This is a genomic window from Marisediminitalea lipolytica (assembly GCF_001758465.1).
Classification (GTDB): Bacteria; Pseudomonadota; Gammaproteobacteria; order Enterobacterales; family Alteromonadaceae; genus Alteromonas; species Alteromonas lipolytica.
On record NZ_MJIC01000013.1, the window covers coordinates 1 to 57,671 of the forward strand.

A 57,671-nucleotide genomic window follows, 5' to 3' on the forward strand; every position below is an offset into this window, starting at 1 on the left:
ATAGATTCCCCCGGGCATGCCCGGGGTTCTTTCTGTTACAGCTCCATTCGGAGCTGATCTGAATCCTTCCGACCTTGATGCTCAACGTAGTTCCGTATTGTGTGCTCGTCTAAGCCTACGCTGCTTACAAAGTAACCCGGCGACCAAACAATATTTTCATTCCAATAGACCTTTCCTAGCCATTTGAATGTCTTTCTCATGTTTGACGCTGACTGGGCTTTGAGTTTACCCATCACTTCTGCTATCGAGTATTTCGGTGGAATGACCATCAACATGTGCATATGGTCATTATCAAAGCCCATTCGCTCTATCGTTACGCCGGGCATACTTCGAAGCAGCTTCGGCAACACTTTGCGCAAATACTCCACGACGAAAGGCTTCAGTATCCGACGCCTGTATTTGGTTACCCAGACGACGTGATATTGAAGTCTATATAGACCATGTGATGAGACTCGAACTTCCATCTTCGTAGCATACAGGCCTCGGACTCATTCATCCACGGGTAAACCCGTGGTGTTCTGTCGCTTCGCGACCGGTCACATAAAAAAAAGCGCCTGATGGCGCTTTTTAGCTGATTTTACTGCCTATAACCGGCTGATTTCACGATTTAGCTGATACTCTCTGGAAGTCACGTAGGTTTCCATTTTTCTTAACCGGCTTTCAATGGTCTGAAAACGGTTAGTGATGTCATGAAACGCCTGCCGTGGTGGCTCACCCGCTTGCCAGACACGGGTTTTAACCTCAACTTTGTCACTGGCTGCACCTGAATTTTTCCAGCCTTTTCCAGATGAAGCTTCTGCCTGGTTGAAATGTACGTTTTCAATAACCTCTGGCTTCTTATCAAAAATAAACCAGCAAGCCACATAACTCACCAACACAAAGGGACCGGCCAGTAAGAAAAACGCAGTAACCGTTAAAATTCGAACCAACCAGACTTCTAATCCGAAGTACTCTGCAACCCCGGCACATACGCCGGCTATGCGACCGTGCTTGGTGTCACGGTAAATGGTTTTCTTGGTGCTCATGCCCGGTTTCTCCATTCTGGCGCTTCAGAGTCTAATATCGCTTCCAGCGTTTGGATGCGCTCTGACATCGCTTCCGCTTTACCCGCCAGCTCTTGCAACGCGATTTGCTCTTCGGCTGACAAGCCCTGGTTGACCTGCTTTTTACTGCGGTAATGCAAAATCAACCAAATGGGCGCCACAAAAATTAAAAAGATAATCAGTGGGGCCAAAATTAATGCTACAGTTCCCTCGTCCATTTTAAATACCTCCGGTCAGAAGTGCCGGGCAGCCCCCGGCCTGTAAATTATAATAAGTTATTTAGATTTTGCTGTCTTTGCAGCTGGCTTATCTGCCTTTTTCATCTTCGCTTTTAACGCTTCTAACTCATCATTGATTTTGTCGCCAGCTTCCAGCTCAGCAAATTCGTCCTGCAAGGTTTTCTTGCCTAAATCGTAAGCCTCAACCTGCGATTCAATGTCATCAATCTTGCGTTCGTATTGTTCAAAACGCCCCATGGCTTCGTCAATTTTGCCACTGTCGAGTGTTTTGCGAACTTCCAGTCGCGACGATGCTGTTTTCTGGCGCATCAGGATGGTTTTTTGACGTGACTTCGCGTCTGCCAGTTTTTCCTGTAACTGGACGATTTCGTCCTGTAACTTGCTGATTTGATCTTCAACCGCGGTCAAATCTGCACTCAGGACATCAGCCGCATCCTGACTCTTTTTCTTTTCCTGCAATGCAGACCGGGCTAAATCTTCGCGGTCTTTGCTCAGGGCAAACTCCGCTTTGTTCTGCCAGTCGGCCGCATCGGCTTCCAGTTTGCTAATTTGCGCTACAATTTCCTTTTTGTTAGCAATTGTCTTGGCCGAAGCTGAACGGACTTCAACCAAGGTGTCTTCCATTTCCTGAATAATCAGACGAACCATTTTTTCAGGATCTTCGGCTTTATCCAGTAACGCATTAATATTTGAGTTCACAATGTCTGTGAAACGAGAGAAGATACCCATAATATTTTACCTCTAGCTCGTGTTAACAATTTTTGATTAACGTGGTTTACTTGTCAGTAGAACATACAAATACCGCGCCAACTAACAAAAATAAATTAACTCACTGAATATAATAAAATTTTTTAAAAAATAATAAACGCTGTAATCAAGTCGATTTTTAATCTACACTATTAATTGGTCGATTTGGCTACTTTTTGAGGGAATTAATGAGTCGGTTTCGCCAGCAAGACAATTTACTCGGTCAGGCTAACAGCTTTTTAGAAGTTCTGGAGCAGGTATCCCAAATAGCCCCGCTCAATAAGCCCGTTTTAATTATTGGTGAACGGGGAACCGGTAAAGAGTTAATCGCCGCCCGTCTGCACTACCTGTCGCAGCGCTGGGATCAAAATTACGTCAAGTTGAACTGTGCGGCGCTCAATGAAAACCTCCTTGAAAGTGAATTATTCGGTTACGAAGCAGGCGCCTTTACCGGGGCGGGTAAACGTCGCGAAGGCCGCTTTGAGCTGGCCCATACCGGTACCCTGTTTCTGGACGAACTGGCGAATACCTCAGGATTGATTCAGGAAAAGCTGCTACGGGTCATTGAATACGGTGAATTCGAACGAGTGGGCGGCAATAAAACCCTTAAAGTCGATGTCCGTCTGGTGGCTGCGACCAATGAAGATCTCCCGGCACTGGCGGAAAGTGGTGAGTTCAGAGCGGATTTGCTCGACCGCTTGGCGTTTGACGTTATTACCATCCCTCCTCTCAGAGAGCGCCAGGAAGATATTATGCTGCTGGCTGAAACCTTCGCGATTAATATGGCAAGGGAACTTGAAATGGAGTTGTTCAGTGGCTTTACCGAAAAAGCTAAGCGAACCTTACTCAATTATGACTGGCCCGGTAATATTCGTGAGCTTAAAAACGTGGTGGAAAGAGCAGTCTACCGCTGCAACAACCCTCATTTACCGGTACATGAGATTATCCTTGATCCCTTTGAGTCCATTTACCGGCCTAAGGGCCGAGTCAAAACTCAGGACAGAATAGCGGAACCGGCAGAGCCCCGACAGCCTGTAGCTGAACCCCAGACAATCGCTGAAGCCCCTGTTGTGGCAGCAGCGCCTAAGCCGGTTATGGAATACCCGGTTGATCTGAAGAACCTGTCTCAGCAATACGAAATAGAACTTATTCAGCAAGCACTGGCAGACAGCCAGTATAATCAGAAAAAAACCGCCGATAAACTCAGTCTGACCTATCATCAACTCAGGGGTTACTTAAAAAAATACAATTTGCTTGATAGCGCAGCCGGCGAGGAAGAGTAACGATGAACAGGCGGTCCGTCTGGACGGTTGTCTCAGCCATTGTAGTCACCCTGCTGGGTGGATGTTCGCCACAGAAGTACAGCGCTAATTACACCAGCGGACTGGTGTATTGTTCAGAGAGCGATCCTATTTCTATGAACCCTCAGCTCGACACCTCAACTACTACAGCAGATGCCACCGCACATCAGATCTACAACCGGCTGTTAGAGTTTGATACTGAAACAGGGCGCATTAGACCATCACTTGCCACGAAGTGGTCTATTAGCCAGGACGGACTGCGTTATCGTTTTCTGTTACGTCAGGATGTTGGGTTTCATTCCACCTCGTATTTTACCCCCAGCCGACTACTTAACGCTGAGGATGTACTGTTTTCATTTAATCGCTGGCGATTGCCTGAGCACAGTTTTCACCCGGTATCTGGTGGCTATTATCCTTACTTTGAATCGTTGGGGCTGGCCGATAACATTGCTGACATCACCGCGCTATCGCCTTTTGAAGTAGAAATTACCCTAAAACAACGAGACAGCTCTTTCCTCGCCAATATAGCCAGTGACTTTTCGGTAATACTGTCGGCAGAATATGGCGATTTACTGATGTCCCGGGGCACACCGGAAAAAATCGACCGGTTACCCATAGGAACCGGCCCCTATCAGTATGCCGATTATCAAAAGAACCATTACATTCGTTATGATGTGAATGAACAGTACTGGGAAGGCACACCGGCCAGCGAGTCACTGATTTTTGATATCACACCGAAAAGTTCATTACGCCTGGCCAAACTGATGACCGGCGAATGTGATGCCATCGCCTTCCCTGCCAGGGTCGATCATCAGGTTATACGTGAGCGGGATGATTTGGCTCTGGATGAAAAAGCCGGCCTGAATATTGGCTTTTGGGCTTTTAACACCGAGCGCGCACCTTTTGATAATCCCGCGGTAAGAAAAGCGCTGGCGTACGCTATCGATAAAAACACCCTGATTGAAGCGGTGTATTTTGACAGTGCTACCCGGGCAAAATCGTTACTCCCGGCGGCGAGCTGGGCGTATCAGCCAGACGCGCAGGATACTGGCTACAATCCGGTGCTGGCCCGTCAGCTGCTGGATCAGGCCGGTATTGAACCCGGCTTTAGTATGACTATCTGGGCTATTCCCGTGGAAAGGGCCTACAACCCCAACGCCCAGAAAATGGCAGAGCTTATCCAGCGTTATCTCGCCGACATCGAAGTAGAAGTGAATATTGTCAGCTATGACTGGTCAACTTTCCGCCGCGAACTGCGCCGGGGTAACCATGATTCGGTTTTAATCGGCTGGTCGGCAGACAACGGCGACCCGGATAATTTTTACCGCCCGCTACTCAGTTGTGATGCGATCCCTTCTGGTACCAACCGGGCTCGCTGGTGTAACCCCACTTATGATGAACTGCTCGATCGGGCTTTGCAGACCGAAGATATCGATATTCGAAAAGCCCTGTACTTAAAAGCCAACGAGCTGTTGTTCGATAAGCTCCCGATAGTGCCTATTGCTCATGCTTATCGTTACCAGGCTTACCGTAAAGAATTATCCGGCATGGTGATTAATCCTTATGGTGGCGTCAGACTCGGCGGGGTAACCAAGCATCGTGACTAGGATCCTCTTTCGCTATTTTGTTTTATTCACGCTGACACTGCTTGCGCTATGTGCGCTGTCATTTTCGTTAATCTACCTGTTTCCGGCTGAGCCGGTAACTACCCTGACAGGTATTACGCCACAAAACCTAATCCAACATGAAGCCCTGATAAATCAGTATCACCTCAATAGCAATATTCTTGTGCAGTTTGGCGATTATCTCAGCGAGCTGTTTGCTGGTAACTGGGGCGTCAGCCTTATTTCTGGTCAGCCACTGTCCAAGGAGATCATGCTGGCATTACCGGCAACCATAGAGTTAAGTGCCTGCGCGATGTTTATTGTTGTTGTCATCGGCATTCCACTTGGTTGCTACAGCGGTTTACGCGCTTACAGTAATGCAGATTTCACCATAAACTCGATAAGCGTTACGCTGTATTCGGTTCCGGTTTTTTGGTTAGCGGTGATATTTATCCTGACCTTCAGCCTACAGTTTGGCTGGTTGCCATTATCGGGCCGGGTTAACCTGCTGTTTGATATCCCTCATCAAACCGGCTTCCTGTTTATCGATATCTTATTGGCTGACAATCTCGACAAAAGCGCCGCCCTCAGTGATGCCTTTTTGCATCTGATACTGCCAACATTGTCCATTGCCTTAATGTCCACCGCGTCGATGATTCGGATCACGCGACGTTCTATTATCGATGTGCTTAACAAACCCTTTATTATTGCAGCAAAATCCAAGGGCTTATCCAGCAGACAGATATTTGTGAGGCACGTGTTACGTAACGCGCTGTTGCCCATTCTGCCACTGATGGCGATGCAAATTACCACGCTAATCACCAATGCAATGATAGTAGAAACCCTGTTCTCCTGGCCGGGTATTGGCAACTGGCTGATTCAGGCGATTTACCAGCGGGATTATTCGGCATTGCGTATGGGCATGCTGGCCGTTTCGACACTGGTCGTGATGATTACCATTGCGATAGATTTGTTTAACCGTTTAATCGATCCAAGCAGGGAAAAATTCGAAAGTGTCACGATTTAGCTTTTACGACGACGAAGCGCATCCGTCTCCGTGGCAACACACCTGGCGGGCGTTCAAATCCAGCCACATTGCACTGATTGGACTGGCAGTACTCTTACTGTTTGTGTTTTTTGCCTTTTTCGCGCCACTGGTTGCGCCCTATGATCCCATTTACCAGAACACCGAAGCACTGCTAATTCCGCCGAGCTGGACTGCCAATGGCTCGATTGCACATTTGTTTGGTACTGATGCGTTGGGCCGTGATTTGTTTTCCCGCATTATGTATGGCTGCCGGATGACCTTTGGCACCAGTTTACTGGTGGTCATTATTGCCATGCTGATTGGGGTTACCATCGGCACCGTTGCCGGTATGCTCAGCGGAGTACGTTCCAGTGTGGTAAACCATTTACTGGATGCTCTGATGGCCATCCCTACCCTGCTGATTGCCATTATCATTGTGGGCATACTCGGCAGTGGTCTGGTTAACAGTATGTGGGCCATTACCCTGGCGCTGATCCCACAATTTATTCACCACACACGCTCCTTTGTGCGCGGTGAGATGAAAAAAGATTATATCCAGTCATCAACACTGGATGGTGCCAGCAATCTGCAGCTATTTTATTATTCTATTCTGCCCAATATGTTCGAAACACTGGTGGTTCAGGGCACCTTAGCGCTGTCGATTGCCGTTATAGATATCAGCGCACTGGGCTTTTTAAATCTGGGAGCACAGCCGCCGTTACCAGAACTCGGAGCCATTCTGGCCACCGGTCTGGATGCCGGGTATTTAGCGCCGTGGAGCATTGCTATACCAGGTATTTCTATCTTTTTAATGGTGCTGTCGATCACTATCGTGGGTGATGGTCTGCGCTCTGCGTTACGCAAACGGGTGAATCGCTAATGCCATTACTGGATATCAAAAATCTGACCTTAGAAATCGATACCGGCACCCAGGTTATTAAAGCCCTGGATAAAATAAACCTGACGGTAAACAGTGGCGAGATCCGCGCGCTGGTAGGCGAGTCTGGCTCCGGCAAAAGCCTTATTGTCCAGGCTATTTCCGGCGCAACGCCGCCCAACTGGACTATCACCGCCGATCGCATGAGTTGGAACGGCAATAATCTGTTGTCCATGTCAGAACAACAACGCCGACAAATTTTGCGCAAGGACATCGGCGTGGTATTTCAACACGCCATTGCCTCTTTGGATCCTTCCGTTACACTGGGTGAGCAACTGGAAGAATCCCTGCCTGAGCAGTTAATCGAAGGCAGCTGGTTCTGGCAGCGGGCCCAGTCGCGGCGCAAAGAAGTGATCAGGACCGTGCATAAGGTGGGCATTAAGGATCACGAACAATACCTGCAGGCATACCCCCATCAAATTCCAACCGATATCGGTCAGAAACTGATGCTGGCGATGGCACTCATCAGTCAACCCAAAATGCTGATTGCCGATGACCCAACCCGGGGCATGGAAACCACCACCAAGGTTCAGGTACTTAAACTGCTGTCGCGCTTAAATCAAACACGTTCACTGGGTATTTTGTTTGTGAGCCACGACCTGCTGGCGATTGCCAGTATGTCTCATTCCATGACCGTGCTTTACTGCGGTCAGACGGTGGAATCGGGCAAGATGAAGCAAATCCGCAAACGCCCCTTGCATCCCTATACCAAAGCACTGCTGGACAGTGCGCCTAGCTTTAGTAAGGATTTACCGCCAAAGTCGCTGCTGCCCACCCTGCCGGGGACTATTCCGACGCTCCAGCATTTACCCATAGGCTGCCGCCTGGGGCCACGCTGTCCCCGTGCACAGCGGGCCTGCGTTAATGTCCCGTCGGTCCGCAAAATTCACGATCACGCTTACAGCTGTCACTTCCCGTTACACAGGGAGAAAGTATGAGTCAGGTTCTTAGTGTTAATGGTTTAACCTTTCGCCACAGCAGCAAAAAACGCTGGTTAAAAAAACCAGAGGTTTTTTCTCTTGGTCCAATTGATATGCAGGTTATTAAGGGCGAAACCATTGCGATTATTGGTCAGAACCGTTCAGGCAAATCATTGCTGGCAAAAATGCTGGCCGGCGCCGTAGAACCTGACGAAGGCCAAATACAATTGCAGGAAGAACGCTACTGGTCGGTTAAACACCGCGTAGCGCGAAAAAAAGCCGATATTACCGGCATCCGCATGATATTCCAGCACAACAGTGAATCCATTAATCCCGGTATCCCGGTTGGCCAGATACTCGATGAACCCCTGCGCCTGAACTCGACGTTATCAGAAAGCGAGCGTAAAACGCTGATAGGCGATACGTTGGTAAAAGTAGGCCTGTTACGGGAGCACATCTATTTTTACCGTCATATGCTCTCTGACGGCCAGCAGCAGCGTGTTTCACTGGCCAAAGCCATATTGCCAAATCCAAAAGTATTAATTGCTGACGAACCCTTTGCGGCACTGGACCCTACCATTCGCTCACAAACGGTAAACCTGATTTTAAAACTACAAAAAGAAATGGGCCTGGCGTTTATTTTTATTTCGCACAACCTGGGCATTGTGCGGCATATTGCCGACAGGGTGATTGTGATGGATAAGGGGCAGATTATTGAAAGTGGTAAAACCGAAACCATTTTTCGCTGGCCTCAGCATGAGATGACAAAAAAGCTGGTATTGTCCTATCAGTCTTTAATCCCTCAACAAACCTTGCGCGACCCGGAATAACGGGTCACGCCAGATCTGTTGCAATGGGTTAGCCAACCAGCGCCAGCAGCACACCAGCCGCAACAGCGGACCCCAGTACACCAGCTACGTTAGGCCCCATCGCATGCATCAGCAGGAAGTTATGTGGGTTTGCCTCAAGACCAACCTTATTGGCAACCCGGGCCGCCATAGGCACCGCTGATACCCCTGCAGCACCGATAAGCGGGTTGATAGTACCACCACTCATCTTATTCATCACTTTCGCCATCAGTACGCCTGCAGCCGTACCAATTGCAAAGGCAACTGCGCCTAACGCAAGAATACCCAGCGTTTCAACGGTCAGGAATTTGTCTGACGACAACTTGGAACCAACCGCTAACCCTAAGAAGATTGTCACGATGTTAATGAGTTCGTTTTGCGCGGTTTTGCTTAAACGATCCACCACACCACACTCTTTCATCAGGTTACCAAAGCAGAACATACCTACTAAAGGTGTTGCTGAAGGCAGGAACAGAATAGTCAGAAACAGCACCGCCAAAGGGAAAAGTATCTTCTCTTTAGTGGAAACATGACGTAATTGGGCCATTTCAATTTTGCGTTCTTCCGGCGTGGTCAGCAGCTTCATAATAGGCGGCTGGATAATAGGCACCAGCGCCATGTATGAATAAGCCGCTACCGCAATGGCCCCTAATAAATCAGGCGCTAAACGCGATGCCAGGAAGATTGCCGTAGGACCATCCGCACCACCGATAATGGCAATGGCCGACGCATCTTTTAAGGTAAAATCGAAGCCAGGAATAAAGTTAAGCGAGATGGCACCAAACAGGGTGGCAAAAATACCAAACTGTGCTGCAGCACCCAGCAATAACATGCGCGGGTTAGCAATCAGGGCACCAAAGTCGGTCATCGCCCCAACGCCCATAAAGATGAGCAAAGGGAAGACCCCGGAGTGGATCCCGACTTCGTAGATGTAATACAACAACCCGCCCGGCTCAGTAAAACCGGCCAGTGGGATGTTGGTCAGTAAGGCGCCAAAACCGATTGGAAATAACAGTAATGGCTCAAACTTTTTCACGATAGCCAGATACAGCAGCAGAGCACCTACTGCCATCATTACTAACTGGCCCGCTTCGAAATGGGCCAGCGCAGTGCTGTCCCACAGGATGGCTAATTGTTCCATTGACCGTTAACCCAAGCTGATAAGAGGCTGACCGCTGGAAACGCTGTCACCGTCTTTAACCAGAATCGCAGAAACGGTGCCGTCAAAAGCGCTACGGATTTCCGTTTCCATTTTCATTGCTTCAAGGATAATAACCACATCACCGTTGGCAACCTGATCGCCCGGCGATACCAGTACCTTAAAGACATTACCCGCCAATGGCGCATTAATTGTCTGACCAGAAGGTGCTGGCGCAGCGGCCGGAGCGGCTGCCTGAGCAGGTGCTGCAACCGGGGTGATAGCGCCCAGTTGGCCCTGAGCTCCGACTTCAACACTGTACAGTTTGCCGTCTACTCGCACATCGTAAACCGCGGCTTCTGATGCAGCCCCAGCGCTTGCTGGCGCTGCGGCTGGAGCAACTTCTTCACCGGTAGGTACAGGTTCGAAGGCTTCCGGGTTATTGCGGTTTTCAAGGAATTTAAGGCCGATTTGCGGGAACAATGCGTAAGTTAATACGTCATCGATTTTCTCTTCTGCCAGCGCAATAGACTTCTCGCTGGCCAGACTATCCAGCTCGGCTTCCAGTTTTTCCAGTTCTGGCTCTATCAGATCGGCAGGACGACATGTAATGGCTTCACCACCATCCAGAACCCGCGCTTGCAGCTCAGCATTTACCGGCGCAGCAGTAGCGCCATATTCACCTTTGAGTACGCCAGCAGTTTCTTTAGAAATGCTCTTATAGCGCTCGCCGGTTAATACGTTCAGAACCGCCTGCGTTCCAACGATTTGTGAGGTTGGCGTAACCAGCGGGATAAAACCTAAATCTTCACGTACGCGCGGAATTTCCTGCAGTACTTCATCAAATTTATCGGCTGCGCCCTGCTCTTTAAGCTGGCTTTCCATGTTGGTTAGCATACCGCCTGGCACCTGAGCCAGCAGAATGCGGGCGTCCACGCCTTTAAGGCTACCTTCAAATTTAGCGTATTTTTTCCGCACGTCGCGGAAGTACGCCGCAATTTCGGCCAATTCTGGTAAGTCCAGGCCCGTATCGCGCTCTGTGCCTTCCAGAATCGACACAATAGTTTCGGTTGCTGAGTGGCCGTAGGTCATACTCATAGACGAAATCGCCGTATCCAGGATATCGATTCCTGCATCAATGGCTTTCTGGTAAGTCGCGGTACTTAAACCCGTAGTCGCATGGCATTGCATAGCAATAGGCACGCTCACGGTTTTCTTAAGCTCTGTGATCAGGGTTTCACATTCGTAAGGCTTAAGCAGACCCGCCATATCCTTAACACAAATGGAGTGAACGCCCATATCTTCCAGCTTTTTCGCCATATCCAGCCACAGCTCAAGGTTGTGTACCGGACTGACCGTATAAGAGATGGTGCCCTGTGCGTGTGCGCCACAGTTAACCGCCGCTTTAATGGCTGTTTCCAGATTGCGAACGTCGTTCATGGCATCAAAAATACGGAATACATCAACACCGTTATCGTGGGCACGCTCAACAAAACGAGTGACTACGTCGTCGGCATAGTGGCGGTAACCCAGCAGGTTCTGACCACGCAGCAGCATTTGCTGTGGGGTTTTAGGCATGGCCTTTTTCAGCGCGCGAATACGCTCCCAGGGATCTTCGCCCAGATAACGTATACACGAATCGAATGTAGCGCCGCCCCATGATTCAATAGACCAGTAACCTGCATTATCCAGCTTTTCAGCGATAGGCAGCATATCCTCCAGACGCATTCTGGTGGCTAGCAGTGATTGGTGCGCATCCCGAAGCACCAGTTCGGTAATCGCCAGTGGCTTAGACATGTGTTCTCCTAAAGTGTGTAAATTATTTATTCGCTTGTCTGTGCGCGTGCACGGCTGCAGAGATGGCGGCGATAACGTTGTTATCGGCGGCTGCAGCTGACGGGGCTTTTGCGGCCTGCGCTCTTACCGGCGCCTGCGGCTCCTGACCAGGGAAACGTTCGCAAAATGCTTTAAGTGCGTTTACGGCGAAAATCAGAACGGTCAGAAAGACAAATACGAAGCCCATGCCGACCAGCAACAGATTGCCAGCCTCTAAAAGTAATCCTGAAATTGATGTAGTCATTGCTTTTCCCGGGCATTATTTTGAAAACAGATTAGTATCATGCTGATTACTAAAACACAATATAAACAAGCGTTTGAATTGCATAAAAAATCATTTTTTACGACTAAATATCAATATATATTCGTTTTTTTGCATAAAATTAAGTTTAATTTATGCGCTCTATAAATACTATGAATGTGGCGATCACATAATATTTACATAGTTAAATCACATCATTTCCCATAAACAGAATCTATGGGGCATATAAGTGATTAATATATAGCCTGGGAATCAGTGTGCTATTGCCTGCAAATGAAGACAAGGATAAGCACAGCTTTACTTGATCTGAATTAAATGAAAACAGTAATTTGGCCCGAAACAACGCCGGGCCGCAGGGGAAATTAAAGCGCTTTACACATAAAGCAGCTGTTAGGATCTTCTGTATAATCAGCAAACGGACCGCAAAACGCAAAACCATGGGCTGAGTATAATTGCCTGGCGGGTTCAAAAAAGGCCATTGAGCCCGTTTCCAGCCACAGGGTTTGATAGCCATTGTGCCTGGCGTAATCTATTAAATAAGCCAGCAATTGCTTTCCCGCACCGCTGCGACGGGATGCTGTCGGCGTCCGCATAGACTTGATTTCACCCTGGGTTTCGTTCAATCGTTTAATCGCGATGCAGCCCATTAACTTACCACCAGCTCTCGCGGTAAAAAACGTAATGGCGGGGGTTTTGAGTTTACTGACATCCAGGGCATGAACACTCTCTGGCGGTGAAGTGGCATACATATCAGCCAGGTGCTCTTCCAGTAACGCAATAACATCTTCCGAGGCCGGATCATCAATGCCTATTTGTAGCGCAGTTGAATGAGACATAGTCATTAAATAAACCCCTTTAATGTCGCTAATCCAAAGGCATTGCAGGTAGTCGAATCCATCAATTCGCCATTGACGATCCGGGCTTTTACCTCAGCCAGTGGCAGTTTGTGCACGGTAAGTCCCTGCTCTTCCTCTTCCAGGTTCTGAGCGGTGCTGGTCAGGTCTTTCGCCACAAAGATATGATAACGCTGGGAGCACATGCCATAGGCCAGAAACTGCTCGCCCACATACTGCCAGTCACTCGCCAACAAACCACATTCTTCCTGTAATTCGGCCTGCGCTACTTTTAGTGCGTCAAAAGTATCTGAGCCTTCTTTTGCCCCCTGAGGAAATTCCAGATGTCGGCCCTTCACCGGGTAGCGGTATTGTTCAACCAGATACACATCGTCACCATCTAACGCGATCACCACTACAAAGTCTGGCTTATCTACAACGCCGTAGATACCGCGATAGCCGTCTTCGCGACCGATCCTGTCTTCTCGCACGGTCATCCAGCGATTCTGATACACCACTTTTGAGTCCAGGGTCTGAATTTCGTCTTTGGGAATTGTAGCCATAGCTTTAGTAAATCCGTTTTGCAGCATTAAAACGAAAAAGAGCTGCCTGATGCAGCTCTTTCAAAAAGGGAAATGAATTAAATATATTCCACTTCGATGATTTCGAATTCAACGGTACCTGCGGGCGTCTGGATATTCACCGTATCATCCAGCTCCTTGCCAATCAGCCCTCGGGCAATAGGTGAGTTAACCGAGATCAGGTTCTGTTTGATATCAGCCTCGTCGTCACCCACAATGCGGTATGTGGTTTCCTTGTCGGTATCCAGATTAAGAATGGTCACGGTCGCACCGAAAATCACTTTGCCATTGTTGGTCATCTTAGTGACATCGATAATCTGTGCATTAGACAGCTTACCTTCAATGTCCTGAATACGGCCTTCACAGAAACTCTGTTGCTCACGCGCTGCGTGATATTCCGCGTTTTCTTTTAAATCACCGTGTTCACGGGCTTCAGCAATCGAAGCGATGATTTTTGGGCGCTCGACAGATTTTAGTTGATTCAACTCCTCGCGAAGCATCTCGGCACCACGTGCAGTCATAGGATATTGAGCCATGTTGTTATTCTCACTTGCCTGAATATGTTTTTAATAAAACAAAAAAATGCGCCCGTTGGGCGCATTTTTCAATAGTTGATAACGAAGTTACTTACAAATAAATGCGTTATAAAAGGATACACAGTATCCCTTTAAATGTCATTATCCGTTTATTCTGGCGTGTAAATCCTGAACCGAAGTCACTTTACCGCGGTCATCAGCCGATTTGGCCTGTACCGTAGCAAATGCCGCGTTCATGGTGGTGGTATAAGTAACCTTGTTCACCAATGCTTCGCGACGGATATACACCGAGTCAGTAATCGCCTGACGGCCTTCGGTGGTATTCACAATGTAGGAATACTCACCGTTCTTAATCGCATCAACGATATTCGGGCGGCCTTCCGACAACTTATTAACCACTGACACTTCAATGCCCTGGGCACGCAGTGATTCAGCTGTACCACTGGTACATTCGATGGTGAAGCCTTTGGCGATTAACGCTTTCGACAGTTCAACCAGCTTTGGCTTGTCGGTTTGACGAACTGACAGCAACGCTTTACCTGACGCAGGTAAAGGTGCACCCGCCCCCAGGTTGGCTTTAGCATAAGCTTCTTCGAAAGTATCACCTACCCCCATTACCTCACCGGTAGAGCGCATTTCAGGGCCAAGCAGTGGATCCACACCCTGAAACTTCGCAAACGGCAGTACCACTTCTTTCACAGAGTAGAATGGTGGGATAACTTCTTCAGTAAAGCCTTGTTCTTTAAGCGACTTACCAGACATTACCCGAGCCGCGACTTTCGCTAACTGCACGCCAGTTGCTTTGGATACAAACGGGACAGTACGTGCTGCACGAGGGTTTACCTCAATCAGGTACACTTCGCCGTCTTTAATCGCAAACTGGGTGTTCATCAGGCCAATTACGCCGAGCTCTAAGGCCATGGCTTTAACCTGTTCGCGCATGACGTCCTGAATATCTTTTGGCAGTGAATGCGGAGGCAAAGAACACGCTGAGTCACCTGAGTGAACACCGGCTTGCTCGATATGCTCCATGATACCGCCGATCACGACGTCGGTACCGTCACATACTGCATCGATGTCCACTTCGATAGCGTCATCAAGGAAACGGTCCAGCAGAACCGGCGAGTCGTTAGACACTTTTACCGCTTCGTTCAGATAACGTTTCAGGTCTTTCAGGTCATACACGATTTCCATCGCCCGACCACCCAGCACGTAAGATGGACGAACCACCAGTGGGAAGCCGATTTCGGCCGCTTTTTCCAGCGCCTGTTCCATGTTGCTTACGGTTGCGTTAGCAGGCTGTTTTAACGCCAGCTTGTTAACCATTTGCTGGAAGCGCTCGCGGTCTTCAGCACGGTCAATCGATTCTGGTGAAGTACCGATGATAGGCACACCGTTAGCTTCCAGCGCACGGGCCAGTTTCAGTGGCGTCTGACCACCGTACTGCACGATTACACCTTTCGGTTTTTCAACCGCAACGATTTCCAGTACGTCTTCCAGGGTTACCGGCTCAAAGTACAGACGATCTGAGGTGTCATAATCGGTTGATACGGTTTCCGGGTTACAGTTAACCATGATGGTCTCGTAACCGTCTTCACGCATCGACAGCGCTGCATGTACACAGCAGTAGTCAAATTCGATACCCTGACCGATACGGTTCGGGCCACCGCCTAATACCATGATTTTGTCACGGTCAGATGGGGCAGCTTCGCACTCTTCATCATAGGTTGAATACATGTACGCGGTGCTGGTCGCAAACTCTGCCGCACAGGTATCTACGCGCTTGTACACTGGCTTAATGCCCATGCCACGGCGCAGGTCACGCACGTCGCTTTCGGCTACAGCGGTCAGGGTTGCTAAGCGAGCATCTGAGAAACCTTTACGTTTTAAGGTCGTCATCAGGTCAAAATCGATGTTGCTCACACCAATCTCAGCCACTTTCTGCTCCAGCAGCACCAGCTCTTCCAGCTGCACCAGGAACCAACGATCGATGTTGGTCAGTTTAAAGACCTCTTCTACGCTCATACCAGAGCGGAAGGCATCGCCGATGTACCAGATACGCTCTGCGCCAGGCTGACGCAGTTCGTAAATCAGTTTGCTTTGCGCTTCCGGATCGTCAAGGTCCAGAATCGGGTCTAAGCCAGCGGCGCCAACTTCCAGACCACGCAGGGCTTTTTGCAGTGATTCCTGCTGGTTACGGCCAATCGCCATTACCTCGCCCACTGATTTCATCTGCGTAGTCAGACGGTCATTCGAACCGGCGAACTTTTCAAAGTTAAAGCGTGGGATCTTAGTCACAACGTAGTCGATAGCAGGCTCAAACGACGCAGGCGTTAAACCACCAGTGATGTCGTTAGCCAGTTCATCCAGGGTGTAACCTACGGCCAGCTTAGCCGCTACTTTTGCAATCGGGAAACCGGTTGCTTTAGAAGCCAGTGCTGATGAACGGGATACACGCGGGTTCATCTCGATAATAACCAGACGGCCGGTCTTCGGATCCACACCAAACTGAACGTTTGAACCACCGGTTTCTACGCCGATTTCACGCAGTACGGCCATGGCCGCATTACGCATAATCTGGAATTCTTTGTCGGTCAGCGTTTGTGCTGGTGCCACGGTGATAGAGTCACCGGTGTGCACGCCCATTGGGTCAAAGTTTTCAATGGTACAAACAATGATACAGTTGTCCGCTTTGTCGCGAACCACTTCCATCTCGTACTCTTTCCAACCAATCAGGGATTCGTCGATAAGCAGTTCGTTGGTGGGCGATAAGTCCAGGCCACGGGTACAGATTTCGTTAAACTCGTCGATGTTATATGCGATACCACCGCCGGTGCCACCCATGGTGAATGACGGACGGATAATACACGGGAAGCCAATCCGGCTTAATACATCGTGGGCCTGTTCCATAGTGTGGGCGATTTCTGCACGCGGACACTCAAGACCAATAGACTTCATGGCTTTATCGAAACGCTCACGGTCTTCCGCTTTATCAATCGCGTCAGCCGTTGCACCAATCAGTTCTACGTTAAATTCGTCCAGCACGCCGTGCTTGTTCAGGTCCAGCGCACAGTTCAGTGCAGTCTGGCCGCCCATGGTAGGCAGGATTGCATCCGGACGTTCTTTTTCAATAATTTTGCGTACCACTTCCCAGTGAATTGGCTCGATGTAGGTCGCATCAGCCATTTCCGGGTCAGTCATGATGGTAGCAGGGTTAGAGTTAACCAGAATGACGCGGTAGCCTTCTTCGCGAAGGGCTTTACACGCCTGGGCACCAGAATAGTCAAATTCACAGGCCTGACCGATAACGATCGGGCCGGCGCCAAGGATTAGGATACTTTTTAGGTCGGTACGTTTTGGCATTGGGGCAAGTTCCTACTGCTTTGACTGTTCGATTAAGTCGATGAAGTGATCAAATAATGCAGCTGCATCGTGCGGACCCGGGCTCGCTTCAGGGTGACCCTGGAAGCTGAACGCTGGCTTGTCGGTACGATGAATGCCCTGCAGGGATTTATCAAACAAAGAGACATGGGTCACTTTCAGCGTATCTGGCAGGCTTGACTCGTCTACAGCAAAACCGTGGTTCTGGCTGGTAATCATCACTACATCACGCTCTAAGTCTTTCACCGGGTGGTTAGCACCGTGGTGACCAAACTTCATCTTGACGGTTTTTGCGCCACTGGCCAGCGCCAGTAATTGGTGACCTAAACAGATACCAAACACAGGTAAGCCGGTGTCAACGATAGTTTTAATCGCTTCAATGGCATAATCACAAGGCTCAGGGTCGCCAGGGCCATTAGACAGGAACACGCCATCAGGATTCATCGCCAGTACTTCAGCGGCAGGCGTTTGTGCTGGTACAACTGTCAGCTTACAGCCACGGTCTACCAGCATACGCAGAATATTGTGTTTCGCACCGTAATCGTAGGCGACAACGTGATATTTGAAATCCGCACCGGCTTTATAACCGCTTTCCAGTTCCCATACACCGCTGGTCCATTCGGTGATTTCAGTGGTTGATACCACTTTGGCTAAATCCATTCCTTTGAGGCCCGGGAATGCTTTGGCATTTTCCAGTGCTACCGCTTCATCAAGGGCGTCGGTGCAAATAATGCAGCCGTTTTGTGCGCCCTTGTCGCGTAAAATTCGCGTCAGTCGGCGAGTATCGATATCTGCAATACCAACCACATTGTTGGCTTTCAGATACTCAGATAAGGTTTGTTCGTTACGATAATTGCTGGCAACGAGGGGAAGATCTCTGATAACCAGACCTTTCGACCAGATTTTGTCAGATTCAACATCTTCCTGATTGGTACCGGTATTACCGATATGGGGATAGGTCAGAGTAACGATTTGTTCAGCGTAAGAAGGGTCTGTCAGAATTTCCTGGTAGCCGGTCATCGATGTATTAAATACTACTTCACCGACGGAAACACCCTGAGCACCGATAGCAGTACCTTTAAACACAGAACCATCTTCTAAGACCAGAAGGGCGGAATTAGCCAAGTCAACCTCCACATTAAGGATAACCGAGAGTTTTAAATAACACTCACAAAAAACGGGAGGTAACGTCTCTTTTACATCCCGTTTACTAGTATTTGCAGCTAATGAATATGCACGCAAAACGCCGCAGAAGCTGTGCCAGCGGCTGTTTTGGCACTAATTTTTGGCAAATTCCGCGGATTATAGCTTATGTGACTCAACACGTCCATTCCGATCTGGAAAAATTATCAAAATAACCACTTAAGCTTAAAAATCACGTAAAGTTGCCAAAAAGGCACATCATAGCACCTTATTACGGCCATTTATGGCGCTTATTGGTTTAACGCCAGCACATCATTCATACCGTACTGACCCGCTTTCTGCGTCGACAGCCACATCGCCGCCTGCACCGCGCCGCGGGCAAAAGTAAGACGACTAGACGCTTTATGGGTAATTTCCAAACGCTCACCGATATCGGCAAATAACGCAGTATGCTCACCAACAACATCACCTGCCCGAACAGTCGCAAAGCCAATAGTATTATGGTCTCGGGGCGGAGTTTTACCCTCACGACCATAGACGGCACAGGTCTTCAGATCGCGCCCTAATTCATCTGCGATAGCTTCACCAATGGCCATGGCAGTACCTGATGGTGCATCCTGTTTAAACCGGTGGTGCGCTTCGATAATCTCGATATCTGCGGTTGCACCAAGAGCGCGAGCGGCCTGTTTTACCAGTGATAACATTAAATTAACGCCAACACTGTAATTTGCCGCAAATACAACGGGAATTTTGGTCGCCGCTTCGGCCAGCAAGCTTAATTGCTCGGACGATAAACCTGTTGTACCAATGACTACCGGCTTATTATTAGTCACGCACCACTGCAAGTTGTTATCGAAGGCAGCAGGTAAGGTAAAATCAATCATTACATCAACGTCTGCCGGATTAATTGACGACAGGCCGCTACAAGCGGTCTGTAATTTACCTATACCAGCCAGTTCGCCCACGTCCATCCCTACCCAGGGAGAATTGTCACGAACTGAAGCCACGCTCAACTCGGCTTTATCATGTTCGTTGAGTGCTTCAATCAATACGCGTCCCATACGACCATTGGCACCAAAAAGACCTACTTTCATCGAAAACCTGCTTGCTTAATTTACGCCCTCTTGATTGACTAGGGTCTTAAGAGCGAATGACTTGAATGGTGCGAATTGTGCCTGATAGCCGGACAGATGAAAACCCGCAAATGGTTTAACATTAAACTTGTCGGATATCTGCACACCGTAAATCTGCCGTTCACCTTCGCAGTGTTGAATTTCTTACGCCCCAAAAGGGAATGGATGACATGGAAAAAAGACTTATCTGGGATATCCCCACCCGTCTCTTTCACTGGTTACTGGTGATATGCATTGTTGCGCAATACCTGACTGTTGAGGTACTGGATGCCACTGCCTGGCACTTCAGGATCGGCTATTTCACCCTCGGATTAATTCTCTTTCGCTTGCTTTGGGGATTTGTAGGTACAACCTATGCCCGCTTTAGTCAGTTTTTAACCGGCCCGGGCAAGGTTTTGTCTTATGCTAAAACCATTACCAACCCGGAATCAGCTGAACATGCCGGTCACAACCCCATGGGCGGCTGGATGGTGATCGCCTTATTGCTCTTGATTGCACTACAAGGCATAAGTGGCTTATTTATTGGTGACGATATCATTAATAACGGTCCCTATTACGATGCAGTTTCCGAAGCTACCCGCGATACAATGAATATCATTCATCACACAGCCTTTAATATCCTGTTGGCTGCTATCGCTCTGCATATCGCTGCGGTGGTATTTTATACCCGCTTTAAAAAGCAACTGCTGGTGCCGGCAATGTTACATGGTAAAAAAACCACCAACGAGCCGGGTATTTCCTCATCCCGTTTGTTAGTGGCACTGGTGCTGGTAATACTGGTTATCGGCGCTATGTACTACGTTATTGAAATTGCGCCGCCAGCCCCAGCCGTTGATGCAGATATGTATTATTAAAAGATTCGTGACAGCGCCCGCATACCACTGCGGGCCTTGCTCCTTTGCCCAATAGTCTATTCCAATAGAAAGCTGCATAAGGCCTTTTCGAGTTAATCGCAAGGCCATTTAAGCAAGGTTCTGTATTTCCCCCACTACTTCAACTCTGCTTATTTTCGCCTTTTTATGGCCTGTCCGAGAATCAGACATAGCCCGCAACGCCCTCATTTTACAGAGTTTAGCCACCCACTCCGGCCATTTTGCTATTGCTTTGCCTTTTGTTCGAATAAACCAGTATGTATTGCCTCCGTTATATTTTTGTTAACAAATACTTTGCAAAACCTAAATCCCGGTGTATATTTATAAAAATATTGTATGGGTCCATTACAATACTGTTTTGTGAAAATATGCATTGTCAGTAGTTTAAACAAAAAATACGTCGCAATTGGTCAGGATAAGACCAGGCTATTTGCGCCGTTGATTTAACAGCAACGATAAGAGGATTTGTCTATGGAAGAGCTATCGAGTAGGACTGAACAAGCGCCGGTTGCGGAAGACCTTCGCCTGGCAATCAGAGAATGGCTTAGCGAAAACTTTCCACCTGCACTAGCGGTTCCAGCTGCACGTGAAACCGAAACTGAATTGGTAAAACAATGGCGAACCGCAATGGGAGAAAAAGGCTGGTGCATGCCTACCTGGCCCAAACAGTATGGCGGAGGTGGCTTTTCCAAAGAAGAAGTTCGTATTCTGAATCAGGAGCTTGAACGAATTGGTGCGTACAACCCTGTGGGTACCAGAGAAACCGTATTTGGTGAAACCTTAAAACATTACGGTACCGAAGAGCAAAAATCCTATCACCTGCCGAAAATGGTGCGTGGCGAGTTTTCCTGGTGTCAGGGGTTTTCCGAACCAGGCGCCGGAAGTGATCTCGCTGGCTTACAAATGAAAGCCGAAGAAACCCCGGAAGGATACCTGCTTAACGGCCAGAAAATATGGACATCGGGTGCAACAGAATCTAACTGGTGCTTTTGTCTGGTCAGAACAGACACCACACGTAAACACGACGGTATCAGTTTCATCCTGGTTGATATGAATACACCGGGATTTGAAGTCCGCCCTATTCGTCTTATCGATGGCTCTTCACCTTTTTGCGAATTGTTTCTTACCGACGTACTGGTTCCGAAAGAAAACATCCTTGGTGAAGTTAATAAAGGTTGGGAAGTTGCTAAATTTCAGCTGCAAGTTGAGCGAACAACCGTCGCAACATCGAAAAAAGGTCATGGCTCAATTCCGGGGCCTGGCATCAAGGATCTGGCCTGTGAACATGTGGGCACCGACGACGCCGGACGCCTAGTTGACGCCGACTTGCGTAGTCGCATTGCAAGCCATCTGGTAAAAGAGAAAGCCTTTAATCTGACGTTTAAACGTGCAGCAGCGGGACCGGCTGTCGCTTCTGTACTGAAAAATGCCGGGTCAGATATTCGCCAGACCCGCGCTGAACTCTCTATTGAAGTTCTTGGTCATCAGGGACTGGGCTGGAGTGGCGACGCATTTACAGAAGATGAACTGGCCATCAACAAATCGTTCTTATTTGGCAAGTCTGCTTCTATTGCGGCGGGCAGTTTTGAAATTCAATACAACATTCTGTCCAAGCGCATTCTCGGCTTGCCAGAAATGAAAAGTAAAGTGTAAGGAGACGCAGATGATTGCACTGAATGAAGAACAAATTATGTTACGCGATTCGGCGTATGACTGGGCTCAGGAATGCAGTCCGGTTAACGCTTTTAGAAAACTCCGCGACTCTCAAACGGGTTTAGGTTATGACCCGGAAGCCTGGCATCACATAGCTGAAATGGGATGGCCTGGAATAGTTGTACCGGAAAGCCAGGGCGGCCTGGAATTTGGCCACCGATCTTTAGGATTAGTGCTGGAAGCGCTGGCACGAACTTTAACCGCGTCACCACTTCTCTCTTGCGCGGCAGTAGCTAACGCCATAGTTCTGGGCGACAATCAATCTATGAGCGAAGAGTGGCTGCCAAAGCTGGCTCTTGGTGAAGCTATCGGAGCTCTCGCCTGTGATGAAACCGCCCGGCATAATCCTGAGCGGGTAAGTTGCGAAATTAAAGACGGTTATCTTTCTGGCAAGAAACTATTTGTCCATGAAGGCAATGCGGCTGATGTGTTGATCGTAACCGCAAAGTTAAATGGCAATATCGAGCTCTTTGCTATTCCTACTACAACCAAAGGCATCAAACGTACCCCCCTGGATATGAGCGATAGCCGGGATACTGCTCACATTGAATTTGACAGTGTTGCAATTGACCCAACATGGCAATTAAAGGGCGGCAAGTTATTGTTGACCACAGTATTAAACCGGGCACGAATCTACGCGGCGGCCGAAATGCAGGGCTTAGCCCGACAAGCCTTTGAGACTACTGTGGAATACCTTAAAGTCAGATCTCAGTATGGCCAGTTGATTGGTGCGTTTCAGGCACTGCAACACCGGGCTGCAAAAATGTTCACTGAGCTAGAGCTTACCCAGTCCTGTGTTGATGCCGCACTGGATGCCATAGATGAAGGCGATGAGAATATTTCTGAAATGGCCTCTGTTGCGCAAATGATGGCTTGTGAAACAACAAACCTGGTGACTAACGAAATGATCCAAATGCATGGTGGGGTTGGCATGACCGATGAGCACGATGCGGGTTTTTATTTAAAACGCGCGCGGGTACTTGAGGCATGGTTAGGCAATGCCGCGTTCCATCGCGAACGTTTTGCCGTTCTTAATGCATTCTGAAGACGACCGCTCGGCTTCAGGTCTCCGTTAAGGGATCTGAAGCCTGGTGCAGATGAGCGAAGGCTTATGGAGCCTGTCAGATATACCGCCTGCGCTCCGCCGCAATACCCAGAGCGAAGAAGGCAAGCACAAAAGCCAGGCCCCGGTATTCATAAGCCACAAACTGAAAAATATGCTGTAGAAATGGCGCTCCGTAAAGCGTTAACGCGCCGTATCCAAAAGCGCACAACAACACAAACAGACTACTGCGGATAACAAAATGCAAGCCACTTAAGCTGCGTTTAACCTGCCGGTTTATAATATCTCCGTAAACCACTAATAAAGTGGCCATCAGCATCAGACTCATTTCGTCAAAATAGCTGGCCAACCAGTCGCTTATATTCACCGTTACAGACGCTATCACTGTTAATTACTCTTACCACCTTACAACCCGGGCATTCTGCTTGGGCACTAACGGCGTGTCAAAGAAAAAAGCCGGCAAAAGCCGGCTAAAATACAGCCCTGTTTAAAGGCTGTCAGATGTTGAAACGGTATACTCAGTCGGCAGTGCTTTTAACCAGCCCCTGCTCTTTCATGATCGCCTCGATTTCAGGCACACTGGCCGGATCATCAATGGTCGATGGCACAGCCACTTCCTGATTTGAGGCAATCTGGCGTAGCAGCTTACGTAAAATCTTACCAGAACGTGTTTTCGGAAGACGCGGAACTACTACGGCACGCTTAAAGCACGCGATCGGGCCAATTTCTTTTCTTACCATGGCGACCAGCTCTTTCTGAAGGTCTTCTTCATCAATGTCGTAGCCATCCTTAAGCAGTACCAGACCCACTGGCTCCTGCCCTTTCAAGGCGTCATGCACACCAATAACACTGCATTCTGCCACGGCATCGTGGGCAGCCAGGATTTCTTCCATTTCACCGGTCGACAAACGGTGTCCGGCAACGTTAATTACATCGTCGGTGCGGCCCATGATAAATACATAGCCTTCATCGTCTTTATAGCCACCATCGCCTGAACAGTAATAACCAGGGAAGTCACTCAGATAACCTGACTTGAAGCGCTCTAAATCCCCCCAGATTGTCGCCAGACAGCTTGGCGGCAGCGGCAGTTTAATGGCAATAGCGCCCTGTTCTCCGGCTGGCAGTTCGTTACCACGGGCATCAAGTACCTGGACGTTAAACCCTGGCGTTGGCAGAGTTGATGATCCCGGCTTAGCTGGTTTCGGCTCTACCCCCATAAGGTTGGCACAAATTGCCCAGCCGGTTTCGGTTTGCCACCAGTGGTCGACTACCGGTTTACCGGTTTTATCAACTGTCCATAAATAAGTTGGCGGATCCAGACGTTCACCCGCCATAAAGATAGTTTTGAGCGACGAGATATCGTATTTTTTAATTTCGGCCGCTTCAGGGTCTTCCTTACGAATCGCCCGGAAAGCCGTTGGTGCGGCAAACAGCGCTTTAATTTTGTATTCGTCAACCATGCGCCAGAATGCCCCGGCATCAGGTGTACGCACTGGTTTACCCTCGTAAACCACAGTGGTACACCCATGCAGGAGCGGGCCGTATACGATGTAGGAGTGACCCACAACCCAACCTACATCCGAAGCGGCCCAGAACACTTCGCCTGGCTGCATGTCATACACAGCCGTCATCGAATATTTTAACGCCACTGCGTGGCCACCGTTTTCGCGCACTACGCCTTTTGGCTTACCTGTGGTACCAGAGGTATACAGAATATACAGCGGGTCAGTTCCTTTTACTGGTACGCAATCGGCAGGTTCAGCAATGCTCATCGCAGAAGCCCAGTCGATATCCATGCCTTCTGTCATAGCCGCTTTTGCCTGTGGACGTTGCAACACAATGCAGCACTGGGGTTTATGGGCTGATAGCTCAATCGCTTTGTCGACAAGTGGCTTGTATTCGATAACTTTGGCTACTTCGATACCACAGGAGGCAGTAACGATTAATTTAGGCTCTGCGTCTTCAATTCTTACGGCCAGTTCATGAGGGGCAAACCCACCGAATACCACAGAATGGATAGCGCCCAACCGCGCAATGGCCAGCATGGCCACTACCGCTTCGGTAATCATAGGCATATAAACAACCACCCGGTCGCCTTTTTCTACACCCTGCGCTTTTAATACACCGGCAAACAACGAAACCTGTTCCTGCAGTTGTGCATAGGTCAGCACTGACTTACTGTTAGAAACCGGTGAATCATAGATAATTGCAGGCTGATCGCCACGTCCGTTTTCTACGTGATAATCCACAGCCATATAAGTGGTATTCATTTCACCATCGTCAAACCAATGATAAATACCATCGTTGTCCTGAGTAAGAATGTCGGTTGGCGTTTTAAACCATGGAAGAGCTTCGGCTTGCTCTGCCCAAAACTGAGCAGGTTGTTCAATTGAACGCTGATATTCTGATTGGTATGACATACAAATTCGCTTCCTACACTGTTTTTTGTAATTTGAAGTCTGGTCTGTAAACTTCAACATCCTATTACATTAATAGAATTTTAACGTTTTGCGCATACGACCATGGGCTTATATGTCGACAACTTTGGCATTATTGGGCTTTTTTTAACCTAAAGTTGAGGTGCATCAAACAAGCTTAATTTTGCCATTGGCGGTGAAGGGGGTTTTGCTCTACAGGCTGGTGATAATGTAGTCTTTCCAGGCGTTTTCCGGTAGCGGGCGAGAGAAGTAAAAGCCTTGAAAGAACTCACACCCCCGTAATTGCAGGTATTCCAACTGAAAAGCGTTTTCTATTCCCTCAGCAACGCAACTCACACTCAGGGCATGGGCCAGGTCAATAATCGAATTGACGATAGGTACATCCTCATCGTTAAAGTTAATTTCGTCGACAAAATAGCGATCTATTTTTAACTCCGAGATAGGAAGCTCTTTTAAGTAACTCAGGCTCGAATAACCGGTGCCAAAGTCATCAATGGAAAATGAAAAACCCAGGTCGCCAAGCTTGTCCATCCGTTCACGCACCAGATCGATACTGGATACTAAGGTGGTTTCGGTAATCTCAAGCATCAGTGACTCAGGCGATAACTGCCACTTGTCGATAAGATGAAGCAGCGTTTGTGTAAAATCTGCCCGCACGATATGCCGACCGCTAATATTAACGGCAATGCGGGTTGATTTGCCCTGTTGCTGACATTCGTGTAACAAACGGCAGGCCTCGTCTATTACCCAGTTACCAATGTCGATAATGGCGTCACTTTCCTCGGCGATTGGAATAAATTCAGCCGGACTGATCATGCCTAACTGTGGATGCTCCCAGCGAATCAGGGCCTCAGAGCCAATCACTTCTTTCGCCGCGTTATACTGTGGCTGAAGCATCAGATAAAACTCTTTGTCTTGCAGTGCCTGCTGGAACGAATGGGTGATTGTATTGTAACGGTTGTAGTCTTCGTAGGCGGCTTTGTCCAGGGTAAGCACGCTGCCAGGACCTTGCTTCTTCGCACGTTTTTTACCAAAAGAGAGTATGCCGTTAATCTTTTCATAACTGGCTTTCGAGGCCTCCAACCGGCAGGAAGAAATAGCGGCCGTCACGTGATGAGTCAGCTTATCCACTTCGATTGGTGCAGTAATCAACTTGTGCAGTTCCCACTCCAGCGAGTTAATCACATTATCGCTATCGCGGCTGCCATCGATGGGGGTGGTGGACAAAATCAGAAAATTATCGCCAAACCCACGGTAAACTTTCAGCATTTCTCCGACGACTTCTGACAGTCGCCCGGCTATCACTAACAGGATACTGTCACCTACGTGCTTACCAAAGCTGAGGTTGTACTGGGTAAAATTATCCATATCGATTAAACAGCAGTAAATATCCAGCGCGTTATAATTTGACGAAGCCTGGTTAAGCACCTTATTGAGGTCGTTCTCAAACGTGCGCAGATTAGGCAATTTAGTCAGTTCGTCAAAATAGGCCGTTTTATAGATTTCTTCCAGGGCCTTTTTCCGCTCAGTAATATCCTTCACAATGCCGATAAACTGACGCTGACCGTCCTGAATAACTTCTGACAAAGACAGCTCAATCGGTAAAGTATGTCCATCTTTATGCAGTCCTGGTAGTTCCCGGCCAACACCAATAATTTTTGCTTTGCCAGTATCCAGATAGTGGGCCAAAAACTCGCTGTGATACTTAGCGTAAGGTTCCGGCATGAGGATACTGACATCCTCACCAATAACGTCCTCAGGGCGGTGCCCGAATATTTTTTGTATGGTTTTATTGGCGGTAATAATGGTGCCATGGGTATCGATAGTCACCACAACGTCATTAAGATTATCCAGAATTGCAGTTAAGTAAGCCGCGTAATTATATTCGGTTTCTAACAACCGGTACTGCTCTGTAATATCTTCCAGAGCACCGTAAACATGCGTTATCTTCTTATTACTATAACGTGGTTTACCGGTGGCCTTTACGCGTATAGTTGAGCCATCGGGGCGGGTCAGGAAACCTTCATGGCAATACTCTTTACCTTCGCTAATAACATGCCTAAACGATGCCATGATGGCCGCCCTAGTCTCCGCCGGAAAGTAACTCATGGACGCCTTAATCGAAATCCTTGAGCCCAGGGGTAATCGGTAAAGCGAATACATTTCGTCGGTCCAGGTAACGGCATTGTTGCTTAGGTCAACCTCCCAGCCACCGGTTTTTGAAATGGAACCAATTTCGTTGAGTAACTCTAATTTTTGATTTAAGTGCGAATTAGTATTGATGACTGGACACTTGTATGTGTGAGTGCGCTCCAGGGCCAGATTTAAACGTTCGCACGCCAGGTCCAGCGCCAGCTCGGCCATAGGCGCAACTTCGTCCGCTTTGTTGACTAACATTACCACGCATCCTGCTACGGTTTTATCAGCCAACTCCAGGTACTTTACCAGGCAACAGTAGTCTTTAAGAATATCAATACCATTAACCACAAACGTGGCGAGATGATGCAAATGATGGTGTTGGGACTCTTTGGGCTTAAAAGAAAGTTCGAAGGAAGATACGTCTGCAACCTCACCTTCTATTACAAGAAAGTTTATCTCCCGGGCGAACTGTCGTTGGTCAAAACTCACAACGCAAAAGCCTGAACAACGGGTAACTTCGGTTACCTGTTCAACAATGCTGGCTATATCACTGGTGGAAAGATTCTTAAACATCTGAGTTTATGGCATCCTGCTAAGTCTTAGTGGCAGCGTTGGTGTTCCTGCCGTACATTTATCGAATCCGTACGATAAGTTTAGAAAACAATCTATAATTTACAAATACTTGTCTGGATTTTTCAGCTGATAGTAAGAATTATTCCAAAGCCAGGCCCGGATAAGCCTTGTGTTATCTGCTATGTATGCTTAAACCGGCTAACTGAACATTTACTTCAATAACAAAAACCGGCAAATGCCGGTTTTTCTGTCACTCAGGTTCAGATTGTCGGGATGATTAATCTTTATAATCATCGTGGCAGGATTTACAGCTGCCGCCCAGTGCACCAATCGCCTTGCCATAACTACCTTCATCACCAGACATAGCCGCTGCCTTAATACCGCTGGCAGCGTCTTTAAACTGGCTGATTTTTTTCATTACATCAGCTTCGTTGCTGAATAAGGCCGGTAATGCATCTGTTTCAACGTCAAATTTGGTGGTATCCACCAGCAAATAATCAGCCATCATATCGGCTAATTGCTCTAAGCGAGTTGCGTTGGTTTTCATTACTTCAGCATCAAAAGGCAGAGCGCCTTTCGCCATACCAAACATTGGACCAGCGTTACTTTTCACTAATTGATACAGAGACTGACGATATTCAACCGCCGCTTCTGCCTGTTTTTCTGATTTTGCCACAGTTGCAGCATTAGCCGCAGTCAAAACACCTGCCGCCATTAGTCCCACAGTAAATACCTTTACACTTTTCATTTCCTGGTCTCCGATGATTTAGAAGTTTGCTTTACGTCGCTAGCGTCATTATGTTTGTTGTAGTTTTATACTGAACAAACAAAAACGGATCAACAAGTGTTGATCCGTTAAACGTTTAATATTTAAAGCTGGATGACTAATTTGTCAGGTCATCAAAGAACTTTTTAACCCCATCAAAGAAACCTTGTTCCTTTGGACGATGCTTGGCTGCATCAGAACCCTGGCCCATGGAGTCTTCCAGTTCTTTCAGCAGTTCTTTTTGTTTGGCAGACAGGTTTACCGGTGTTTCCACTACAACTTTACACAGTAAATCACCTACTGCACCACTGCGAACAGACTTAACCCCTTTGCCTCGTAACCGGAACATTCTGCCAGTTTGGGTTTCAGGGCTGACTTTGAGTTTCACTTTACCATCAAGGGTTGGCACCTGAAGCTCGCCACCCAGCGCGGCTGTAGTAAAGCTAAGCGGTACTTCACAGTACAGATTATTGCCGTCACGGGTAAAGATATCGTGATCGCGCACGTGCACCTGTACATATAAGTCACCTGCTGGCGCACCGCTCTCACCGGCTTCGCCTTCACCACTCAAGCGGATACGGTCGCCGGTGTCCACGCCTGCCGGTACTTTAACCGACAAGGTCTTGGTTTGTTCTGTACGCCCCTGACCATGACACTCGTTACACGGGTCACTGATAATCTTGCCGCGGCCAGAACAGGTTGGACAGGTTTGCTGAACTGCAAAGAAACCCTGACGCATTTGCACCTGACCGTTACCATGACAGGTTGGACAGGTTTTCGGACTGGTACCTTTTTTCGCACCAGAGCCATGACATGAATCACAGGCCACCAGTGTTGGTACGCGAATTTCAACTTCTTTGCCACGTACCGCTTCTTCCAGCGACATTTCCAGGTTGTAACGTAAATCCGCGCCCTGACGAGCACGTGACTGACGACCGCGACCACCACCAAAGATATCGCCGAACACGTCACCGAAAATGTCACCAAAATCAGCACCGCCACCAAAACCAGCCCCACCGCGGTTTGGATCAACACCGGCGTGACCATACTGATCGTAGGCTGCGCGTTTTTGACCATCGGTAAGTACTTCGTAAGCTTCCTGGATTTCCTTAAACTTTTCTTCCAGTGCCTTATCGCCCTGCGTACGGTCAGGGTGGTACTTCATAGCCAGTTTTTTGTATGCTTTTTTAATTTCGCGCTCGCCGGCACTTTTGTCCACGCCAAGCACTTCGTAGTAATCTCGTTTCGACATATCGCTCGCTATTCCTACCCGTTAACTGCAATGCCACTGGCACTGCCTGATTACTTAATTCTTATACCCATTGCAGCAACTATGTACTGAACTGCTTAGCTGATGGCGATTTGCCAACATAGCTTGTGGAATGGGTATTACGTAAAAAGGCGCAACAAGCTGAATGCTGCTGCGCCCGCTGGTAACGCTATCCGGCAGTGGTGTATAAACAAAGCACCGCCGGTAAACAGTGTTACTTATTTCTTGTCGTCGTCTTTGACTTCTTCGAACTCTGCGTCAACAACGTCATCGTCAGGCTGTCCCTGGCTCGCACCAGCGTCCTGAGCACCGGCAGCTTGCTGGGCCTGGGCCGCTTCCATCAGCTTAGAAGAGGCTTGGATCAGCTCCTGAGTTTTCGCTTCGATTTCGGCTTTATCTTCACCTTTCGCTGCTGTTTCCAGCGCGCTTAAGGCGGCTTCGATAGGCGCTTTATCGTCAGCACTCAGTGCATCACCCACTTCTTCCATTTGCTTACGGGTCGCGTGGATCATGCCGTCAGCCTGGTTGCGAGCCTGAATCAGTTCTTCGAACTTCTTATCAGCTTCTTTGTTCGCTTCCGCGTCAGCAACCATTTTTTCGATTTCGTCTTCGTTCAGACCTGAAGACGCCTGGATAGTAATCTTCTGCTCTTTACCGGTGTCCTTATCTTTCGCAGATACGTGCAGGATACCATCAGCATCGATATCGAAGGTAACTTCGATTTGCGGTACGCCGCGTGACGCCGGACGAATACCTTCCAGGTTAAACTGACCAAGCGATTTGTTACCAGCGGCTTGCTTACGCTCACCCTGCAGTACGTGTACAGTTACCGCAGACTGGTTGTCTTCAGCGGTTGAGAAGGTTTGCGATTTCTTAGTAGGAATCGTGGTGTTCTTCTCAATCAGCGCCGTCATTACACCGCCCATGGTTTCGATACCCAGTGACAGAGGCGTAACGTCCAGCAGCAGTACGTCTTTCACATCACCAGACAGTACACCACCTTGAATCGCAGCACCAACAGCAACCGCTTCATCCGGGTTTACGTCTTTACGTGGCTCTTTACCGAAGAACTCTGTTACGTACTTTTGTACCAGAGGCATACGGGTTTGACCACCCACCAGGATAATGTCGTTAACATCACTTACTGACAGGTCAGCATCAGCCAGCGCTTGCTTAACCGGGTTCAAAGACTCTTTAACCATGTCTTCAACCAGTGATTCCAGTTTCGCACGAGTCAGTTTAATGGCTAAGTGTTTAGGACCGCTTGCGTCAGCTGTAATGTACGGCAGGTTAACTTCAGTCTGCTGTGAAGAAGACAGTTCAATCTTCGCCTTCTCACCGGCTTCTTTCAGACGTTGCATGGCCAGCGGATCTTTACGCAGGTCAATGCCTTGATCTTTATTAAACTCTTCTACCAGATAGGTGATAACACGGTTATCGAAGTCTTCACCACCTAAGTGCGTGTCACCATTGGTAGCCAGTACCTCAAAGGTGTGCTCGCCATCTACTTCATCAATTTCGATGATAGAGATATCAAAGGTACCACCACCTAAGTCGTAAACCGCTACAACGTTATCACCTTGCTTTTTGTCCATGCCGTAGGCAAGAGCAGCCGCAGTTGGTTCGTTGATAATACGCTTAACTTCCAGACCCGCAATACGGCCGGCATCTTTAGTTGCCTGACGCTGTGAGTCGTTAAAGTAAGCAGGAACGGTAATTACCGCACCGGTTACCGGCTCGCCAAGATAGTCTTCAGCGGTCTTTTTCATCTTTTTCAGTACTTCAGCAGAAATCTGCGGAGGCGCCATTTTGTCGCCTTTGACTTCTACCCACGCGTCACCGTTGTCTGCCTTGGCAATTTTATAAGGCATGATGTCGATGTCGCGCTGTACTTCTTTGTCTTCCCAGCGACGACCAATCAGACGCTTGATTGCAAACAGCGTGTTAGTCGGGTTAGTTACTGCCTGACGTTTCGCTGATTGACCAACTAAGGTCTCACCGTCGTTAGTGTAAGCGATAATTGATGGCGTGGTGCGGTCACCTTCCGCGTTTTCAATTACTCGCGGTTTGTCGCCGTCTAAAACTGCGACACATGAATTCGTTGTACCTAAATCGATACCAATGATTTTACCCATTACGTGTCTCCAAATAATTCTGTAATCTTGCAAAATTAGTGGGGTTATTCACCACCAATTTCAATACCTGTGCTAAAAAAATCTACCTTAAGCCTGCGTATCCACACCGCCTGACGGTGCACGCGAAACCATTACCATGGCTGGACGCAGCAAACGTCCATTTAATTCGTAACCTTTCTGCATAACAGCCATTACCGTGTTCGGTTCGTGCTCGGCACTTTCCTGCATAGACATTGCCTGGTGCAGTTCCGGATTGAACGCCTCGCCTTGCGGATCAATAGGGGCCATTCCGAATTTTTCAATTGTGCTGAGGAAAGATTTTAGCGTCATTTCAACACCTTCCAGCATTGGTTTGATCGCTTCGTTTTCACTGTCAGCCATTTGTAAACCGCGTTCGAGGTTATCGATAACAGGTAACAGTTCACCAGCAAAACGTTCCAACGCAAATTTACGCGCTTTTTCCACTTCACCTTCGGCACGACGACGAGCGTTGTCTGCTTCAGCACGGGCACGCAGAACGCTGTCCTGTTGCTCTGTCACTTTTGCTTCAGCTGCTGCCAGTGCTTTTTCAAGACTGGCGATCTTCTCTGCCGCCTCATCCACGATTTCGCCTTCTACGGCCTCACCTTCAACCACTTCTACCTGTTCAGCGCTTACCGCTTCAGGGTTAGTTTGTGCGTCTACGGTTTCATTTTGTTCTGATTGCACGTCGCGTGGCTCGCTCATGCTTTCCTCCACAAGTTAAATTGGGTCGTAATTCACATTGAGGCTATTTATGGGGGTGGTTTAGCGGCCTTCAAGGGTATCCACAATTTTTTTATGGTTTGTTGTGATTTTTATCTCTGAAGCACGGTCTCGCGCGGTAGGAATACGGTTGAGATAAGCAGAAAAGTTGTTTACAAATTATCAACATGAACGGATTTTGTGCTAATTTAATCGCGCCTAGTAAAGGAATCTTTCATCATGCTTAGTATCTGGAGCGTCAGCGCCATCGTTCTGCTTTATCTGGCAGGCTTGTTTGCCCTGGCGTTTTGGGGCGATAAAAAAATAGATAAACACCAACAGCATCCATTTTTATACAGTCTTGGATTGGGTGTTCACTGCACGTCCTGGGCATTTTTTGGTACCACTACACAAACTACGCATTATGGCTGGCCGGTATTTCCTACCTATGTTGGTATTGCCTTAGTGATGCTGTTCGCTTTCCCGGTCCTCATTAAAATAACCCGTATTTGCCAGCAAAACAGTGTCAGCTCACTGGCAGATTTTATCAGTTTACGCTACGGCCGCTCCCATAGTCTGGCTGCGTTAATCACGTTACTGTGCTTTGTCGGGGTAGTGCCTTACATTGCCCTGCAACTGGACGCCATCACCGAAAGTATTAATCTGCTCACGGCCGATGCCGACAGCGGCTCGGGAACGGTTGGCCTGTACGTAGCCGCACTGATGGCATTATTTGCCATATTGTTTGGTACCCAAACCTTAAGTCTTACCGAAAAACATCCCGGTTTACTGGTCACTATTGCCACTGAATCAGTGATCAAACTATTAGGCTTATGTGTGGTTGGGATTTATGTTTGTTACGGGTTGTTTGACGGGGTATTTGATTTAGTCGCTCAGGCGGCTCAGCAACCCTCTGGCCGGGATATTCTTTATGCCGATAAAAGCTGGAGCGTGTATATCAGTCATATTCTGCTGGGCATTTGCGCCATGTTCGTGCTGCCCCGTCAGTTCCATATGAACTTTGTCGAAAACAACGGCACTGGCGAACTGGCCACCGCACGCTGGCTATTTCCTCTGTATTTATTAGGTATGACACTGTTTTTACTGCCTATCGCACTGGCGGGCAGTGTATTGCTCGATCCCGCAACGGCCCGCTCAGACTCGTTGGTACTGGCTATTCCACTGCACGAAGAAAATCTCACGGTTTCGGTTATTGCCTTTTTAGGCGGCTTATCGGCCACCACCAGCATGATTATCGTTGCGACCCTGGCGCTGGGGATCATGATTGCAAATAACCTGATTACGCCGCTGTGGTTTAAATTTAAACTCAAGAAGCGCACTCGTCATACTATGGAAGCCAGCCAGTTGCTGAACATCCGGCGCCTTACGGTACTAGTAGTGCTATCGGTGGCTTTTTGGTACCACATTAATGTGAGCCAGAGTGCCCCGCTGGTAAAAAGCGGGATTATCGCCATGGCACTGCTTTCGCAAATGCTGCCCACTATGATGTTCAGCCTCTACTGGCAAAAAAGCAGTAAAGCAGCGGCTATCAGCGGTATGTTAGCCGGATTTATCGGCTGGGTAACCTGGATGCTCTACCCCAGCTTATTATCCAGCTATTACTTTAATCCCATTCCCACCGATGCCGAGCTGGCAACCAGTTACGTTTTAAGTCTGCTAATCAATTGCGGCGTTTATGTCCTGGTTGCAGCTTTACTTTCTCCTCGCAATTCAGCTTCGCCGGACGTATCCGACCTTGCCTCCACGCCTCAGGATGAGCCGGAACTGGCGATTCCGGTCAACGACCTGCTCTCGCTAACCGAGCGGGTGCTCGAACCCGCGGCGCACATCAGGCTGGCTAAACAGCTCACCACAACAGAATCGGCTAACAGCCGCCAGGGCTATGCCAGTCAGGGTTTACTTACCCGCGTGGAAAAACTCATGGCGGGTCAGATTGGTCATCCCAGCGCCCGTTTGTTACTCACTGCCATTGCCGACTCAAAAGGCCGGGGATTTTCGCATTTAGTCCACTGGGTGGAAGAAGCCTCGCAGAGTTTTCAGTTTAATCACGAAGTACTGATGTCGTCCGTGCAGCACATTCAGCAAGGTATTGTAGTGCTGGATCAGAACCTCGACATGCTGGCCTGGAATGACCGCTATATTGAGATGTTCAGCTACCCGGCCGGTATCCTGAAAGTGGGTAAACCTATTAAAGATATCCTTCAGTATAACGCTCACCGGGGATTGCTTGGCGAAGTCGGGAATATGCAGGAAGAAATCAATAAACGGGTTCATTTTATGGCGGCGGGCAGTCAGTATAAGTATGTACGTAAGCAGGCCGATGGTCGGGTAATAGAACTCAATGGCAGTCCCCTGCCTGGCGGCGGCTATGTTACTACTTACAGTGATATTACCGAGTACATTCGGATTCAGGACGAACTTGAACAGGCAAAAACCGAACTGGAAGCCCGGGTTGCCCACCGCACTAAACAGTTAGAACTGGCCAAGCAAGAGGCCGATCAGGCTAACTTAAGTAAAACCAAGTTTCTGGCTGCGGCCGGTCATGATTTGATGCAGCCGTTCAACGCCGCCACCTTATTTGCCTCTATGCTGGTGCAAAAAACCACCGGTTCAGAATTACAAACTATGAGTGAGGGTCTACTGCATTCGTTGAATAGCGCCGAGTCATTACTCACTTCCCTGCTGGATATGACGCGACTGGAATCCGGTCGATTAACGGTGCAGAAAACTCACTTTGCGCTGGATGATGTTTTGTCCGGACTGGTTAACGAATTTAAAATTATAGGCGAACAAAAGGCACTGAAATTACGCTACTGTCCAACCAGTGTGAATGTTTATTCGGATCCTAAACTACTGAGGCGGATAATTCAGAATTTATTATCCAACGCTGTACGTTACACCCACCATGGCGCGGTACTCATTGGCGTCAGGCATCGCCAGAATCAGAAAGTCGAGATTGCCGTTATAGACACGGGGCCCGGCATTCCAGAGCATCAGTTACAGGAAATATTCAACGAGTTTCATCAGCTCGACCAGCAGCATAATCAGGGGCTCGGATTAGGCCTGACCATTGTAGAACGCATCAGCCAGTTACTGGTTCACCCGGTCAGTGTTGCTTCGCAGCCGGGCAAAGGTACTACCTTCACCATAAGCGTAGAACGGTCATTTGAAACCTTGCAGCGGTTGACAGAACTAACTGGTGATAAACGCACCGATCCCCAGCGGTTACTGGATGGCAAGCAGGTGCTGGTGATTGAAAACGATGAGCAAATCAGTGCGGCTATGGTGACACTATTAAGCGATTGGGGCGCCAGTGTCACAGTGGCTAAATCCTGCGCTGAAGCACTGGCACACCAGTCCATGCCCGACTTGCTAATGGTTGATTACCACCTTGACTATGGTGAGACAGGCATACAGGTGGTAGAGGCACTGCGAACGCACTGGCAACAGGCTATTCCAGGCGTGCTGAATACGGCCAATCGCCACGATGGCGTTCGTGACGAAGCCCGCACAGCGGGCTTGCTGTATTTGCCCAAGCCACTGAAACCGGCAGCACTTAAGCGCTTACTTAAGCAGCATAAGTTAGTGTCACTTTAACCCCGACTATTCAGAACGAATAGTTTTGGATGGCCCGCTGGTTGAAAGTTGCTCGTAGCTGTTAAGCGCGGCCTGGGCATGCTCTTTCATCAGCGCTTCGGCGCGAGCACCCTGCCCGGCTATCAACGCCTGCACAATGGCATGATGTTGTTGGTGTGCATAATACAGGCGTTCGTATTCGCGGTCAGTTTGTTCCGGGTTGAATACCAGCGCATTAACGGATGCCATGGGCAGATGTTCATTTATCTGCAATGCCATGGCGATGGCATTATTCTGACTCCCTTTTACCAGACAATCATGAAACTGCCGGTTTATCTCTACATAGGCCTGAATTTTCTCTTCATTAAATGTGCGCTCAACAAATAACGCATCCCCCGCTGTTAAACACTGCTTCAGGGGTTCAATCAGAGAGTCAGCCAGGCCTTTCTCGACAATTTGCCGTACTGCCAGGCCCTCCAGTACACCGCGAACCTCAACGGAGCCAGCAATCTCATCACCGGTAATCTGCCGCACCTGATAACCACGACGGGGTAACTGAGTCAGCAGCCCTTCCTGCTCCAGCGCGCGAAAGGCAATTCGCACTGGTGTACGCGACACACCCAGCATTTCGGCGGTTGGGATTTCAGCCAGCCGGTCACCTTGTTTAAGCGCGCCGGATAGAATTTTATCGCGCAAAATACTTAATACAGCATGTTTGTCTTTTTTCATTAACCCTGGTCCCGCAACGTACTATTCAGGCTATCTGCCGCTCTGCATAGCCGTATTCTGCGATGTAATCTATGTGTAAACAAGCACTTCATCCGGTGGTATCTTCTCACAAAATGGATCCCAAAATATCTATTACTTCCCATTCAGGCGTAATTTCACGGCGCAAAAGCAAAAAATTGGATCCAAAAACAACAAAAACACTAGAAACATAATATTAACATTGTTAACATTGGATCCAATTTAAAGGTTTAGCCACTATGAGGATCCTCACCTATGAGTCATTTTATCCGCAATGCATGGTATGTTGCCGCTACCAGTGATGAAATCAATACCAGCCAACCTCTGGGCAGGACGATCTGCAATATTCAAATTGCTTTCTACCGTGACAGCAAACAACAGATTCAGGCGGTTGAGGATTTTTGTCCACACCGTGGTGCCCCGTTATCACTGGGCTATGTAGAAGGTGACAATCTGGTATGCGGCTATCACGGTCTGCAAATGGGCGCCGATGGCAAAACCCGCAGTATGCCCAGTCAGCGGGTGGAAAACTTCCCTTGTATCAAACCGGTTCCGGTGGTTGAGCGCTATGGTTTTATCTGGATCTGGCCGGGCGACAAAGATGCCGCAGACGACAGTTTAATTCCGGTACTGGAATGGGCATTGGATCCAAAATGGGCCTATGGTGGCGGTATTTATTACATCAAGTGCGATTATCGTCTGATGATCGACAACCTGATGGACCTGACCCATGAAACCTATGTACACGCCAGCTCTATTGGTCAGAAAGAAATTGATGAAACGCCGGTAAAAACCACCATGGAAAACGGTCAGGTGGTCACCAGTCGCTTTATGGAAAACATATTACCCCCGCCGTTCTGGCAAAATGGCCTGAGTGCCAACGACCTGCCTACCGATCAACCGGTTGATCGCTGGCAGATATGCCGCTTTGATTTACCCAGTCATGTGATGATTGAAGTAGGTGTTGCTATGGCAGGTAAAGGCGGTTATCACGCACCGGCCGATCAGAAAGCCAGCAGTATCGTGGTGGATTTCATCACGCCGGAAACCGATGGCACCATGTGGTATTTCTGGGGTATGGCGCGTAATTTTAAAGCCGACGATAACGCATTAACCGCATCCATTCAGGAAGGTCAGGGCAAGATCTTTGCTGAAGATCTGGAAATTCTGGAACGCCAGCAACAAAACCTTAACCGTTTCCCGGACCGTCAGTTGCTCAAACTGGATATTGACGCCGGCGGCGTGCAAGCAAGGCGGATGATTGAGCGCACCATGAAAAAAGAACAACCCTCTACAGCAAACGGAGCAGCCTGATATGTTGCAGGTTAAGGTAACCAGTAAAGAGCAACTCACACCGAGAACCGTGAAACTCACCCTGGCATCCACCACTGGCGAGGCCCTGCCGCGCTGGCAGGCTGGCGCGCATATCGACCTGTTCTTACCAGGCAATATGATTCGCCAGTATTCGTTGTTCGGCGAGCTTGATGCCGCAACTTATTCAATTGCCGTGCAGCTTGAACCTGCCGGTAAAGGTGGCTCTAAGTATATCCACGAGGCGCTGACAACCGGCAGCGAGCTCACCATTAGTGAGCCGCGCAATCACTTTCCGCTCGCGAGCGGCAATGCCCCCTGCGTATTTCTGGCTGCGGGCATTGGTATCACACCGTTTTTGCCGATGATAGAAACCTGCGTGGCCAGCGAGCGTCCTTTTACCCTGCACTATGCCTTCAGCAACTCAGGCGATAACCTGCTGCCGCCGGAGATTATGGCCCGGCCAGAAGTTCACCTGCATGACAAAGCAACTAAGCAAGTGCGGTTAAATATCGCTGACGTACTGCGCGCGGCTAAGCCTAATAGTGATGTCTATGTGTGCGGGCCCAATGGCTTTATCAATGATGTGCTCACAATGGCTGCGCAACAGGGGATCCCGGCGGAACGTCTGCACCGGGAGTTCTTCAGTGCTGAACCTATCGATCACACCAACGACGGCAGTTTTGAGGTAGAAATTGCCAGCACGGGGCAAATTATTCCGGTGAGGAAAGATGAGTCGATGCTTGAAGCGCTCGAGGACAACGGACTTTTTGTGCCAGTGTCCTGCGAAGAAGGGGTTTGTGGTACCTGTGTCACTCGCTTACTCGGTGGTGAGGCGGATCACAAAGATGTGTTCTTAACCGATAAGGAAAAAGCGCAGATGGACCAGGTAGCGGTGTGTTGTTCACGCGCCAAAAGCCCGCGTTTAATTCTGGATCTCTAACGCCTTAAGACTGGCTTTCCCGCCGGTATGCTGCGGGGCTCAGCCCCGTATGCCGCTTAAAGAATTTATTAAAATAGCCGGGCTCGCTGAAACCCAGCCGTTCGGCAATCTCGGCCACTGCGATATCACTGAATATCAGATACCGCTTGGCCTCACTTAGTAACGTCTGATGCACCAGCGCCAGCGCGTTCGACTGGTAATATTGCTGACAAATCTGATTCAGATGCGCCTGACTCACGCCAATTTGGCCTGCATACCAGCTTACCTTGTGCTGCTGCGCGAAGTGCTGGCGAATCAACTGCTGAAACTGCCTGAGCTTGCGCTCTGGTTTACTAAAGCCCCCTTCCTCGTTGCGTGCCGGTTGCATACGATGCATCACAATCAACAGCTGTTGTAACAGCGCCTGCAGCATACTGCTTTGATGGGGCGACGATGCGCTGGCCTCCTGCTGGATAGCCTGACAAATGGTGAGTAATGGCTTACTAAAGGCCATGTGAACGGCTAGCACAAAGGCTTCGGTCAGCGGTTTTGCACTCTCTCCTATGTTTTGTTCAACCTGTCTGAGCATGGGCGTTGCCACCGATAATACCGTTCCCTGTGAATTTGCCTGCCAGTCAAAACCGTGCATCACGCCATCCGGAATATACAGTAAAGCAGGCGCATCAATACGATGATGTTCACCGTCTAACTGCACGTCTACTCCGCCCTCGGTTAGCAGAAATATCTGGGTGATCTGTTTATGCCGATGGGGATGAATCTTCCATTCATGCCGGGCACTTCGCTGGGTGAGCGGTTCGCAGTATAAAAAGGTCTGATGCAGAAAACTGCCCTTCTCACCATACAGATCGACAAACTCTAAATTTCCCGACATTTTTATTACAATCTAAAAAATTAACCATTAAATAACTAATTTAACCCTTATAAAGCAAAAATATCTACATAAAATACAATTATTCAACAATAAAGGGGCTCACCATGAACTGGTCTAAGCAGGACTACGATGACATTCCCGGCACCTATGTGTTCGACGGGCAACGGGCGCATCCGGCCTATGCAATCAATAAATTGTTATACACCTTCAACGATGAAGCCTGCCGTGCTGAGTTCGACGCAGACCCGGCGGCATACTGCGACAAAATGGGCGTGACCGGCGCTTACAAAGAAGCAGTGCTGGCACAGGATTTTCTGGGGCTGTTGCGATTGGGGGCCAATATCTATTTTCTGGCCAAAATGTGTATCCCTCGTGGTGTTTCCGTGCAGGACGCCGGGGCGGCATTTCAGGGCATCACCACCGAAGAATTTCAACAGCGTTTGCTTGATAAAGGCAACGGTTTAAGCGACATCCTGGCAAAACGAGGAGATTACTGGAATGGCTAAAATTATTGGTGGTATCACCAGCTCACATATTCCCGCCGTAGGCAATGCCATCTCCCAGGGGTTAACCCAGGAGCCCTACTGGAAGCGCTTTTTTGATGGTTATGAACCGGCTAAAGCCTGGTTAAAAGAAGCCAAACCGGATCTGGTGATTGTGGTATACAACGATCACGGCTTAAATTTCTTTTTGGATAAGATGCCAACCTTTGCCTTAGGTTGTGCCGACATCTACGAAAACGCCGATGAAGGTTGGGGATTAAAACCTACGGCACCGTTTACCGGCGATGCAAAACTGTCGTGGCATATCGCGCAATCCTTAATTGACCAGGAATTCGACATTTGTACTTGTCAGGAAATGAAAGTGGATCATGGTTTTGTTAACCCCATCCGTGCGCTGTTTGGCGATCACGTTGATTGGCCGGTAAAAGCCATTCCACTGGCTGTTAACACCGTTCAGCATCCGGTGCCCTCTGCCGCACGCTGCCTTAAACTGGGTAAAGCATTGGGTAAAGCCCTGGAGTCCTATCCGGAGGATACGCGGGTGGTAATTTTAGGTACCGGTGGTATGTCGCATCAGCTGCAAGGTGAGCGTGCCGGCATTATTGACGTGGAATTCGATTTAGAATGCATGGATAAAATCGCTACCGATCCTGAGTGGATGACGCAGTTCTCCAATGCTGAGATCATTCGCCGGGCTGGCAGTGAGGGTATCGAAACCATCATGTGGTTGGTTATGCGTGGCGCCTTAAAGGATGATGCAGCAGTACTACACAAGCATTACCATGCGCCAATCTCTAACACCGGTGCCGGCGTACTGGTGCTGGATAATCAGTAATACGTGCTCTGACTTGTCACTGGCCGTGCGTTTGATTGCGGCTGGTGATTTATACCAATCCTTCTAGATGAGCGGCATCAGTCACTTTTGATTTGGCGTCATCAAACCGGCAAATGACTTCTTTGTCAGTCGACATGAAATCTCGCGCTGAGTGAGCACCTATCCAGGCGGATTGGTATTACTCTTCCATATTCATCATTTGTTTAAACAGCACACCTGCCTGAGTGCGGTTTATGACTTCGAGTTTGCGCAATACCGCCGAAGCGTGCTGCTTTACCGTAGATTCAGATATCTCCAGCTCGTAGGCGATCTGTTTATTGAGCAAACCATCTGCCATCATTTTCAGCACTTTAAACTGATGGGGAGTGAGCTGAGCAAGGCGGTCAGCAAAGGCCTTTTCCTGCTTGTTTTCAAGTCTTTCGATTGCATCGTTAATGTTATCCGGCAGCCACTGCTCACCATCGAGAACGCGATTAACGGCTTGGGCAATTTCCACCAGCGGGGTGGATTTTGGAATGTACCCACTCGCGCCTAAATCAATGGCTTTGCGGATTAACACCGGGTCTTCCTCTGCCGAGACAATAACCACCAGCACACCAGGAAATTGCGTGCGTAAAGTGCTTAACCCGGTCAGCCCTTCGTTACCCGGCATGTTTAAATCTAAAAATACCAACTCTAGCGACTCGTCAGCCTCAATGGCTTCATACGCTTCTGAAAATGAGGCAACCTCAGTAATGCTGTCACCCACAATATCAACCAACGCCTGGCGCATGGCGGCGCGAAATAGCGGATGATCATCGGCAATTAAAGCTCTGGCGTCCATAATCGGCTTATTCGTTAATATTTTGTTCAAATAGTTACTTAAAACGATAGTGACATCAAGTTGAAAAAGGCGACAAACGCCGCCTCAGTGCGATGATTCAGTCTCGTTTCTTTGCGTTAACACTCTGCAGGCTGTTTACAAACGTCACGAGCGAATAGAGTACAGTAGTTTGTCAACAGCCTGCCTGAGGCGGCGTACGCCGCCTTCAGTTTAGAACCGATAGCTTACCGATAAGTGTACGGTGCGCGGATCGCCATAGTAACCCACCAGCGTGGTATCACCGCCCAGGCCTGGCAATAAGTTACCATCGTCATCACGGCCGCCGGTAAAGTTATAGCCACCAACGCGATACTCTTCGTCGGTCAGGTTTTTAGCATGTAAACCAACCTGCCAGTCGCCGTCTTCGCTGTACCAGGTTACGCTGGCGTTCACCAATCCATACCCCTCTTGGGCTAACAGCGGATCAGGTGATTCAAACAGTTCATAATCGTCACGGTAGTAGTAATTGGCATTAAAGATAACATCGCCTATGCCGGTGGTCAGCACATAGTTGGCGGCAAAGTTCATGGTGTATTCAGGCGTATTCGAGATAACAAAGTTATCAGACAAGTCGATTGGATTGCCGGCAGCATCAACCGAGCGCACTTCGGTAAAGCTTGCATCGATAGTCCCCAGCGAGCCTGACAATGTTAAGGCATCCGTTACTACGTAAGTGATTTCCACTTCAAGTCCCGATGCATCAGATTCACCTACGTTAGCAATACGCTGAGTGGGCTGTGCAAGGTCGTCAGAAGGCACGTTTACCACATACTGACGATCGGTGTAGTCGAGCCAGAACGCCGTGGCATTTAATCTGAAATTATCCGACAGGTCTGTTTTTACCCCCAGCTCATAAGAGTTAACCTCTTCTGGTGCGGCAGGCTCCTGGTAAAATGTTGCCCGCGGGTTATACATGCCCGACTTAAAGCCCTGCGAGAAACTGGCATAGAACATGGTATCGTCTGAATACTGGTATTCTACCCCTAAACGAGGCGTCACCCTTGACCAGGATTCACTGTCATCTATCACCGTATTACCTACATCATCCGGGCGTACATAACCATCCACCCAACCAGAATAGGGATATGCCGGGCCAATTCGCGTTGCGGCATTAACCACCCCGTCTTTTTTGTCGTTGGTATAACGTAATCCGGCAGTCAGTGACCATTTATCGGTAAAATCGTAACTCACCTGGCCATAGGCGGCATAACTCTCGGTATCGGTACAACCGCTTTGCTCAATTGAAATACCAAATGCGACTAAATAGGCATCGTAGATACCGCAGGCCTCGGCGTCGTAATAATACACACCAGAGACAAAGGTCAGGTCCTCGCCAACGAAGTTAAGCTGCACTTCCTGACTGAACTGTTTATCGTTGTATTCGGCCGGTGTATCAAAGATTGGAATTGGTGTGCTGTCAAAGTCGATATTGGTTGGCGAATCACCTTTACGTTTGGCGGTAATGGATTTTAGTGACCAGCTATCGTTCAGGTTCCAGTCAACCGTCAGGCTCATACCTTCAAGCTCAACTTTGTTCCAGGTTGGTAAGCTGCTGTAAGAGTCATATACGCTATCCGGAGATGGAGCATTCGCGCCCGGAATAATACTGTCTACCAGGCGGTAACCGCCTTTTGCGTTAGAGTCGTCGGTAGTTTTGTCGTAGTTAAACCGTAAAAACAAATCTTCGCTAGCCTGATATTCAAGAGTCAGGCGACCGGCCAGAATATCCTTGTTATAGTTTTCGTCATCCTGCCCTTCAGGCACGCTTAAAAACTTACCAAAGCCATCCCGTTGTAATGAAGCCACGGCAAGTCCAAGATACAGTTTGTCGGTCAGCGGAATTTGACCGCTTAATTTAAGGTCACGTTGTGATGCAGTTCCCACAGTAGCTTTGACGGCGAATTCAGCATCACCACTCATTTTTTTAGTGATGTATTTAACCGCACCACCAATTGTATTTTTGCCATAGAGCGTACCTTGTGGTCCGCGCAGGACCTCAATGCGCTCAACATCGTAAAGGTCAAGTACCGCACCCTGAGGCCGTGCAATATAGACATCATCGATGTAAATACCAACCCCTGGCTCAAATCCCCATACCGGATCCTGTTGGCCTACGCCACGAATAAACGCGGTTAATGTTGAGTTTGTGCCACGACTAACCTGAAGCGTGGTATTAGGCGAAAACTGTTGAATTTCTGTTAAATTTTCTATTCCCTTCTCCAGTAATTCTGCTTCACCAAGCGACGTAATGGCTACCGGTACTTCCTGTAAACTCTCAACAGTCCGACGGGCGGTCACTTCAATTTTTTCCAGTTTGCCTTTTTCAGGCGCGCCTTCAGAATCTTGCGCCACAGCTGCGTTTGAGCCTAAGCAAGCCAATGTAACAGCAGTAGCACAAAGTGTACGGGTAAAATTCATTGTATAACCGGATGTGTGTTTCATAGGGTGTCCCTTGTTTTAGTAAGTCAACAAAATCTTTCTGAAGAACGCGGTCGAAATAACTGTAGAGTTTTTTAACAATTTCGTAACTAGTACCATCGTACTATGGGCAGATTTACGTTTGCGGGTCACACTTTGCTCCATTCCTGAAGAGTCTGCGGTCACAGATTTCAATCAAAGGAAAGTAACATTATGTTTAGTTTACTCGGACTGGTTGGTGGACTAGGACTGCTTATCGTACTCACTATCCGCGGTATGAATTTATTCATTGCCGCGCCGCTGTGTGCGTTGCTTGTTGCCTTAACAAGCGGCCTTCCCCTGTTCACCGGCGACGCAAATTTCGTCACCACTTATATGAGTGGCTTCGCAGGTTTTATCTCCGCCTGGTTTTTTATGTTTTTACTCGGGGCGATTTTTGGCAAATTCATGGAAGATACCGGTGCAGCAGACTCCGTTGCCCGCTGGATTGTAGGCAAACTCGGCTTTAAACATGCCGTTGTCGCAGTGGTGTTGGCCTGCGCGATTTTAACCTACGGTGGTGTCAGCCTGTTTGTGGTGGCCTTCTCGGTGTACCCCATGGCGCTTAGTCTGTTTAAGGATGCCAACCTGCCACGGCGCTTTATACCTGCGACCATGGCCTTTGGTTCGGTAACCTTTACCATGACCTCCGCCGGCTCGCCGGAAATCCAGAACTGGATCCCGATTAAATACCTGGGTACCTCACCGTTTGCCGGTTGGGAAGTCAGTCTGGTAGTGGCAATATTTATGGCGTCATTTGGCTACTGGTGGCTTAAACGCATGATTGGCAAAGCCATTGCCAAAGGTGAAACCTTTGAAGCTCGCGCCTCGGACCCGAAAGTGCCCGTGCGTGATTTACCTCACCCGTTAACCGGGGTTGTGCCTCTGGTAGTGGTATTAGTTTTAAGCTTCTGGCTGCACGAGTCACTGGCACAACTGGCGCTGATTGTTGCGCTGTCCGGTGGCGTATTAACCCTGATGCTGATTAACTTTCAGTACTTCCACGACCTGTCCAAAGCGGTTAACAGCGGCACCACTGGCGCCCTCGTCGCCATAGGTAATACTGCTGCGGTAGTAGGATTTGGTTCAATTGCCAAAAATACTGAGGCTTTTCAGGCTACGGTAGAAGTAATGGCGAACCTGCCCGGAAACGAACTGATTGGCGCGGCCGTTGCCGTTAGTGTTATCGCTGGGTTAACCGGTTCGGCATCCGGCGGACAGGCTATCGTGTTACCGCTGATTGGCCAGCACTATATCGACCGTGGTGTTGAACCGGAAGAGTTGCACCGTATTGTGGCTATCTCCTCTGGCGCTCTGGACTCTTTGCCGCATAATGGTTACGTTGTGACTACGATTCGGGCAATTTGTCATGAAACCCATAAAGCCGCTTATGGTGCGGTGGCAGCGCTTACGGTGGTAGTGCCGCTCATTGGTGTGGCAATGGCCATTGCACTGTTCAGTTTCTTTTAAGGAGTGACCATGGCACGGATAGTTGCGTTATGTGTGGCATTGCTGCTGGTATTACCTGCTTGTGCAGCCAATGAGGTAGCGCCATTACTCACAACCAAGCAACGCTTTAGCATGCCAGCCTACACGACGGTCGGTGGCCGCACCATAGAGTCGTTGCAAGTAGGTTGGGAAAGCTACGGTAAGCTGAATCAGGCCCGGGACAATGTTATTTTGATCACCCATTACTTTTCTGCCAATTCCCATGCGGCGGGTAAATATCATCCTGATGATGCTACCTCCGGCTACTGGGATGCGATTATTGGCCCCGGTAAAGCGATTGATACCAATCAGTATTTTGTGATCAGTGTGGATAGCCTGGCCAATCTGAATGCCAACGATCCCAGCGTGATCACTACCGGTCCTTCAAGCATAAACCCTGATACTGGCAAGCCTTATGGTCTTGACTTTCCGGTGGTGACCATCAAGGATTTTGTTAATGTGCAAAAAGCCGTGTTAGAAAGCCTGGGCATTAGCAAACTTCACGCGGTTATCGGGCCATCCATGGGCTCCATGCAGGCACTGGAATGGGCAGCCAGTTATCCGGATTGGGTTCCCCGCATGATTTCAGTCATCGGCAGCGGAGACAGTGACGCCTGGACCACGGCCGCCCTTGAACAATGGGCGATTCCCATTCGCCTGGATAAACACTGGCAGGACGGTGACTACTACAATAGCCAGCCCCCCGTTGATGGTCTGGCCGCTTCACTGATGTTAATTACCCAACAGGCCTTGCACCCGTTATATTTTAATCAGCAGGGTGAAACGCTGAATTATCATCCGCTGGAAACGGGGCCACTCAGCAGCATCCGGGAGTCTCACAGTATTGTGAACTGGTTAACCCAACGCGCCCGTACCCGGGCTCAGAAAATGGATGCTAACCATTTGCTTTATCTGGTTAGGGCCTGTCAGCTTTTTCTGGCGGGTCATGGCGACTCACTGCAACAAAGTATGCGTTCGGTAAAAGCAAAAACCCTGTTTTTGCCGGCCGAAAACGATTTACTGTTAATGCCGTACATGGCTCAAAAAGCCCATGATGCATTGTTAAAACAAGGCAAAAACAGCCGCTATGAAGAATTAGAAGGTAATCTGGGGCATTTTGACGGCGTCGTTAACATGCAACAAAAAGCCGAACTGATTCGGTCATTTTTGCAACATTAACAAGGACACAATACAATGAAAAAGGCATTCCCTCCCGTGCTTGGTGCTGCGCTCGCTGTTTTCAGCTATCACAGTGCAGCCGAACCGTTGCAACTGGATACCCGGGATATTACGGTTTCCGGATTATCATCCGGTGGCTATATGGCCACACAGTTTCATCTGGCTAACAGTGACAAGGTTTCCGGCGCTGCCATGCTGGCCTCCGGGCCTTATTATTGTGCGCAAAACGATATTGCCGTTGCCTTAGGCCAATGCGTTGACAAAGTAACCACACCGCTGGATATCAAAGCCCTTAGCGCTCAGGCCAATGCCTGGGCAAAAGCCGGTAAAATTCCACCACTGGAAAATTTAAAAGACGACAAAGTGTGGTTACTCCACGGTACCGCCGACACGCGGGTAAACTCGGCAGTAAGCGATGCATTGTATCAACAGTATCAACAATGGGTGCCAGCAGAGCAGTTAACCTACGTTAACAACAAACCTTTTGCCCATGTATTTCCTACGCTGGATGCCGGAAAAAGTTGTCTTGATGCAGCTTCTCCGTATATTGGCAAATGTGAATACGATGCGGCAGGCGCCTTGCTGACCGCACTTCTGGGTGAACTAAATAGCCCTGATGACGTATTAACCGGTGAGGTAATCACCATTGATCAACAGGAGATTGCCGGAGATAACGCCAGCACCCTTGCTGACGAAGGCTATGCTTATATTCCAGAGTCCTGCCGTAATGGAGAAGCCTGCCGCATACATATTAGTTTCCATGGTTGCAATCAGTATGCAGAAGCCGTTGATATGGCCTATGTTGAACAGGCCGGTCTGAACCGTTGGGCCGACGATAACCATTTGGTGGTACTTTACCCACAAACCCGAAAATCGTTAATTATGCCGATGAATCCACAGGGTTGCTGGGATTGGTGGGGTTACACATCAGATACTTATGCAACCAGCGAAGGGCCGCAAATTAAAGCGGTGAACGCATTTATTGAATTTCTGGCAACACGCTAAGGATTATTTTCTATGTCATCTTACAATATTTTTATTACCGGCGGTGCCAGTGGCATCGGTTATGGAATTGCTGAGTTTCTGGGTGCCCAGGGACATACTATTTTAGTGGCGGATATCAACCTTGAAGCCGCGAAAGAAGCTTGTCAAAAACTGGCCGGAAAAGACATTAAAGCGCTACCGGTTGAAATAGACGTCACCAATGCAGAACAGGTTGCCGCGCTGCCCGGCCAGTTAAAAGATACACCAGTGGATATTCTGGTGAATAATGCGGGTATTCAGCACGTGTCTAAAATTGAAGATTTCCCACCGGAAAAATGGCAAATGCTAATCAACATCATGTTGGTGGGACCAGCCCTGCTAACTCAGGCATTTATGCCTGGCATGCGTGAAAAGAATTTTGGCCGCATCATCAACATTGGCTCAATTCACTCTGTGGTTGCCTCGCCGTTTAAATCGGCCTATGTCGCAGCAAAACACGGTTTATTAGGTTTTTCTAAAACCATCGCACTGGAAACCGGCGACGCTAATATCACCATTAACACGATTTGCCCGGCTTACGTAAAAACGCCACTGGTAGAAAAACAAATTGCTTCACAGGCTAAAGAAAACGGCATTACCGAAGAAGAAGTAGTGAATAAAATCATGCTGGAACCGATGCCTAAGAAACAATTTATCAGCCTTGAAGAACTGGGCGAAACTGCTGCCTTTTTAATGAGTAGTAGCGCCCGTAATATTACCGGTCAAACCATGATTTTAGACGGCGGCTGGACCGCCAGATAAACACCTTTGAGATAAGCCGGAGGTGATATTAGCGCCTCCGGCTTTATTTTGCGCATCAGGTTATGGTAATGTCGCCTCAGGAAGTGGGGAAGACTAAAAACATGCCATACAACACCGTTGGATTGATCGGTAAAGCGGCCCACGAAGGTGCCCATGTAAGCCTCAACGCGTTAGCTGACTATCTGCGCGCCAAACAATGTACCATTCTTGTTGAAGAAAACGTTGCCCAGGAGATGGAAGGCGACGACTTTACTGTTTGCGATCTCGTTACTATTGGTAAACAGGCAGACCTGGCGGTGGTAGTTGGTGGTGATGGTAATATGCTCGGCGCTGCCCGGGTTTTGTCCCGCTTCAACATTCACGTGGTTGGTGTAAACCGCGGTAACTTAGGTTTTCTTACCGATATTCACCCGGATGAAGTCATCCAGCAAATGGACCTCATTTATAACGGTGAAACCATGGTTGAACAGCGCTTTCTGCTGGAAGTGGAAGTGTACCGCCATGAACAGCTGAAAAGTAATAACTCGGCCGTTAACGAGGTTGTTTTACACCACGGTAAAGTTGCCCACATGACCGAGTTCGAAGTCTTCATCGACGATCAGTTTGTCTTTAGTCAACGCTCGGATGGCCTGATTGTAGCCACCCCTACCGGCTCAACAGCCTACTCGCTCTCTGGCGGCGGGCCCATTCTTATGCCGCATCTTGATGCCCTGACCCTGGTGCCCATGTTCCCCCATACCTTAAGTAGTCGTCCGATTGTAGTGGACTCCAACAGCACGATTTCCATGCGGGTGTCTAAAGCCAATGCCGACAGTGTGCAGGTCAGTTGCGATAGCCACATCGTTTTACCGGCCCTGCCTGGTGATGAAATAAGGGTCAGAAAAAGTAACGACCGTTTATCATTAGTCCATCCTGCCGGTTACAGTTATTTTAACGTATTGCGTAAAAAACTGGGCTGGGGCAGCAAACTGTTTTAATAAAACCTGACGCGAACGCGAAAGGCCCGTAAAAATTACCCTAAAGTGTATCTGTACAGACCGGTGTTCTTTACGCTAGTCTGATGATTAGTGGGCTGATTTTTGTTCAGCTATTTTTTTGTAACGGACTAAACCACTACACCAGCTATGGATACACCGCCTGATTTACCCGAACTGTACGCCGAAGTCATTGTAGATTCCTTTGCTAACGTCCATGGCGGACGTAAGCAGTCAGAAGCCCTGTTGTATTTTGCTAACCTTGGAGCACATTACCAGTTCGATTCCGGACTCTTTCTCACCGGCGAATTGTGGCTCACAGACAACCAGTCTATCTCTGATATTGTTGGCGATGAACAAGGTATCAGTAGCATTGAAGCCAGTGAAGCCGGGCTGCATATAGGCCAGTTAGCGGTAGGCTTTGAGAGCCAGTCAGTTTCTGTGCTGCTGGGTGTGTATGATATTAACTACTATTTTGACGTGCTTGAGAGCGCCAATTTGTTTGTCCATAGTGCTTTTGGCATGGGGTCGGTGTTTGGAATTAGCGGCCCTAACGGACCCAGTACCTATCCACAGCCGGGCCTGACTGGCAGGGTTGGCTATCGCTGGGACAATCATTTTTTGCAGGTTGCCATGGCTGATGGTGAACCTGGCGACCCCTTATTTTACTATCATACCGCTTCCCAGGAAGAGAAACGCATTAACCTGATGCTGGTGGGCGAATACAACTACGAAACAGACAACAGTAAAATCATCGCTGGCTGGTGGGGCTATAACGACGATTCAGTGGTGTTAGAAAACGCCGGCACCGCCAATGGCAAGAATACCGGTGTTTACTTGCGTGGTGAGTATAACTTTAACCCCGGCTCCCACAGCAACAACTTTACCCTGTTTAGCCGGATCGGCACCGGCGCCAGCAAGTTTAATTTTTTCGATGAGTTTTACTCCGTTGGTATCACCATGAACAGCGATTTAATCAGCATAGCTGACGAGCAAATGGGCCTGGCTATTGCACATGCCAGAACTTCAGATAAACGTATGCCGCAATACGGCAGTGCCGAAACGGCACTGGAACTGACCTATTCACTGGCTTTTCATAACGGTTTTACCTTACAGCCAAGCCTGCAGTGGATAGGCTCACCCGGCGCCGCTAAAGGGGCTTCAGATGCGATTATCTGTGGATTACGGTTTAGCTGGAGTGCGCCCTGATCCCTGTTCCCTGCCACCTGATAAAGAAAGGTAATACCCGCATCAGTAAAGTGCTACCTGACATCATCTTAAAATATTATTTTCCTATACATATCAGTCAATTAAAGATTCCAGCAAGATAAATAAATAAAACCGTATTTAACTTAACCAAAATACTGTATATCCTTACACATACTGTATGTTTATATAGCTTTCACAGGACGCCCATGTTATCCCATTTATCGGTTAAAAATTTTGCTGTAGTAAAAGAAATTAATATTGCTTTTGAAGCCGGCATGACGGCGGTAACAGGTGAAACCGGCGCGGGTAAATCCATTGCCATTGACGCGCTGAGTTTGTGTCTGGGCGAGCGAGCCGATGCATCAGCCGTGAGAAAAGGCGCCGATAAGGCAGAAATTATTGCCTATTTTTCGTTACTGGATGCTCCCCTTGCCCGGAACTGGCTGGATGAAAACGAAATGGTCCTGGATGACGATCCCAATACCTGTTTTATCCGCCGTTTAATTTCTAAAGAAGGACGCTCCAAGGCATTTATTAACGGTGTACCGGTTGCCTTACAACAACTTAAACAGCTCGGGCAGTTCTTACTGGCCATACATGGGCAAAACACGCATTTGCAGCTGCTTAAAGACGATGTGCAAAGAAAACTGCTGGATGATTACGCCGAACACGCCGGCTTACTGAAACACATCGAGCAGAGTTACAAGCTTTGGCAAACGTTAGCCAAAGAGCTGGTGACACTGGAACAAGCCGCCCAGCAGCGCGCCGACCGCGAACAGTTGTTAAGCTATCAGGTTACCGAACTGGATGACTTTGCCCTGGCCGAAGGGGAGTTTGCCGAGCTGGAAGCCGAGCACAAGCGTTTAAGTAACGGTCAGACACTGCTTGAAGAAGCCCAGAAAAGCTTTTATCACCTGTACGAAGCAGATGAATTTAATGCATTGTCGGCCATTCAAACCAGCATTGATAAACTCAGCGGCTTAGAGGAACATGACCCAGCCCTGACGCCAATTGTAGCCATGCTGAATGAAGCTGCTATTCAGGTAGAAGAGTCAGCACACGAACTACGCAGCTACTGTGATCAGTTGGAAATCGACCCGCTGCGGTTACAGCAGGTAGAAAAACGCTATGCCCAGGCAATGGAATTTGCCAGAAAGCACCAGGTAATGCCTGAGGAGCTTTGTCAGCATCATCAGCAACTGGCCGCAGAGCTGGCAGGCCTGAGTGCAGATACAGAAAGACTAACAGCGCTGAGCGAAGAACTGGAGCAAGCCCATGGCGACTACCTGACTGCCAGCGAAAAACTGTCGAAGAGTCGCTCTTTGGCTGCGGTTAAACTTGCCGAACAGGTGCAAACGCAAATTCGTACGCTAAATATGCCACACGCGGAGTTTACAATAGAAGTCAGCTACAACCAGCAGGCGCGACCTACTTCTATGGGCATGGATACGGTTTCCATGAAAGTTTCAACCAATCCGGGGCAGCCTCAGGATCGTTTGGATAAAGTGGTCTCCGGCGGTGAGCTGTCACGCATTGGTTTAGCTTTACAGGTAATTAGCCGCGATACCAGCCTGACGCCTACCATGATTTTTGATGAAGTAGACACCGGCATCAGCGGTCCGACAGCCTCGATTGTGGGACAGTTACTAAGACGCCTGGGCAAAGAAAATCAGGTGATGTGTGTAACTCACTTACCACAGGTCGCGGCACAGGCGCATAACCAGTTATTTGTAACCAAAACCACCGAAAGTAACGAGACCCAAACGCATATTCTGGCGCTTACCGAACAGGCAAGAATTGACGAGCTGGCAAGGTTGCTGGCGGGAGATAAAATAACGCCTAACGCACTGGCGAATGCCAAAGAATTACTTGATAATGCCACAGCGAACTAAATTGCAAAGTGTGGGTCAAAGTTGACGTGCCAGTGCAGAGCGATTAGCATGCTCGGCACTGATTGCGTCTGCAAAGCGCCCTTTAAGACTGAGGGTAGAGTTTGCAAACAAAATAATAACCACACTTACTGTAAAAATTGGATTTCTCTGTTAATGAAGCTGTCTTACCTGATTGTTGTGCTTTCACTTACATTTTTGTCAACTGCCTGTTCTAACTGGATTTATCGTATTGATATTCCACAGGGAAACTTTTTGGATGAGCAGGATGTGAAAAAGCTTCGCATCGGCATGACTAAAGAGCAGGTGGAGTTTGTTTTAGGCAGACCTATCCTGAAAGACGCTTTTGATAATGATACCTGGTATTACTACTACGAAATGAAGCGCGGTATGGAAAAGCGCGGTGAGGATTTCGAAAAAAATCTGGTTATCAACTTTGTGGATAATAAGCTCGACACCGTCGAGAGTGATTTTGAGTTATCAGAAGACTTCAATACACCTCTGGAACAGTAACAACGTCTTTTCGTCATTGCTTCCCGGATAGCCCGTCTAAGAAGCAATGACAACCCGCTCTGCTGCAATACTCTTGCAAATAAATGCCCCGTAACATCAGTTCTAAGCTTTAAGCCTGACATATTTTGCAAATATTTAGTCTTACGATACACACAAATGCTCATGTTATGGTGTACCCATATTTAGCATTCTGAAGAAAAACTATGGAAATCCGTTCTCTAAAACCTATTAGCGCGATATTGACTGCCCTTATCGTTAGCGCATCGCTGTCTGGCTGTGTGATTAACGTAGGAGGTCATAGTTCCGCAGATTACCATGGCGACGTGACCAAAGTCTTTGGCGGTATTGATATTGGCGAAAATCGTCAGTCAGGCGATCTGACCACGGTCAATGGCAATATCTCGCTGCGCGACAATGTAACAGCCGAGGAATTAACCACAGTTAATGGCAGCGTTACTATCGGTGACTTCTGCGAAATTGATGGTGTCACAGTAGTGAATGGTGACATTGAGGCCGGGAAAATGCTGGTTTCCCATGATGGCATGGAGTCAGTCAATGGTGATATCAGCCTGGCCCCCGGTGCCAGGGTAGACGGCAGCCTCACTAGTGTAAACGGCGATATATCGGTGGCTGACATTCAGCTCACTGGCAGTATAGAAACAGCGAACGGGGATATTATGATTACCGGTAACAGCCTGATTAAGGGTGATATCGTATATGATGATCCAGAGAACAATGATAGCCACTCTACCCCTGAGTTAACCATTGATGAAAGCGTACAACTGGACGGTGAAATTATTTTAAAACGGGACGTTGTGCTGCATATTCCGGCGACAATGCAGAGCAAAGTCCGCTATCAGAGCACCGCAATGTAATGACCATAACACGCCCCTCTTTTGACAATATCGCCATTACCACGCCACAGGGTGAGAATACGGAAATGGCGCACTATCACGACAAAGTACTGTTGATAGTTAACACCGCCAGTAAGTGCGGGTTTACGCCCCAGTACGAAGGTCTGGAAACAACCTATCAGAAATATAAGGAAAAGGGCCTGGAAATTCTGGCTTTCCCCTGTAATCAGTTTGGCCAGCAGGAACCAGGGGATGACAACAGCATTCAGTCATTTTGCGGTATCAATTACAACATTACTTTTCCGGTAATGAAAAAAATTGAGGTCAATGGCTCTGACGCCAGCCCGCTCTACAAATACCTGAAAGCTGCAGCGCCCGGTCTCTTTGGCACCAAAGCAATAAAATGGAATTTCACCAAGTTCTTAATCAGTAAGGACCGCACTGCCATTAAGCGCTATGGGCCACAAGTGACGCCCGAAGCCATTCAGCAGGACATTGAAGCATTTCTGGCAAGGTAGATGAATAAGCAGCCTGCCGACTTAGCAGGCTGCGAAGAAGTGATTAAAACTGACGGCGCTGATGAACGCGTTCTTTACGAATTTTGTGTTTTTTAACCGAACGACGCATGCGGCTTAAACGGGCGTGATCCAGTTTGGTCTGACGCTCATCCACCATGCTTTCATTTTCCGCAGGTAACTGCACCATATTCCGTAATGCGTTTACATCACTCAGCGGCAACTCGACCCAAGCGCCCTGAGGCAACCGTTTCTGCAACTCAATCGGTCCATAGCGAACCCGGATCAGACGACTAACCTGGCAATCCTGCGTTTCCCACAAGCGGCGAACTTCACGATTACGGCCTTCTTCCAGGGTAACATTAAACCAGTTATTTATGCTCTCATCATCCGAAGACTGACGAGGCTTGATGGTGGTAAAGCGGGCAAGGCCATCTTCCAGTTGCACGCCTTTTCGCAATAGCTGCAACGCTTTTGGTGTTACTTCACCAAAAATGCGGACTGCGTATTCACGCTCTACTTTACAACGCGGGTGCATCAGGCGATTAGCCAATTCCCCATCGTTAGTAAACAGCAGTAACCCACTGGTATTAATATCCAGACGGCCTACGGCAATCCAGCGTCCCTGACTGATAGTCGGTAACCGATCGAAAACGGTACTGCGCCCTTCAGGATCGATACGGGTACACAACTCGCCTTCCGGCTTGTTGTACATCAGTACCCGACAAACCGGTGCTTCGGTCGTGCGGGATACCATGTGGCCATCGACTCGGATTTGCGCAGTGACATCCACACGATCACCCAACTTGGCAACGGTTCCGTTAACCGAGACCCGACCTTGCTCAATCCAGCGTTCCATTTCACGGCGTGAACCCATGCCATGGTTGGCGAGAACCTTCTGTAATTTCTCTGTCATTAGTGTATTGACTCTTTATGGTTGTCGCTATCACCCGCCGCTTCCTGACTGGTTTCAGTATGCAGAACATGCGTACTGTTCTGGCTGGCATCCAATGCAGCCATAAAGTCATCGGCATTAGGTAAGTCACTGAGTGACTTCAGCGAAAAATAATCTAAAAATTGTTTGGTCGTGGCATACAGGGCTGGCCGTCCGGGTACTTCTTTATGGCCTACCACTTTAATCCACTCTCGTTCTGTCAGCGTCTTGATAATATTGCTGCTGACCGCTACACCACGCACCTGCTCTATCTCCCCCCGGGTTATGGGTTGACGATAAGCAATCAGGGCCAGGGTTTCCAGCATTGCCCGCGAGTATTTTGGACTGGTTTCCTGCCACAGACGACTTAGCCAGGGGCTAAGACTATCCAGCGACTGAAAACGATAGCCACTGGCTACTTCAACCAGCTGGATACCGCGGGGCGCGTAATCGAGTGTTAATGCTTTCAGGGCTGATTGTATCGCTTTATCACTGACGGTGAAATCAGCCAGTACGGTATTTTTTAATTTATCCACGGATACCGGTTGATCCGACACAAAGATCGTGGCTTCAATCAGTTGTTTAAGCTGTTCAGCGTTAATTTTCTTCATGGTCTTCAAAACTACCCAGTTTCACATGAATTCGAGCAAAGGGACCAGCCTGCACCAGTCTGATAGTTTGCCCTTTTACCAGTTCCAGGATCGCCAGGAAGGTCACTACAGCGCCGGCCCGCCCTTCTTCGGCAGTAAACAATGCTTCCATTGGGGTAAATTCCTCCCGGGTAAGCATTTGCAAAATTTTACTCATCCGCTCACGGGTACTCAGCGCTTCAGGGGCAATGTGATGATGTTCAAAAGCCGCCGCACGCTGCATGGCGGCAGAAAAGGCGATAACCAGTTCCTGTAACGACACGTCGGGCTGAATGATGACAGGTTTTACCTCTGCCGAGGGGTCAACATTCACCTTGTATAAATCCCGCTCCATTCGCGGCTGCAAGTCGAGGT

51 protein-coding genes (1 of these 51 running past the window's edge) are annotated in these 57,671 nt (G+C 48.6%); 24 read left to right on the top strand and 27 right to left on the bottom strand.

Translation table 11 applies throughout. The features are described 5' to 3' along the window. Positions 1 to 35: 35 nt before the first annotated feature. The 4 genes from tnpA to pspA all read right to left on the bottom strand — a co-directional run bounded on the left by tnpA (position 36) and on the right by pspA (position 2,011). Positions 36 to 464: an IS200/IS605 family transposase gene (tnpA, locus tag BFC17_RS10360; protein WP_070174559.1), complete on the bottom strand. Its 429-nt coding sequence runs from the start codon at positions 462 to 464 to the stop codon at positions 36 to 38. Between the two features lie 120 nt (positions 465 to 584). After that, positions 585 to 1,025, bottom strand: coding sequence for an envelope stress response membrane protein PspC (pspC, locus tag BFC17_RS10365; RefSeq protein ID WP_070176411.1), 441 nt, complete (start codon positions 1,023 to 1,025; stop codon positions 585 to 587). Further along, positions 1,022 to 1,261 (bottom strand): envelope stress response membrane protein PspB, encoded by a 240-nt coding sequence (gene pspB, locus BFC17_RS10370; RefSeq protein WP_070176412.1) that lies wholly within the window; start codon positions 1,259 to 1,261, stop codon positions 1,022 to 1,024. The genes pspC and pspB overlap by 4 nt, the downstream gene beginning before the upstream one ends. Before the next feature lie 57 nt (positions 1,262 to 1,318). Then, positions 1,319 to 2,011: a phage shock protein PspA gene (gene pspA / locus BFC17_RS10375; RefSeq protein ID WP_070176413.1), complete on the bottom strand. Its 693-nt coding sequence runs from the start codon at positions 2,009 to 2,011 to the stop codon at positions 1,319 to 1,321. A 206-nt stretch (positions 2,012 to 2,217) separates the two neighbouring features. Between pspA and pspF the strand changes: the two genes are divergently transcribed. From pspF to BFC17_RS10405, 6 genes are read left to right on the top strand one after another with little or no spacing between them, the layout of a single operon-like run. Continuing rightward, a complete protein-coding gene (pspF, locus tag BFC17_RS10380; protein WP_070176414.1) occupies positions 2,218 to 3,312 on the top strand; it encodes a phage shock protein operon transcriptional activator in 1,095 nt (364 codons plus the stop codon). Between the two features lie 2 nt (positions 3,313 to 3,314). Beyond that, positions 3,315 to 4,937 (top strand): ABC transporter substrate-binding protein, encoded by a 1,623-nt coding sequence (locus BFC17_RS10385; RefSeq protein ID WP_070176415.1) that lies wholly within the window; start codon positions 3,315 to 3,317, stop codon positions 4,935 to 4,937. Then, complete coding sequence (locus tag BFC17_RS10390) at positions 4,930 to 5,961, top strand: ABC transporter permease (RefSeq protein WP_070176416.1); 1,032 nt, start codon at positions 4,930 to 4,932, stop codon at positions 5,959 to 5,961. Before BFC17_RS10385 ends, BFC17_RS10390 begins: the two co-directional genes overlap by 8 nt. Continuing rightward, positions 5,948 to 6,841, top strand: coding sequence for an ABC transporter permease subunit (locus BFC17_RS10395; protein ID WP_070176417.1), 894 nt, complete (start codon positions 5,948 to 5,950; stop codon positions 6,839 to 6,841). The genes BFC17_RS10390 and BFC17_RS10395 overlap by 14 nt, the downstream gene beginning before the upstream one ends. Then, complete coding sequence (locus BFC17_RS10400; RefSeq protein ID WP_070176418.1) at positions 6,841 to 7,836, top strand: oligopeptide/dipeptide ABC transporter ATP-binding protein; 996 nt, start codon at positions 6,841 to 6,843, stop codon at positions 7,834 to 7,836. Before BFC17_RS10395 ends, BFC17_RS10400 begins: the two co-directional genes overlap by 1 nt. After that, positions 7,833 to 8,648, top strand: coding sequence for an ATP-binding cassette domain-containing protein (locus BFC17_RS10405; RefSeq protein ID WP_070176419.1), 816 nt, complete (start codon positions 7,833 to 7,835; stop codon positions 8,646 to 8,648). The genes BFC17_RS10400 and BFC17_RS10405 overlap by 4 nt, the downstream gene beginning before the upstream one ends. A gap of 28 nt (positions 8,649 to 8,676) precedes the next feature. Here the strand turns inward: BFC17_RS10405 and BFC17_RS10410 are convergent, their stop codons facing one another. From BFC17_RS10410 to dapB, 9 genes are all read right to left on the bottom strand, one after another. Then, positions 8,677 to 9,807 carry a sodium ion-translocating decarboxylase subunit beta gene (locus tag BFC17_RS10410; RefSeq protein WP_070176420.1) on the bottom strand — a complete coding sequence of 377 codons (1,131 nt, stop codon included), beginning with the start codon at positions 9,805 to 9,807 and terminating at the stop codon, positions 8,677 to 8,679. 6 nt (positions 9,808 to 9,813) lie between these two features. After that, entirely contained in the window at positions 9,814 to 11,601 is a 1,788-nt protein-coding gene (oadA, locus tag BFC17_RS10415) for a sodium-extruding oxaloacetate decarboxylase subunit alpha (RefSeq protein WP_070176421.1), read from the bottom strand. A 22-nt stretch (positions 11,602 to 11,623) separates the two neighbouring features. Continuing rightward, positions 11,624 to 11,884, bottom strand: coding sequence for an OadG family protein (locus BFC17_RS10420; RefSeq protein ID WP_070176422.1), 261 nt, complete (start codon positions 11,882 to 11,884; stop codon positions 11,624 to 11,626). Between the two features lie 380 nt (positions 11,885 to 12,264). Beyond that, complete coding sequence (locus BFC17_RS10425) at positions 12,265 to 12,744, bottom strand: GNAT family N-acetyltransferase (protein WP_229681089.1); 480 nt, start codon at positions 12,742 to 12,744, stop codon at positions 12,265 to 12,267. Continuing rightward, a complete protein-coding gene (locus BFC17_RS10430) occupies positions 12,744 to 13,298 on the bottom strand; it encodes an NUDIX domain-containing protein (RefSeq protein ID WP_070176536.1) in 555 nt (184 codons plus the stop codon). The genes BFC17_RS10425 and BFC17_RS10430 overlap by 1 nt, the downstream gene beginning before the upstream one ends. 77 nt (positions 13,299 to 13,375) lie before the next feature. Further along, on the bottom strand, positions 13,376 to 13,852 hold the full coding sequence (gene greA, locus BFC17_RS10435) for a transcription elongation factor GreA (protein WP_070176423.1): 477 nt from the start codon (positions 13,850 to 13,852) through the stop codon (positions 13,376 to 13,378). 141 nt (positions 13,853 to 13,993) lie between these two features. Continuing rightward, on the bottom strand, positions 13,994 to 17,215 hold the full coding sequence (carB, locus tag BFC17_RS10440; protein ID WP_070176424.1) for a carbamoyl-phosphate synthase large subunit: 3,222 nt from the start codon (positions 17,213 to 17,215) through the stop codon (positions 13,994 to 13,996). A 12-nt stretch (positions 17,216 to 17,227) separates the two neighbouring features. After that, positions 17,228 to 18,358, bottom strand: a complete 1,131-nt coding sequence (carA, locus tag BFC17_RS10445; RefSeq protein ID WP_070176425.1) for a glutamine-hydrolyzing carbamoyl-phosphate synthase small subunit — start codon at positions 18,356 to 18,358, stop codon at positions 17,228 to 17,230. Between the two features lie 308 nt (positions 18,359 to 18,666). Then, the gene (gene dapB, locus BFC17_RS10450) at positions 18,667 to 19,470 is read right to left on the bottom strand and encodes a 4-hydroxy-tetrahydrodipicolinate reductase (protein WP_070176426.1); all 804 of its coding nucleotides are present in this window, start codon (positions 19,468 to 19,470) and stop codon (positions 18,667 to 18,669) included. A 209-nt stretch (positions 19,471 to 19,679) separates the two neighbouring features. Here dapB and BFC17_RS10455 point away from each other — a divergent pair, with 209 nt between their 5' ends. From BFC17_RS10455 to BFC17_RS10465, 3 genes are all read left to right on the top strand, one after another. After that, complete coding sequence (locus BFC17_RS10455) at positions 19,680 to 20,363, top strand: cytochrome b/b6 domain-containing protein (protein WP_070176537.1); 684 nt, start codon at positions 19,680 to 19,682, stop codon at positions 20,361 to 20,363. Between the two features lie 489 nt (positions 20,364 to 20,852). Then, a complete protein-coding gene (locus tag BFC17_RS10460) occupies positions 20,853 to 22,034 on the top strand; it encodes an acyl-CoA dehydrogenase family protein (protein WP_070176427.1) in 1,182 nt (393 codons plus the stop codon). Between the two features lie 10 nt (positions 22,035 to 22,044). Next, complete coding sequence (locus BFC17_RS10465) at positions 22,045 to 23,139, top strand: acyl-CoA dehydrogenase family protein (protein ID WP_070176428.1); 1,095 nt, start codon at positions 22,045 to 22,047, stop codon at positions 23,137 to 23,139. A 76-nt stretch (positions 23,140 to 23,215) separates the two neighbouring features. On the opposite strand, the gene BFC17_RS10470 is transcribed toward BFC17_RS10465, so the two are convergent. From BFC17_RS10470 to grpE, 7 genes are all read right to left on the bottom strand, one after another. Continuing rightward, the gene (locus tag BFC17_RS10470; RefSeq protein ID WP_229681087.1) at positions 23,216 to 23,542 is read right to left on the bottom strand and encodes a DUF3392 family protein; all 327 of its coding nucleotides are present in this window, start codon (positions 23,540 to 23,542) and stop codon (positions 23,216 to 23,218) included. 133 nt (positions 23,543 to 23,675) lie between these two features. After that, complete coding sequence (locus BFC17_RS10475; protein WP_083271682.1) at positions 23,676 to 25,637, bottom strand: propionyl-CoA synthetase; 1,962 nt, start codon at positions 25,635 to 25,637, stop codon at positions 23,676 to 23,678. 150 nt (positions 25,638 to 25,787) lie between these two features. Further along, positions 25,788 to 28,307, bottom strand: a complete 2,520-nt coding sequence (locus BFC17_RS10480; protein ID WP_070176430.1) for a putative bifunctional diguanylate cyclase/phosphodiesterase — start codon at positions 28,305 to 28,307, stop codon at positions 25,788 to 25,790. A gap of 277 nt (positions 28,308 to 28,584) precedes the next feature. Further along, positions 28,585 to 29,055: a c-type cytochrome gene (locus BFC17_RS10485; protein WP_070176431.1), complete on the bottom strand. Its 471-nt coding sequence runs from the start codon at positions 29,053 to 29,055 to the stop codon at positions 28,585 to 28,587. A gap of 136 nt (positions 29,056 to 29,191) precedes the next feature. Then, a complete protein-coding gene (dnaJ, locus tag BFC17_RS10490; RefSeq protein ID WP_070176432.1) occupies positions 29,192 to 30,325 on the bottom strand; it encodes a molecular chaperone DnaJ in 1,134 nt (377 codons plus the stop codon). Positions 30,326 to 30,561: 236 nt separating this feature from the next. Then, positions 30,562 to 32,478: a molecular chaperone DnaK gene (gene dnaK / locus BFC17_RS10495; protein WP_070176433.1), complete on the bottom strand. Its 1,917-nt coding sequence runs from the start codon at positions 32,476 to 32,478 to the stop codon at positions 30,562 to 30,564. An 87-nt stretch (positions 32,479 to 32,565) separates the two neighbouring features. After that, positions 32,566 to 33,204: a nucleotide exchange factor GrpE gene (gene grpE / locus BFC17_RS10500; protein ID WP_070176434.1), complete on the bottom strand. Its 639-nt coding sequence runs from the start codon at positions 33,202 to 33,204 to the stop codon at positions 32,566 to 32,568. Between the two features lie 237 nt (positions 33,205 to 33,441). Between grpE and BFC17_RS10505 the strand changes: the two genes are divergently transcribed. Continuing rightward, positions 33,442 to 36,819, top strand: a complete 3,378-nt coding sequence (locus BFC17_RS10505; RefSeq protein ID WP_070176435.1) for a PAS domain-containing hybrid sensor histidine kinase/response regulator — start codon at positions 33,442 to 33,444, stop codon at positions 36,817 to 36,819. Positions 36,820 to 36,825: 6 nt separating this feature from the next. Here BFC17_RS10505 and BFC17_RS10510 read toward each other — a convergent pair whose 3' ends face one another. Then, entirely contained in the window at positions 36,826 to 37,527 is a 702-nt protein-coding gene (locus tag BFC17_RS10510; protein WP_070176436.1) for a GntR family transcriptional regulator, read from the bottom strand. A gap of 273 nt (positions 37,528 to 37,800) precedes the next feature. On the opposite strand from BFC17_RS10510, the gene BFC17_RS10515 reads away from it, so the two are divergent. Both BFC17_RS10515 and BFC17_RS10520 read left to right on the top strand, forming a co-directional pair. Beyond that, positions 37,801 to 38,859 carry an aromatic ring-hydroxylating dioxygenase subunit alpha gene (locus tag BFC17_RS10515; RefSeq protein ID WP_070176437.1) on the top strand — a complete coding sequence of 353 codons (1,059 nt, stop codon included), beginning with the start codon at positions 37,801 to 37,803 and terminating at the stop codon, positions 38,857 to 38,859. Position 38,860: 1 nt separating this feature from the next. Continuing rightward, a complete protein-coding gene (locus tag BFC17_RS10520) occupies positions 38,861 to 39,799 on the top strand; it encodes a PDR/VanB family oxidoreductase (RefSeq protein WP_070176438.1) in 939 nt (312 codons plus the stop codon). Positions 39,800 to 39,803: 4 nt separating this feature from the next. Here BFC17_RS10520 and BFC17_RS10525 read toward each other — a convergent pair whose 3' ends face one another. Further along, positions 39,804 to 40,670 (bottom strand): helix-turn-helix domain-containing protein, encoded by an 867-nt coding sequence (locus BFC17_RS10525; RefSeq protein ID WP_070176439.1) that lies wholly within the window; start codon positions 40,668 to 40,670, stop codon positions 39,804 to 39,806. A 104-nt stretch (positions 40,671 to 40,774) separates the two neighbouring features. On the opposite strand from BFC17_RS10525, the gene BFC17_RS10530 reads away from it, so the two are divergent. Both BFC17_RS10530 and BFC17_RS10535 read left to right on the top strand, forming a co-directional pair. Then, entirely contained in the window at positions 40,775 to 41,176 is a 402-nt protein-coding gene (locus BFC17_RS10530) for a protocatechuate 3,4-dioxygenase (RefSeq protein ID WP_070176440.1), read from the top strand. Further along, positions 41,169 to 42,008, top strand: coding sequence for a class III extradiol dioxygenase family protein (locus BFC17_RS10535; protein WP_070176441.1), 840 nt, complete (start codon positions 41,169 to 41,171; stop codon positions 42,006 to 42,008). Before BFC17_RS10530 ends, BFC17_RS10535 begins: the two co-directional genes overlap by 8 nt. Positions 42,009 to 42,186: 178 nt before the next feature. Here BFC17_RS10535 and BFC17_RS10540 read toward each other — a convergent pair whose 3' ends face one another. Continuing rightward, positions 42,187 to 42,831: a response regulator transcription factor gene (locus tag BFC17_RS10540; protein ID WP_070176442.1), complete on the bottom strand. Its 645-nt coding sequence runs from the start codon at positions 42,829 to 42,831 to the stop codon at positions 42,187 to 42,189. A 210-nt stretch (positions 42,832 to 43,041) separates the two neighbouring features. Continuing rightward, entirely contained in the window at positions 43,042 to 45,312 is a 2,271-nt protein-coding gene (locus BFC17_RS10545; RefSeq protein ID WP_139142054.1) for a TonB-dependent receptor, read from the bottom strand. 189 nt (positions 45,313 to 45,501) lie between these two features. Here BFC17_RS10545 and BFC17_RS10550 point away from each other — a divergent pair, with 189 nt between their 5' ends. From BFC17_RS10550 to BFC17_RS10595, 10 genes are all read left to right on the top strand, one after another. Further along, positions 45,502 to 46,797: a GntP family permease gene (locus BFC17_RS10550; RefSeq protein WP_070176443.1), complete on the top strand. Its 1,296-nt coding sequence runs from the start codon at positions 45,502 to 45,504 to the stop codon at positions 46,795 to 46,797. A 9-nt stretch (positions 46,798 to 46,806) separates the two neighbouring features. Next, the gene (locus BFC17_RS10555; protein ID WP_070176444.1) at positions 46,807 to 47,994 is read left to right on the top strand and encodes an E22 family MetX-like putative esterase; all 1,188 of its coding nucleotides are present in this window, start codon (positions 46,807 to 46,809) and stop codon (positions 47,992 to 47,994) included. Between the two features lie 15 nt (positions 47,995 to 48,009). After that, complete coding sequence (locus BFC17_RS10560; protein ID WP_070176445.1) at positions 48,010 to 48,999, top strand: extracellular catalytic domain type 2 short-chain-length polyhydroxyalkanoate depolymerase; 990 nt, start codon at positions 48,010 to 48,012, stop codon at positions 48,997 to 48,999. A 12-nt stretch (positions 49,000 to 49,011) separates the two neighbouring features. Then, positions 49,012 to 49,779 carry a 3-hydroxybutyrate dehydrogenase gene (locus BFC17_RS10565; protein ID WP_070176446.1) on the top strand — a complete coding sequence of 256 codons (768 nt, stop codon included), beginning with the start codon at positions 49,012 to 49,014 and terminating at the stop codon, positions 49,777 to 49,779. A 101-nt stretch (positions 49,780 to 49,880) separates the two neighbouring features. Continuing rightward, positions 49,881 to 50,756 carry an NAD(+) kinase gene (nadK, locus tag BFC17_RS10570; RefSeq protein WP_070176540.1) on the top strand — a complete coding sequence of 292 codons (876 nt, stop codon included), beginning with the start codon at positions 49,881 to 49,883 and terminating at the stop codon, positions 50,754 to 50,756. Positions 50,757 to 50,903: 147 nt separating this feature from the next. Beyond that, positions 50,904 to 51,962, top strand: a complete 1,059-nt coding sequence (locus BFC17_RS10575; protein ID WP_070176447.1) for a carbohydrate porin — start codon at positions 50,904 to 50,906, stop codon at positions 51,960 to 51,962. Between the two features lie 206 nt (positions 51,963 to 52,168). Beyond that, on the top strand, positions 52,169 to 53,854 hold the full coding sequence (gene recN / locus BFC17_RS10580) for a DNA repair protein RecN (RefSeq protein WP_070176448.1): 1,686 nt from the start codon (positions 52,169 to 52,171) through the stop codon (positions 53,852 to 53,854). Between the two features lie 153 nt (positions 53,855 to 54,007). Continuing rightward, a complete protein-coding gene (locus BFC17_RS10585) occupies positions 54,008 to 54,364 on the top strand; it encodes an outer membrane protein assembly factor BamE (RefSeq protein ID WP_070176449.1) in 357 nt (118 codons plus the stop codon). A 203-nt stretch (positions 54,365 to 54,567) separates the two neighbouring features. Next, positions 54,568 to 55,239, top strand: a complete 672-nt coding sequence (locus BFC17_RS10590; protein ID WP_083271683.1) for a DUF4097 family beta strand repeat-containing protein — start codon at positions 54,568 to 54,570, stop codon at positions 55,237 to 55,239. Continuing rightward, entirely contained in the window at positions 55,239 to 55,736 is a 498-nt protein-coding gene (locus tag BFC17_RS10595; RefSeq protein ID WP_070176450.1) for a glutathione peroxidase, read from the top strand. Before BFC17_RS10590 ends, BFC17_RS10595 begins: the two co-directional genes overlap by 1 nt. 43 nt (positions 55,737 to 55,779) lie before the next feature. On the opposite strand, the gene rluB is transcribed toward BFC17_RS10595, so the two are convergent. The 3 genes in view from rluB to BFC17_RS10610 are tightly spaced (each overlapping or abutting the next) and all read right to left on the bottom strand, a layout consistent with a single transcriptional unit that may run on beyond the window. Next, positions 55,780 to 56,649 (bottom strand): 23S rRNA pseudouridine(2605) synthase RluB, encoded by an 870-nt coding sequence (gene rluB, locus BFC17_RS10600; RefSeq protein ID WP_070176451.1) that lies wholly within the window; start codon positions 56,647 to 56,649, stop codon positions 55,780 to 55,782. Continuing rightward, entirely contained in the window at positions 56,649 to 57,278 is a 630-nt protein-coding gene (scpB, locus tag BFC17_RS10605; RefSeq protein WP_070176452.1) for an SMC-Scp complex subunit ScpB, read from the bottom strand. Before scpB ends, rluB begins: the two co-directional genes overlap by 1 nt. Continuing rightward, positions 57,265 to 57,671 carry the 3' end of a segregation and condensation protein A gene (locus BFC17_RS10610; protein ID WP_070176453.1) on the bottom strand. Its footprint extends 439 nt past the window's final position, so the window shows 407 of its 846 coding nt (coding positions 440–846); its start codon lies off the right edge, out of view — the gene reads right to left on this strand; its stop codon occupies positions 57,265 to 57,267. Before BFC17_RS10610 ends, scpB begins: the two co-directional genes overlap by 14 nt.

Excerpts from the sequence above, each read along its gene's own strand:
- BFC17_RS10595 (WP_070176450.1), top strand. The coding sequence starts at position 55,239 with ATGACCATAACACGCCCCTCTTTTGACAATATCGCCATTACCACGCCA.
- pspA (WP_070176413.1), bottom strand. The coding sequence starts at position 2,011 with ATGGGTATCTTCTCTCGTTTCACAGACATTGTGAACTCAAATATTAAT.
- BFC17_RS10510 (WP_070176436.1), bottom strand. The coding sequence starts at position 37,527 with ATGAAAAAAGACAAACATGCTGTATTAAGTATTTTGCGCGATAAAATT.
- BFC17_RS10425 (WP_229681089.1), bottom strand. The coding sequence starts at position 12,744 with ATGACTATGTCTCATTCAACTGCGCTACAAATAGGCATTGATGATCCG.
- pspC (WP_070176411.1), bottom strand. The coding sequence starts at position 1,025 with ATGAGCACCAAGAAAACCATTTACCGTGACACCAAGCACGGTCGCATA.
- BFC17_RS10550 (WP_070176443.1), top strand. The coding sequence starts at position 45,502 with ATGTTTAGTTTACTCGGACTGGTTGGTGGACTAGGACTGCTTATCGTA.
- dnaJ (WP_070176432.1), bottom strand. The coding sequence starts at position 30,325 with ATGTCGAAACGAGATTACTACGAAGTGCTTGGCGTGGACAAAAGTGCC.
- pspF (WP_070176414.1), top strand. The coding sequence starts at position 2,218 with ATGAGTCGGTTTCGCCAGCAAGACAATTTACTCGGTCAGGCTAACAGC.
- BFC17_RS10410 (WP_070176420.1), bottom strand. The coding sequence starts at position 9,807 with ATGGAACAATTAGCCATCCTGTGGGACAGCACTGCGCTGGCCCATTTC.
- BFC17_RS10575 (WP_070176447.1), top strand. The coding sequence starts at position 50,904 with ATGGATACACCGCCTGATTTACCCGAACTGTACGCCGAAGTCATTGTA.
- BFC17_RS10560 (WP_070176445.1), top strand. The coding sequence starts at position 48,010 with ATGAAAAAGGCATTCCCTCCCGTGCTTGGTGCTGCGCTCGCTGTTTTC.
- BFC17_RS10465 (WP_070176428.1), top strand. The coding sequence starts at position 22,045 with ATGATTGCACTGAATGAAGAACAAATTATGTTACGCGATTCGGCGTAT.
- tnpA (WP_070174559.1), bottom strand. The coding sequence starts at position 464 with ATGGAAGTTCGAGTCTCATCACATGGTCTATATAGACTTCAATATCAC.
- BFC17_RS10565 (WP_070176446.1), top strand. The coding sequence starts at position 49,012 with ATGTCATCTTACAATATTTTTATTACCGGCGGTGCCAGTGGCATCGGT.
- recN (WP_070176448.1), top strand. The coding sequence starts at position 52,169 with ATGTTATCCCATTTATCGGTTAAAAATTTTGCTGTAGTAAAAGAAATT.
- BFC17_RS10590 (WP_083271683.1), top strand. The coding sequence starts at position 54,568 with ATGGAAATCCGTTCTCTAAAACCTATTAGCGCGATATTGACTGCCCTT.
- carB (WP_070176424.1), bottom strand. The coding sequence starts at position 17,215 with ATGCCAAAACGTACCGACCTAAAAAGTATCCTAATCCTTGGCGCCGGC.
- BFC17_RS10525 (WP_070176439.1), bottom strand. The coding sequence starts at position 40,670 with ATGTCGGGAAATTTAGAGTTTGTCGATCTGTATGGTGAGAAGGGCAGT.
- greA (WP_070176423.1), bottom strand. The coding sequence starts at position 13,852 with ATGGCTCAATATCCTATGACTGCACGTGGTGCCGAGATGCTTCGCGAG.
- BFC17_RS10485 (WP_070176431.1), bottom strand. The coding sequence starts at position 29,055 with ATGAAAAGTGTAAAGGTATTTACTGTGGGACTAATGGCGGCAGGTGTT.
- BFC17_RS10555 (WP_070176444.1), top strand. The coding sequence starts at position 46,807 with ATGGCACGGATAGTTGCGTTATGTGTGGCATTGCTGCTGGTATTACCT.
- BFC17_RS10540 (WP_070176442.1), bottom strand. The coding sequence starts at position 42,831 with ATGGACGCCAGAGCTTTAATTGCCGATGATCATCCGCTATTTCGCGCC.
- oadA (WP_070176421.1), bottom strand. The coding sequence starts at position 11,601 with ATGTCTAAGCCACTGGCGATTACCGAACTGGTGCTTCGGGATGCGCAC.
- BFC17_RS10515 (WP_070176437.1), top strand. The coding sequence starts at position 37,801 with ATGAGTCATTTTATCCGCAATGCATGGTATGTTGCCGCTACCAGTGAT.
- scpB (WP_070176452.1), bottom strand. The coding sequence starts at position 57,278 with ATGAAGAAAATTAACGCTGAACAGCTTAAACAACTGATTGAAGCCACG.
- BFC17_RS10480 (WP_070176430.1), bottom strand. The coding sequence starts at position 28,307 with ATGTTTAAGAATCTTTCCACCAGTGATATAGCCAGCATTGTTGAACAG.
- BFC17_RS10430 (WP_070176536.1), bottom strand. The coding sequence starts at position 13,298 with ATGGCTACAATTCCCAAAGACGAAATTCAGACCCTGGACTCAAAAGTG.
- nadK (WP_070176540.1), top strand. The coding sequence starts at position 49,881 with ATGCCATACAACACCGTTGGATTGATCGGTAAAGCGGCCCACGAAGGT.
- pspB (WP_070176412.1), bottom strand. The coding sequence starts at position 1,261 with ATGGACGAGGGAACTGTAGCATTAATTTTGGCCCCACTGATTATCTTT.
- BFC17_RS10585 (WP_070176449.1), top strand. The coding sequence starts at position 54,008 with ATGAAGCTGTCTTACCTGATTGTTGTGCTTTCACTTACATTTTTGTCA.
- dapB (WP_070176426.1), bottom strand. The coding sequence starts at position 19,470 with ATGAAAGTAGGTCTTTTTGGTGCCAATGGTCGTATGGGACGCGTATTG.
- BFC17_RS10520 (WP_070176438.1), top strand. The coding sequence starts at position 38,861 with ATGTTGCAGGTTAAGGTAACCAGTAAAGAGCAACTCACACCGAGAACC.
- BFC17_RS10530 (WP_070176440.1), top strand. The coding sequence starts at position 40,775 with ATGAACTGGTCTAAGCAGGACTACGATGACATTCCCGGCACCTATGTG.
- rluB (WP_070176451.1), bottom strand. The coding sequence starts at position 56,649 with ATGACAGAGAAATTACAGAAGGTTCTCGCCAACCATGGCATGGGTTCA.
- BFC17_RS10505 (WP_070176435.1), top strand. The coding sequence starts at position 33,442 with ATGCTTAGTATCTGGAGCGTCAGCGCCATCGTTCTGCTTTATCTGGCA.
- BFC17_RS10475 (WP_083271682.1), bottom strand. The coding sequence starts at position 25,637 with ATGTTGAAGTTTACAGACCAGACTTCAAATTACAAAAAACAGTGTAGG.
- BFC17_RS10405 (WP_070176419.1), top strand. The coding sequence starts at position 7,833 with ATGAGTCAGGTTCTTAGTGTTAATGGTTTAACCTTTCGCCACAGCAGC.
- BFC17_RS10385 (WP_070176415.1), top strand. The coding sequence starts at position 3,315 with ATGAACAGGCGGTCCGTCTGGACGGTTGTCTCAGCCATTGTAGTCACC.
- BFC17_RS10535 (WP_070176441.1), top strand. The coding sequence starts at position 41,169 with ATGGCTAAAATTATTGGTGGTATCACCAGCTCACATATTCCCGCCGTA.
- BFC17_RS10420 (WP_070176422.1), bottom strand. The coding sequence starts at position 11,884 with ATGACTACATCAATTTCAGGATTACTTTTAGAGGCTGGCAATCTGTTG.
- BFC17_RS10460 (WP_070176427.1), top strand. The coding sequence starts at position 20,853 with ATGGAAGAGCTATCGAGTAGGACTGAACAAGCGCCGGTTGCGGAAGAC.
- BFC17_RS10455 (WP_070176537.1), top strand. The coding sequence starts at position 19,680 with ATGGAAAAAAGACTTATCTGGGATATCCCCACCCGTCTCTTTCACTGG.
- dnaK (WP_070176433.1), bottom strand. The coding sequence starts at position 32,478 with ATGGGTAAAATCATTGGTATCGATTTAGGTACAACGAATTCATGTGTC.
- BFC17_RS10400 (WP_070176418.1), top strand. The coding sequence starts at position 6,841 with ATGCCATTACTGGATATCAAAAATCTGACCTTAGAAATCGATACCGGC.
- grpE (WP_070176434.1), bottom strand. The coding sequence starts at position 33,204 with ATGAGCGAGCCACGCGACGTGCAATCAGAACAAAATGAAACCGTAGAC.
- BFC17_RS10545 (WP_139142054.1), bottom strand. The coding sequence starts at position 45,312 with ATGAAACACACATCCGGTTATACAATGAATTTTACCCGTACACTTTGT.